Origin of the sequence: Acinetobacter thutiue (assembly GCF_030385805.1) — a bacterium.
Classification (GTDB): Bacteria; Pseudomonadota; Gammaproteobacteria; order Pseudomonadales; family Moraxellaceae; genus Acinetobacter; species Acinetobacter corruptisaponis.
In genome coordinates this window covers 288358-342702 of record NZ_JAUDZE010000002.1, presented here as the reverse complement: position 1 = coordinate 342702, position 54345 = coordinate 288358, and the positions used below count along the sequence as shown (strand labels likewise).

The window sequence follows — 54345 nt, the reverse complement described above, 5'->3', positions numbered from 1 at the left end:
CAACCAAATTTTTTTAGACTGACTTTACCATTCAGCAAGTAAACACCCTCTGCTTCCAGTAAATCCTGTTGGACATTATTTCCTTTCTCATCCATACGGGTGACACTGATCTTTCCCTGCGAGTTAATCACCCGATACCACGGAATCTGGCTTTCCTTATCTAAATGCTTTAAAACATAACCCACTAAACGCGCATGTTTAGGCAATCCTGCGAGTTTGGCAATTTGTCCATAACTTGCCACTTTCCCATAAGGAATAAGGGCAATCACTTGCAGAATTTGTCGATGTAGTTCATTGGTATCTTGCATAAAAGAAAGCCTAAAATTCTGCTATGATCAATCTGATTGTACAAAATAAGAAATAACAACGAGATAAAACCAGAGGATAAATTATGTTGAATAAGAATATTATTCCTTTTTCTCTTGCCGCCTTACTCTGTATTTCCTGTAGCACTTCAAATAAAAACTATACTGAGCTTGAAAGATACTCCGCTCCCCCACGCCCAGAAGAAAATCTAAACCTACCTGTTGTGCATGTAAGCTTTGTTTTTACAACAAACAATCCAAAGGCGAGAGAATTTGATCATACAGCACAGATGATGAAAGAGATTCAAATCCTGAATCAATATTTTGTTGATGAAAATGATAATAAAATCTTCAGGTTCAAGCCTTATCGCTACTATTCCTATCAGAATTTTAGTAAGCGTCGCTGCGATTTGGCCAATCTTCTTAACCAACCTCAACCCATTGTGACAGATCGCATACCTGCGGCTGTAAAACAATGCTTTCCACGTAGAAAACACAAGGAAGTACTGTTTATTATTTATGATTCCTACACTGAGAAGCTGAAATATAATGACATTACCAGTTGGGGTTTTCGCAATCAGGGACAGCCTTTTATCCTGATTGACTGGGAACGGCTAAATTACCAGACCCAGGCTGCCACTCCACATGAAATGGGCCATGCATTTGGTTTAAAGCATGTCTGCTCTCCCAATGCCACTAAAAAGACTCCGACCAATATCATGAGCAGCTATGACTGTGGTCTGGGAAGTGGCGGTTTAAGGAATCTTGGCTTTAATCGGGAACAATATTCAAAAATTATGGAGAGTTATGGCCTATTGCACTAACTCAACGATAACGATCAGTTCTGTATGGTTAAGACTTGACGATTAGCTTGCCTATATCATTGATCAACCCATAGCGATCAGCCCAGAGAGATCATGCCCTGTCTTATAAAACATATTCCCAAATGATAAAGCCAAGTCCAAAGCCTAGAAATGCGTAAAGTGTGATGATAAAGAATACAAAAGCGGCATTATTTTTCTTTTTTAAAAAACTCATATTCAGCTCCCAAATCTTGTCTAAGCTAGATTTTGGATGAATATACAAAACAAGAATAGACACAAAATACCTTTAAAAAAATATAACAGACCAGTTCAGCCAAACTGATCTGTTATAAAAATTCTGCTTAAAGATAATAAAAATGATGGTTGCCAGATCAGCAAAAATATTATTTTTGAGACCCTATCTCACTCGACTCCTTTGGAAAATACTTCTTTCTTAACCACAGCGAGACAGTCACAAGTGAAATCAATACGGGAACTTCCACCAAAGGTCCGATTACCGTTGTAAACGCAACAGGTGAAACCAAACCAAAAGTGGCAATTGCAACTGCCAAAGCCAGCTCGAAATTATTGCCAGCAGCCGTAAAAGAAATTGCTGTGGTTTTAGAATAGTCATTACCCATCCACCTGCTCATAAAGAAGCTGATGAAAAACATCACTACAAAGTAAATGGTCAGTGGGATTGCGATACGCAGAACATCCAAAGGTAAGATCACCACATCACCACCTTTTAGGCTAAACATTGCCACAATGGTAAATAGAAGTGCAAGCAAACTGAGTGGGCTGATCTTGGGTAGAAAGACATTTTGATACCACTCCAAACCTTTAGCTTTCACGAGAGTAAATCGCGTTATAAAGCCAAGGAAAAATGGAATCCCCAAGTACATCAATACCGCATGGGTAATGGTCCAAAAATCGACATGGATGACTTGCCCTGCAATTCCAAAAAATGGTGGCAAGAATGTCAGGAACAACCATGCGTAGCTACTAAAGAACAGAATCTGGAAAATACTGTTAAATGCCACCAATGCCGCAACATATTGGTTATCACCACAGGCCAAGCCATTCCAGACCAGCACCATGGCAATGCAGCGAGCCAAACCAATCAGGATAAGCCCTGTCATATATTCTGGATAATCATGCAAAAATACGATTGCCAGCACAAACATCAATACAGGTGCAATCAGCCAGTTCTGTACCAGCGATAAAGTTAAGGTTTTCTTATCTTTAAATACTTGTGGCAGAGCGGCATAGTCCACCTTGGCTAGAGGTGGATACATCATTAGAATCAAGCCAATCGCAATTGGAATATTGACAGAATCCACACTCATTTTGTCTAAAGTAATGGAAGCTTGAGGTAAAAACACACTGATTGCAATCCCCACCCCCATCGCAATAAAAATCCATAGCGTCAGGTTACGATCTAAAAATGACAGTCTTTCTTGAGCCATGACATTCTCATTCGATGTTTGAGATTTGATTGATTGCAGCAATCAATTCAGGACGGGTCATATTTGCCGTATCTAATGCAAATAAAGCATCTAAACGGCGATTGATGTGGCCTACTGTTATCTGAAATGCCTGTAACTTTTGCTCTTTTGGTAAATCTAAATGCGATGGATCAGCCAAGCCCCAATGTGCCTTGATCGCTCCACCTAAATAAAGCGGACAAGCTTCCTGCGCTGCTGAATCACAAACGGTGATCACCACATCAGGCTGATATTGTTCACATTCAGCAATGGTTTTGCTCCACAAGCCATCGGTCGAAAGCCCCAGATTCTGTAAAGTTTCAATGGTCAATGGATGTACCTGTCCAGAGGGTTTGCTGCCTGCACTGTACGCTTTCCAGCTTTCAGGTGCGCGACTGTTAAACAGCACTTCAGACAAAATGCTACGACAGCTGTTTCCAGTGCATAAAAAAAGAAGTTTCATGATGGATTACTCACAATAATTTGGGGTATGACATGCTGCTAATGTAGAGAGGGTATTTAAGGGATGAGCAACCAGAATCGTTAAAATGTCATGGCACCACGCTGGCAACTGTGGATTGATGCTGTAATACACCCATTGGCTTTGTCGCCTATCCTGCAACAATCCCGAAGCACGTAACAAGGCAAGATGCCTTGAAATTTTGGGTTGGCTTAACTGTAATTTTTCAGTGAGATCACAGACACACAGCTCCTTATTTTCAGCAACTAAAGTCACAATGTTAAGACGGGTCTCATCTGACAAGCATTTAAAGAAAGCCACCTGATCCATATTCACTCCCATTTATTTGGATATATAGATAAGCATATATATAAGATAAACCACTAAATTTTTTGATCGCCACTTTTGTATGAATGGTCAATCTTTTAATAAATAGACGTATTGTATAAATACTAGATTCGATCCATTTACATCTTTATATACGTTTTAACACATATATGCAATTTCATATATTGATTTATTTCCTATCAATGACAACTTTCTTGATCTATTCATGCAGATAATTCATGACTCTATTCAATAAAGACACCTAACTCATAACCTGATGATTTGCTAGTGTGTCCTACTTTCTAGCTCCGAATTCTAAATGCTTTTTAAAGCAGGATATGTATGTCTTTTCCAGTTGAAAAACAATCTCCAAACGATCTAACACCGAGTACGCCTACATGGAGTGCAGTGATCGTGATGTCTCTATGTTGCGCGGTTCTGATTGCATCTGAATTTATGCCCGTGAGTTTGCTGACACCGATTGCATTTGACCTCAAGATGACTGAGGGACAGGTCGGACAAGCGATTGCAATTTCAGGGATTTTTGCCGTCATGACCAGTTTGATCATTAGCAAATTTACTCGAAAATGGGATCGCCGTTCCGTGATGTTGGGGCTGACTTTGCTGATGATACTATCTGGGGTCATTATCACTTTTGCCCACAACTCCATTTTATTTATGCTTGGACGGGCAGTTCTAGGCGTTGTCATCGGTGGCTTCTGGTCAATGTCCACAGCTATTGTGATGCGACTAGTGCCTTTCAATGATGTACCAAAAGCATTGGGACTTTTAAACGGCGGCAATGCCTTAGCCACCACAATTGCAGCACCATTAGGCAGTTTCTTGGGGTCAATGATTGGTTGGCGGGGAGCTTTCTTTTGTATTGTTCCCATTGCCATCATTGCCCTACTCTGGCAAGTTAAAACCATGCCATCCCTACCTCCCATCAAGACTCAGCAGATGAGTGGCAATGTATTCCTGTTATTAAAACGGCCTGTGATCTGCTTGGGGATGTTCGCTATTTTGTTCTTGTTTATGGGCCAGTTTTCGCTGTTTACCTATTTACGTCCCTTTTTAGAAAAAGTGACTTTGGTGGATGCAAACCAGCTTTCTATCTTGCTATTAATCTTGGGAATTTCTGGTTTGGTCGGCACTTTTATGATCAGTCAGGTTCTACACAAACATCTATATCGTTATTTAATTCTGATTCCATTCACAATGGCTTTTATAGCAGGTGCATTTATCTTATTTGGCCATCATGTCTGGATCATTGCAGCATTGATGGCTTTATGGGGACTAATTGGAACATCCGCACCTGTAGCTTGGAACACCTGGCTTACCCACTCCCTGCCCAATGAAACAGAAGCAGGTGGTGGATTGATGGTCGCGATTATTCAATTGGCCATTACCTTAGGCGCAACTATGGGTGGCTTACTTTTCGACTGGCAAGGCTATCAGGCAACCTTTATGTTAAGTGCAATCATTTTGGTGATCAGTGCCCTGTTTGCCTCATTTACATGGCGCTATCTGTTAAACGTAAAGTATCAATAACCAGCCTTAAGGCTGGGGATTGCTGTCTACGATGTGGGTAGTATAAATGGTAACCTGAGAACTGGATGCTGTATTCATCCAATACCTTGATTAAACGTCCATTACGCAAGTCATCCTCAACCATATCTTCTGGAATATAGGCAATTCCCAATCCTAGCCGTACAGCATCAACACTGTGATAGGATTCATTAAAGACCCATTGTCCATTAATCTTGATCTTTATTTCAAGTCCATCTTTTTCAAACTCCCAGGCATAAATGCCGCCTTGCGTGGTGAGTCGAAAACCAATACAGGAGTGTTGGGTCAATTCCTGTGGCGACTGCGGCAGACCATGTTTTGCAAAATAGTCAGGTGTTGCGACCACAGCCATTTTGACATCATTGCCGATCCGAACGGCGACCATACCCTCTGCAACTCGGCTACCAAAACGGACACCTGCATCAAAGCGTTCAGCAACAATATCCACCATACCGCTGTTGGCTGTTAACTCAATATTAATGTCAGGATAATGTTGTGTCAGTTGCTGAAGTTTTGGCAGTAAAATCTGTCGAATGGCATGGCTACTGGCATTAATCCTGACGGTTCCTGCGGGTGTATCCCGTAACTTACTCAACAATGAAAGCTCATTGTCGATACGATCGAAACTGGCACTAATGGTTTGCCTTAAACGTTCTCCTGCTTCTGTCGGTGACACACTTCTTGTGGTTCGGGTCAGTAACAGCATACCTAGCCTTTCTTCCAGCCCTCGAATGGTATGGCTAAGTGCAGATTGGGAGACCCCTAGTTTTCCAGCAGCTTTGGTAAAACTTCCCTCTCGCGTCACCATCAGAAAGGCATAGAGATCGTTGTAGTTTTCCTTGGTGATCATATAAAAAATCTGCTTTTGTTATTTATGACTATGGCAATGAGTATAGCTTGAAATAAGCCAATTCAATGCATTATTCATGAATACTACTCATAAGTCCATGCTGTTTTTTTACTCTAATCATTTTTGATAAAACCACATACACTGATTTCAACATAGGTTCTCAGCCTGTTTATTACAATGGTTAGCTGGAAATCTGCTAGAAAACGAGCATCTACATCAATAAGTTTGAGAGCATCCTAATGATGAGTAGAAATCAATATTCTTTTGCTTTTATTGGCTGTTCGATTGTGTTTGCAATTTTTTTAAGCTGCTTGGCCTTAGGGACAACAGCCAAACCTAGCCTCGACCATTATCCAACTTTAGCAAGGGCTTCCAAGATGAAAATTCAGATTGAGATTGAAGGCTCAGAGCAGCCTGTTTTTGCAACATTAGAGTCCTCGCCAACTACTCAGGATTTTATTAAGCAATTGCCGCTTTCATTAAAGCTCAGTGATTATGCATCTTCAGAAAAAATAGCCACCTTGCCCCACAGACTCTCAACCCAATCCGCTTCCAAGGGTTATGCAGGTCAAGCAGGTGATCTGACCTATTACGTGCCATGGGGAAATTTAGCGATTTTCTATAAAGATTCTGATGTCGGTTATGCCAATGGGCTTATTTTTCTGGGAAAAATGGAAAATCTACCAAAAGCATTTTTGAGTCAGTCGGAATTTACCGTTGTGATACGCCAAGTGAAATAGCCACCCGATTGTTATTAAGTGAGATCGTTATGTCCGTCATTCTGATGCGCGCCGAGATAAATTAACTAAAATTTCGAGATAAATAATATATTTTTCTTTTTCAATCTATGAAAGAGAATTTCATTTTAAATTGCACCAATACAAATAGGAAGAGTCCAAACTTTCCTAGTACTTGTTAAAGCGCCATTATAAATCCTAAATCTGGTAGTTTGACCAATGCCCGTTGCATCATTAGCTAGTACATCCATACTAATCCTCTGACCTGAGCCGTCTACAGTCGCACCGCCAACCGAAATACTCATATTAATAAAACCACCTGAAATTCCAGATAATGCTTTAGGGATAAAATTCGTATTTGTTAAAGTTAAAAAAATATCGCCATTGGCAATAGAACTTACTGATGCAACAAAATATACATAAATCAAACCACTAACAATTTTTGCGTACACATCTATAGCTGTAACATTCGCATGTGCTGTGTAATCAGCATTTCTTGTGAGTAGAACCCACACTCCGTGCTGCGCTTGCAACTTCCCAAGCATCTGACCAAGTGTGTCTGCAACCGAAATTGCTGTATTTGAACCCACAGCATAAGCACTAAAAACAACATCAAAGATTTTATTTTGACCACCAAGACTTGAAAATAATCCAGATAAAGCGACTGGGGCAACATCAGCAGATTGCAATGCTGTATCTGCTTTAGCGCCTTGAGCAGCCGTTGCTGCGCCAATAGATGCTGTTGTAATTTGACCAACCAACTGCTGTGCTGTGCCAAGTTTTTCAGCGCCGATATTTGTTCTAGCATTATCTTTCTGAATCTCAGTCAGTGCTTGCGTTGCAATATCAAAACGTACTCGATTGGCAACGGACTGATTTAATGAATCAATAAGACTTTGATCGTTCTGAATTGCTGCTGCAAGCTCATAGATTGTGTTTAAAGCTTCTGGTGCAGAACCGACTAAATTAGCAATCTGCTGATTGACATAAGACTGATCCGCTTTTGTGTCAACTAATAATGCAAGCTGTGCAAGTGCCTGAATATCTGCTTTAGTTAGTATTGCCAAACGATTTTGTTCAACTTGCTGCTGCGTTGTTTCTAAATCAGCTTGATCTGCTTTAGTTGAAATTTTAAGTTCATTTGTCTGAGCTAAAGTTTGTATTTGAATGGTCTGACTCGAAAGCGAATCAAGCTGTATGTTTAATGTATTGACTTCAGTATTGAGATTTTGCTGCACAGTTTCAGCCAATCCAGCAACATCAGCACCCACATCAGCAGCATTTAAAACAACATCACCAACTTTGCCATTCACTGATTTAATCAGGCCCGTAGGATGAGTAATCATCACACCAAATGGCACATTGATAGCAGCTCTATCAATTTTTCGGTTGAGTGGCATTGGTTCATTAGACCAAAACACTTTTAATGCAATATTGCTCATTGTGTTATGCTCCGAATAATCTGAAATTGAATATTCTGCGAATGACGCACGTTCCCACTGATTGAAAGCTTTATATCGAGCTGTGCTGATCCTGCTTTCCACGTTGAAGTTATAGAGACAGGCACTTCAAGCAAAATAAAGCCTGCATCCGTTTCCTGATCGGGATAGACTGTGATTACAGGTGTGGCAATCACTTGATTCTGTGAATTGATGATTTGAGCAGAAATAAGCATGTCATCATTAATCTGCATACCGAGCTTTGTCTCAGTGTCATAAAACTGTATTGGCAGAGCAAAGCTGTCACCGATTTTGATAGTCTGATTCATTAACGCAACTCCGACCAATACAAAATATCTCTTGTGGTTCCATAAATTTGATAATTCGCACCCGCAGGAACAATAAAAGAAAAATTATAAGTTCCGTAATAACTGCCACCTGTTGAATGGCCATAAATTTTATCAACGAGAACAGAATTAACATCTGCTGCAACATACTCTACGCCATCTAGTTCATAACCATGAACCGCAGCATTAACTTGAATCGGCTTACCTGTATCATTTGTATAAATTTCACTAAAAGCTCTTTGAGATGTCATGTCATACCAAGACTGACTTACTCCCAACATATTTAGATTCGGAGCGTTAATTGGCTTATTGAATTGAAATGCACTTGCATTGGTCTCGATATTGACATAATCATGATAAGGAAATGTATAGTTATCTACATGATAAATCTGAGTTAATAATTCATTCCGATTTGAACTGGGATTCTCTGGATCAGGATGCGGATGAAAAAGTATTAATTTAGAATCTACAATTCTGACATCGCCCCCAATATCCCCCCCAGACTTGTTATATTTTCCATTATCCAAGTAGGTATCAGCGTTTTGTCTTGCAACTTGTTCATTATTAATTTGCTGTTGTAGCCAGTTGTCAGCGTCAGTACGCCATGTTTGCTCTTGATCAAGTTTTACCTGAGTAGCAGTTGCCAAAGCATCAATGTCAGCATTTGTTGCAAGCAACTGATAGAGCTGATCACGCACACCTGAATTAAGTGCAATCCCATTCATCTCAAGCAGATTGCACAGTTCTTCCTGAAGATGGTTCATAAAATCAGGTGTGAGATAAGTTGCATCCTGTCCAGACAAGTCAGCATTGTCATGAAAGCCTGTTTTCCCAGCACCATTTGCATTTGGACGGGCATTAATACTGTCAATTCGTTTCATTAAATCACCTCAATGTCATAGCGAATGAACGCTGGTAAGTAGTTATAGATAATGCAGTCAATATCCGCATTAACAGGACTTTGCAGCTTCAGTTTGACTTTGTACCTGAGCTGCTCGGTATTGACTGGTGAAGTGCAAGGTGCGGTGCACTGCATCGGCTTATATGTCACAAGCTCGAAATCGAGGTCAAAAATCGTTAGTAGTTGCTCGATATAAGCTCTATTGAGAACGTTTTTGGTGTTCATGATCCAGTTGACAATTTGCAGACGTTCTTCAACCGTCTGAGCGGCGTTGGTCTGGCATTTAAGTGGCAAACCATATTCATTTTCATACTCAGCAAGTAATTCAGGCGGAATAGATTCCAGAATATTCAAAAGCCGCTTTGCATCCAGATCGGCTTGAGCCAGTGCTTTTGCATGTGCGTAGACATCAGCGGCAATCACCGTATTTTGTGCCGCGTCATAACCGCCCGCTGGCAACAACTGGCGCAATACTGAAGCGTAGATTTTGGTGGTTTCTTCTAATGTCATCATGCTGCACTCACTGATAATGTGCCAAGGCGTAGCCAATAGGTATGCATCCAGTCCACTGTTGGCACAATGTTTGAAGACGGTGTTAGTGTGACATCAGTGACATTTGGCAATGCGATGATGCGAGCAACCAGAACTGATGCTTGATATGACTCAGCTGGAGCAAGCTCGGCAAAGTAGTCTCGAATGACTTGCTCAACCTGATTTAGATTGACACCTACACCAGCAACAATCGCCGAGACTGGTACAAGCTGCTCAGTCGGTGAATAGACTTTGCAATCGGCCCAAAAGCCTGCATATTCATCAAGGGCAGTTTGGGCGGCATCCAACAATGCCTGACTTGGCAACGTAGGTGGATTGCCGACAGCAGTGATTGCAACATCTACAGAACCGAGTCCTCGGCGTTTTGGATAAACATAAACATCCTGCACACCTGTGACGGCTTTCATGAAGTTGACTAGATCAGCCTGACGGTCACGCGACAAGCCAAGCTGCTTACGCTCCAATAAACGTGCACGCCAGTCTTCAAGCTCTTCTTCATCAGAGCCACCACCGATGCTCACATCAGTGACGGTGCCATTCAGGCCAGCTGCTGGACTAATCCAGATCAGTGAACTGCTCGTATTCCAGCTTGCGCCGACTTGATCTGCCACAAAATTGATTGTCGCTGGCACATTTGCAATCAAGACAACATCACTTACAACGCTCCAGTAATGGCCTTTGCCATCTGTAACTTTGCTACCAGCAACAATTGTAAGATCAACATTGGAAATTGCTGTACCCGTACCTGAAGCCTGAGTACCACCTAATCTTGGTGAACCAAGTTCTTCAGCATGTATATAAAGGTAAGGCTCATCAGCAGTCGCAATAAATAGCTGTTTTTGAATATATGCCTGATGATGGTACAAGCCCTCAACGACTGAAGCTGTACCATCGGCACGGATGCTGGCATCTGAGTCAAATGGAACAGTTAAGCCTGTTGAGTTTCTGATCTCTTGAACAATCAGCTCATGGATTTCATAGAACGTTTTGATCGAGTACGCCATATCAACCACCAATCGGTACAAAGTATTGAATTGTCTGCTTCTCACCAGTCAGTCGAGTGATTTCAATACTCAGGTCAATACGGCTTTTAATCGTCTGAGTGGTTGAAACAATCAAGGACTGCAAACGTGCAGGCACTAAATCAGCCAGTGCTTCTTCAGCATACTGCTTGACGATCTGGAGCATACGAGGCACATCTTTTGAACGTCGCAACGTGTAGAAACGACTACCAAGATCAGGATCAGCCCAATAGCGGTAACGATGGATATTCAAACGCAGACACGCAGACTGAACCACATCATCATTAAATGCGCTATCCAAGCTCATGAGCACATAGTCTTTTGTTTCTAAATTAATATTTCCCATTGTTTACTCCATTTGAACCGATGGCGGTGGACTGCTGCCGTGTAAGTGAATGTTGTAAGTAACCCTCATTTGTTGCATTGAGCCTGTTTTGTCAGAGATTTGAGCCAATGATTTAATGTCCTTTTCAACCGTCAAACCGCCCTCAATAATTTCAACATCTCCTTTCATCCTGATGCCTGTTTCATGCAGCAAAACCTGATGTCCAAACTGGTCATAAATGCATGTTTCACCCTTGGCAACATTGACCACAACTGCTCCGCCAGTGGTGGCAACCACAACGGATTTTGATGTTTTTCCCTGAAGAGGAATCACCACAACTTTTGCTGAGTCTGGAACAAATGAGCTAAAACCAACGTGCTGAATGAGTTCAACTTCTTGCAGCGTTTCATCTGTAAAACCTTTCAACTGCAATGCTTTTGAATCACCACGCGCCACAATTCCCAAAAATGTTTGGCGGATTTGTGAAGCTGCTTTTTGAATGCGAGAACCAACGGATTTCATCATTGCTGCTGATCTCCCTTGGTTTTTTTGGCTTTTTTGGTTTTCTTCTTGGTTTTGGATTCAGGGTCTTTGTAGATCAAAGGCTGCGCCCAGTCGCCTTGGCGCTTCAGGTTTAATTTTGTGGTTTTGCCTTTCTCACGGGACAAGGAGAAAGTGCGACCCAAAACCGCCCATTTGCCTGTGGCACGGCTAAGGGCATTGGTCTCGACATTGACATAGAAACCAGCACGCCAGAGCCTGCCGTCGATTATCCAATCGTCAACAGTTGCAGTCAGCCCAAAAGCTGCCAGATTGTTGTCCTTAATGATTTTATTAAGCGCTGCGTCCGCTTCAGCCTTGGTCTCAACATCACCAAGCGTCACGATTTTTAAGCGATTAAAGCTGTACTGAGTCTGTGCCATCGCTTCAGACAAAATTGACTGTGCTTCGCCATCCTGACTTAAAACCTTAATCTGACTGAAGACACCAGAAACGTCATTGCTATAGCTCAAATCCAGTACATTGTTTGAGTTATCAAGGGGCTTGATCAGGCGCAGCGCTTCCTGCACCTGATAGGGATTGGCGAATGGATCACCGATACTCAATGAGCCGTCAGGCTCAAGCCATACATGCTGACCCGTCACCTGAGCAGCTTTGGCAATCGCATCCCAAAGAGACTCGCTCGGCTCAACAGAGACCTTGTTCTTCAGCCAGCTATTGTCCTGAATATGTACATCACGAATGACTGAAGCGAGATCACCAGCCAACACATAACGCTGTAAAAGCTCTTCTAGCGTGATCTGGCGACCATTAAAAATAGGCACAGAACAATCAATTAGCTGACCAGCCAAGTCACGGCCAGAAATCTCCAAACCATAACCCTGACGGCTAACAGCCTCTTCAATATTGTCTGCAATTGAGGTCAGGATCACTTCATTGTTATAGAACAACTGAATTTTTGCAGCGCCATGAACGCTCTCTGGCAAAGGCTGACCGTCTTCCCTGAAAAGGCTTAAACTCCAGTTGTCAGCTGGCGTGTCAATCTGGCTGTCAGCCGTGACGCTATCCCAACCGCTGATTTCCACATCACCAATCACCAAGCGGATTACATTACCTGAATTATCTTGCATAGACGGTCAACTCCATGCCAGTCCGCAAAACAGCAGGGTTTTGCAAGTCAGGGTTCAGGCGACGGATTTCGTCAGCACGATCCATGTCGCCATATAAGGCATGAGCCAACCAATGCAGGGTGCAAGGCACTAAAACTTTGGTTGTGGTAATTGGTGGACGTACTTCAATCAATTCCTGAATCTGTAGATGAATCTGGTCAGCAAGCTGCTTGTAGACCTGAATCTGTGTCATTGCGATAAAGATCAGCTCACTTGCTGGAGCGTCATCCTCAACATTGATGCCCGCATTATTATTTTGTGCAGCGGTGGCAGCAGCGATCAGCGCACGTTCGCTGTTGATTGCCTGTTGAATCAGTTTGCGAGTCGCTTGGCGGATAACAGCCAATTCCACTGGCGTAAAACTGACTGTTTTATTTTCAGCCATTTCCTTGCGTACAGTCGCAACAACCTGCTGAGTCACAGCAACAGCTGTGGCAACATGAACCGCCCGCCATGTCTGTTGCATGACTTTTGGCGTATCGTCATCATTCTGAAAAAGCTTTTCAAAACGCTGTACACGCTTGAACACGTCACGCCATTTCGAGATTGCGGAAATATTTGTGTCGAATGTCGCCAGCCGTGTTGCATCGTCTATAAGACCGACGATCCAGTCAGGTGACAGGACATTTTCTATTGCACCTTTTACCGTGCCAAGGAACTGACGGGCTGCACTGATGCCATCACGGATTTTATTGACGAATGAAAAAAACTTGTTTGGATTGAACTGCTGTAGTTTTTTCAGCACTGACTGAAGTGCAGTGACTGGTGAATCAGGAATGCTGAATAATGGAATTGAGACAGGTACTGCAATTGGAATAAATAGCGGACGTTCCTTGTCTTCAGCCTGCAAAAACTCAATTGAGATTTTGCATGCATCAACTTCTTCAGCGACATGACCAATCTGATAGCTCTCAGCATAGACTTGCATCACCCCATGAATAGGGTGAATCAGTTCACCCGATCCAGTAGCGACCAGCGCTGCAATCAGGGCATCCATTTCGATTTTATAGTTTTCGCCAGAAAAAACCGCATCAATACTGATCTTGAGCGGGTTGTTACCCATATCCTCAACAGATGCTTTGTTAGAATATGGCGGCTGTTTGACTGCTAATGATTTAGAGCCAGATTCATTTGTAGATGTGCATTCAAACTGTACACCACGAAAGCTCGCATCTTGCAGATCATCTTTCCAGCCCATAACAAAAACCTCACTTTAGTGAGGTTTATTGTGCGAAAAACTAAACTTTTATATTAGGCGGAAAGGCTTCCATTTATTTTTGACCGTATGAGAGCAAATCAACTCCGTGCCGTTTTTCTTCCTTGGCAGCATGCTGTGAAATCTGGTCAACCAATGAACCACCATTGATATTCACCACAGGTTTATTCTGCTGTGTAACAGTAATCAAGGTACTCAGTTTATTTGACAGGTCTTTGCTGAGTTGGGTTTGTTCTTCAATTTTCTGATTCTGCGCTTCCTGCTGGGCTATCATTTCATCATATTTTGCTTGTGATTCAAGGGCAGCTTGAGCGTTATCATTACCAAATAACGCAAGGGTCTGAGTTATTTTTTCACCAAGAAAATCATCAAATTTCTGGCCTGTCTCTGTCATCATGTACATATTGCGAATACCTGTACCAATGCCATAGCCAACACCACCAGCAACCGCAACCTGAGCTGCTGTTGCCAATGTCCCACCAGTAGCCACTGCACCTGCACCAGTTGCCACGCCAGCACCACGTCCAAGCAAACCACCCAATCCGCCTTTGCCACCAGTGGCTATAGCTGCAATACCAGCTGCTGCACCTAATGCTGCCACAGCGACACTTGCACCATAAGCAGTGGCAGCAAGATTCTCGTTGCCTTGCGCCCATGAAATGACCTTATCTTTTGCATTACCTAAAGATTCAGAAATAGCATCATATGCTTTGGATTGTGCAAATTGCTTTTCAGCCAAAACCAAATCATTTTTATAAAAATCTTTGGTTTGGTTATATGCAAGATTGTTTTGCATAATTCCTTGTGCATCGCCTATTGATGATTCTATAGTTTTTAATTGCGTTCTATTGGTCAAATGAGCTAGTGCTGATGCACGAGCCTCACGATCAACTAAAAGCTTACTAACCTCACTTGACTCAGCCATTTGTGACATCTGCATAAGCTTTTCACGTCTTTTCTGGTTGGCAAGATCATCATTTCCTTTTATTTGTGAGACTTCCGATTTAAGGCGTATCCAATTTTTATTATCAGTAAATTGCCTATCGAGTAATAAAGCTAAAGCCTCGATCTGGTCTATGCCTTTGGCTTTTGAATCTAATGCATATTGATTCCAATCGAATACAGTTTTTTTCCCATCTTTTTTAGTGGGATCACCTTTTTTAATTGGCACAGACTTACCAACAGCATTTGCAAAATCAACAGACTGAAGTTTGTCATATAAATTCTTTAAGTTATTTCCCGCATCATCAGGCGCGGATGCCGTCAACATTGAAATCTGCATTGAAGCTAAAACTTTATTTAGCCCATCTTGTCCACCATAACCAGCTCCAGTTGCAGAAGTTAATATTTTTGGTAAATGTTTTGCCATATCTGGTATTTCAAAAGAACCTGCTTTACCAGCCATAATAATTTTATCGTAGGCCAATTCCATTTGCGTTTCAGGTATTCCATATTGTTTTAATGCTTTTCCTGTTTTTGCCATATCAACCACATCAGCATTAGCAGCAGTGGCAGCTTGATTGCTTAAAAGCAATGGTTTTTTTGCTGTATCCAAATCATATCCACCAGCAACAAATTCTCCTAATGCTGCTGACACATCCTCACGTTTACCACCCCCTTGACGAATAGAATCTTTCACCAACTGTTGAGCTTGCAAATTCAACTTATTGTATTGTTCAGGTGTTAATCTATTACTGCCAGCAGCGGTTAAAGCAATACCAGCCATTTGGCGATCATAATCACGAGGCTGTTGTAAAGCGCTAGAAACAATGGCTCCACCAGCTGCCACACCAGCAGTGATGGCAGCACCTTTTTGCCAGAGTGAGACAGTTTGCTGAGTCTGTTGATGTGTCTGTTTACTTGAAGACTCAACTTGCTTCATCCAGCGTGCAAGCTGCTGTGCAGACTGTTGCTGTTGTTGCATTAAACCCGTTAAACGCTGAACAGCAACTTGCTGAGTCTTATATTGCTGGCTTTGGATGCGGGTCTGGATGGACTGCTGGCGTAACACACCCTCCATCATTCTATTTGTGCGGAGTAGACCATCACTGGCACGGGCAGTCTGTACAGTGGCCTGAGTACCAGCCTTGGCTGTTGTCACAAACTTGGCCTGTGCCAAGCCGATCTGCGTCCATTGCTGATTAATCTGCTTGGTTGCTGTGATCTGCTGGTCAGCAATCTTTTTCATTTCCTGACCAGCTTGCTGCCCACGTATCTGAAGCGTCAATGAAACGGTAGAATTACTATTGCTCATTTATTTACTCCAGACTTGGGTTTTGAATGTTTACGCTCGGTTGCAACATAAGTCTTTGTATTTGATGACGGTGATGCATGAGTATTGTGTGGCCGCCCATGCTCAAGTTTAGCTTTTGCTTTCAGCAGTAAATCTGCTTTCTCAGACAAAAAAGCCAATGCATACTGCATCGGCATTTGTTCAGCATCTTTCAAGTCAATACCTGCCTGATGTAGCAAGACGACTAGCTGGATGGGTTCCCTAAACTCTCGGCGTTGAGCTTTTTTTGCAACTCATAATCCAGTTCTTCCAATTTTTTAAAATTGGCGGATGAAGTATCGTGCAACATTTCGTACGTCAAAGTATGTTTACGGCCTTGATCATCAACTAGTTGAGTTTTTGCCGCCATTTCATGCAATGCCCAAAATTCACCATCTTTCGCACGTTGGCGAACTGCAAACATATCACCTGTGGTTAAATCACTCAGTTCAACACTTTTACATTTGACCGCCTCATCCTTTACCAGCACAGTCATGGCTACAGCCAACACACCAACAACACTTAATCTCATTTTTTCACCTAAAAATTAGAAAGATTCTTTTAAATAGTCCATTGCGAACAGGGTTAAATCACGTGTGGTTTCACCATTCACATCATACGAATCGCTATATTCCACCACTTCGCAATCAGTATATGTTTCACGGAAACCGCCCGTAGGAGACTCAATCGAAATACGAATACCCTCAACGCCATCCCAGTCAACTGTATCTTTACCGTCTGGAATAACGACAGAGCATGTCAGGTCATAGATTGTTATGCCTTTAGTTTTAAATTTCGCCTTGAGTTTGCGATTCATTGTGAGAATGCGCTTATTACCTGTGGTTTTTTTTGACGTGAACTTTGAGCAGTCATATTCCTGACCATCCACGCTCATCACAATAGAGCCAACTGCTTCTTCAGCCATCTTGAAAGACCTCATAAAAACATGAGGCTATTGTGCAAAAACTATTTTCTTATTATTAGGCGGAAAGACTTCCATAAATATTAAAACCTGCTATTGCAGGCTTTAAATGTTGATTCTAAAAGTTAATAAACATCAATTGTTCCAGCAATCACATGCATACCGCGTACCCAATTCGCAGGGATTTTTGCATTAACTCGATAGCGATCCGTCTGATCAGCAGTGACGGTCAGTTGATCCGCATTGTCACGAACATCCTGCAAGATTTCTGCATCATCCAACTGCGTCAGACGTTTCAAAATAATCGAACGAACGTTGCGACGCTGTGCTGCTGTATTTTTGCGACGACGCTCTTTTGCCAGATCAGCACGAATGACTTTGCGTGTATAGTCAATCACCAGCGCACCGTTGATGTCCAGCATCAGGTCATCATCAATACCAGAATCAGGGTTGATGCGGTATGTAGACACGGCACGTACAATCTCTGGCTTGCCATCTGCACCCGTTTCGATCATGCAAACACCGTGATTCAGTGCGGCTTCAATACGTTCAAAGGTTAGCTTGTACTGATCTTCAACAGCAGTGATGCCACCGAGATTGACACCGTCAAACGGCAGTGCTGGATCATTTGAGTCAGCCAATGCAGCAGCCATCGCTGCCGCAAGTTCTGGTTCCTGACCATACGCACCATGATAGCAAACGCATACCACCCGATACGATGTTTCAACTGGCGCTTGTGCCGCAAACTCTTCTGCGGCCTCAACATCGGCAAAGGGAATGACCAAAATAGCTGGCTTTTGGTTGATCGCATCACTCACAGAGTTTAAGTGATCAATCCAAGCCGTTGTTGCTGTCAAGTCAACTGGTGGAGCTGACAAGGCAATGATTGTATGGCCCAATGGGGCGATTGTTTCTTGAATAGACATAATAGAATCCTTATAAATTAAATATCAGATAGAGTGCCTTTATTGTATAAATCAGCTATTTGCACATCTGACAATACATAATCAAATACTGACATATCAGACATATAGCCACGTAAACCGTAGTTATCAAATCCAGCGCTCATTGGAAAATAGAAACCCGTCCCAACCGTTTCAGGAGATGATTCACCGCTTACTGTGCTTGTGATGTCATTTACAGTGAGAGTATATTTCCCTGTCACAGCATCTTTTCGCCACACAACAAAATGGTTTTTATTAAGCATGTCTAAAAGTGCTTCATCCGAATTTACTGTATTTACATCACTCGGCGACTCAGCCAATATCTGACCTCCACGCGAATGTGCTCCTATGGTTGTGCATCTATAGTTACTTTTCCCCCACAGTGCATCGGTCGGGTATGCGTACATCCAGTTGAAATTTCTTATAGCAGTTGGTTCAAACCAAAATGCGATGGTGCATGATTTTTCATTGCCAGCTAATTTCCTAAAAAAATCACCCGCCACAGCATCACTCACAAAACATTCAGCAATGCTTGCAGCAACTTCAAATAAATTAAATCCCAGTGCCCCAGTCGAACCTCTTCTCAATATTTTTTGTTTGTAAGTTACATGATCAACATCATGAATCTCACCATGAAATCCTGATTGTGAAGAGTCATGTACAACATTCCCAGATTCTTCATTCATCAGATAGTAAGCTTTAGGATTTAGCGCCAAAATTGCTGGAGTGTATAAATCTAAGTCTGGCTCTGAGACTTTCCCAAGATTTGCACATCCACGACACGATTGGTTTTGATTGCAGCTGTGATCATACGAGCTGCCTCGCTTGGTGCCTCACCAGTTCCAAAAATTGACTCGGCTTGGGCCTTGTCATAAATCGAAATGGGCATGGCTGTTGTTTCTGGTTGATCATCATTGGTGATAAATAAAACCTTGTGAATATTGGCTGGCAGGCCCGTGCGCTGTGTGTTGATATTCACGCCCAGATAAGTGCCAGGTGTTTTTAAATTAGGAATAGGCATTGCTTAATTTTCCTGTAATTCAATTAAGTCAGACTCGTCTTTGATGCCATCGTCAGGCATAAAATGATAGTCAACGTTAATACGGTGGATATATGCATCAGTCGCTTCCTCTTCACGGTCACGGTCTGAAGCAGTGATGGTGTATTGAGTCGTGAACTCTTGAGAAAGAACACTGATTGACTGGTTACGGGTTTTAGTATTGAAAATGGTTTTAGTGCGACCCAGTTCCAGCGGATCAAGACCAACAACACCGACACTGGATAGATCGCTGCCAATCAGTAGGTTTTGAACATGCTTGAGCATTAAAAAAGTACCAATATCACTACCAGCACCATGCCGCTGCGCCTCTTCATTTCGCATTGAACGAGCACCAACAAGCACAACAAAAGTCACTGGATATACAGTCTTGTTGTGACTTGTTTTCTTTGGTGTGCCCGAACCCTGAAATGTGACCCATATCGCAGGGAATGTATCAACCCATGTCAGCGCTTCATCATCAAACTCACCGCCATAGGTCTTGATTTCACGTATCCACGTCCAGATTTTTTGCTGAACCTGTCGAGCCAAGACATCCTTGATGCCTTGCTCAACAATGGAAAGATCAAGGTCTACCATCCACGACCTCCAAAATCACGACGACCAACAGCAAGGATCACATTGTTGGATGACGTTTCAGTTGGAGCAGCTTCGCCAGCTGGCGCACCGCCCAAACCCATTTCACCCTTGGAAATTGATTTAAGCTTTTTACAGGCATCGTCATAGCGAATCCTGATTGGACTATTTTCAGCAATAGCCTGAGTGCAGGCATGATAACGAGCCATGTGACAAGCAATATTGACTAAAAATGGAGGGATGTCATGTAACGGCAACTTATAGCGACCTTGCAACCAACCATCAATTTCACTGTTTGCTTCTTCAATGGCCGCATTCAGCTTGTCATGGTTAATTACATCCTGATAAGGCGCTTCATTATCAGTGAGTTGAATAAGTTCACGCTCACCAAATTTTTTGATCATCGCATCTGCCGTTACATACATGACCTATGCTCCCGTAGAACCTACAGCCATTTGCCACAGGCCATAACCTGCTGCACCACGCGCTTCAGCACCGTATTTAAACTTTTTACGCATAAATACAGAATCGCTGGAAGTATCTGTTTGCTGTACAAACACTGGCTTCTTACGAGGCTGGAAAATAATGGCTTTCACTGGTTTGGATGCATCATGCAAATGCCATTCGGTATCGGTTTTTAACCAACCTACAACCAGAACTTTTGCCGTACCCTTGTATGGGTTTGGCTTTCCATCTTCAAGACGATCCACTGTCATCAGCGCATTCGCGGTGTCTTCCAGCGCGGGGGGAACGATGAGCAAATTCGGATTCAGGTTCAGTGGGCGACCTTCTTCATCACGCATACTACGCAGCATGGTACGCGCAGCGCCATAACTTGCTTTGGCGGCAGCCAATGTATCAGCGCTTAAAGGTACATTGAGGCGATTCGAAACCAGCTTTTTATTTTTACCCTCACCAACCTCATGATTAGTCGCATAGAACGTTTTACCGTCATAGCACTTCTCATCAAAACCATTGGTCAAGGTAGTGAAAACAAGATCATCCGCCCATTGTTTTGAAGATTCACCAGCCATCTGTGTTTGTGGCTTGTAGATGCCTAAATTGTCGTCTTCAATATCATTACGGTCAATTTCGACAGTTGCCTCAAAATCGTCATTGTTGATGGTGTAGGCATGTGCTGACAGTTGTTTGACAACCTTGTCTCCGACCCATTTCCGCAACTTTGGAAACTTGTCAATCCATGCATAGGTGTTGGATGCACCGCTACTCGGCACCTCCATAGCAACCTGATCCCACTGGCTCGGCGCTGCCTCAAATGCAGCATCGAACACTTTCTTGAGACTGGTTTTAAGGTTGTTCAGCACACGCTGTGCTGTTTGTTCATTAAAAAGCATTGCTTAAATCTCCACCCAGACGCAATCATCAAATTGCGCATCAAAACCCATAAAACGACCAGCGAGCGAACGAGTACCTGTACCATCCGTTTTTGCAATGGTTTGGTTATCCTCGACATAAACCTGAATGCCAAAATCCGCCTGAGTGACTGGATCGGCTGTAGAGTTGCGCACCAAAAACTGCTTGTTGCGACGCACCAAACCCAATAGATCACCATTTGCACCCGTATTCTCAGCACTGTGATCCCAAATGCCTAAACAGATTTGGTCTGCACCACCAACATCATCCGATGCGATGCCATGTCCAGTGCCATCAACCACCGCAAACGTGCCTTGTAAAATGACTGCTGCCGCCAACAACGGGATGGGCATCAGCTCTCCGTCACGAATCTCCGTGACGATTGCAATTTCAGTTTTAGCCATTGGCTGCTCCTTAAATTCCTAGTTGCGCGTCAATTGAGACCGCAATGTCATCGGGCTGGCTTTGTTGTTGCTGTTGACCACCAGAAAGATTTACTGTGCTCGTCTGGCGTTGGGACAAGGCGGCAATTTTTGGCAAGCTTTCAATATGGGTTTTAATAAAATCAGGATTGGTTTTTGCCTGATCCTTTGCCCAGTTAATGGTTGCCTCACCAGTCAAGCGCCCATCACTACAAGCCGCCAGAATGAGATCATCAATCTCTTTGGCCTTGGCCTGAGCTGCTGATGTACTGGCCTGATTTACGGCTTCCTGATAGACAGCCATCGGTACATACTGTGTGAGATCAGGTGTGGCCTGACTGTTTGCAGCCAGCTTAAGCTGGTCAATTGCAGCAATCGCGTCAAAAAGGTTTTGACTATTGGCAGCGAGTGCCACACCAGTTTTTTCTTTAATTTGCTGCTGAAGCTTGCCAAGCTCTGCCAAGATTTCTTCCGCAGTTGCGGATAAAGGCAGGTTCAGCATCCAGCGCAATTGTTCTAGTAACTCATCCATTTCGGAATCCTGTGTTAAATTTTGGGCAAAAAACTCCTGTGCCGCCGCAGCAAGCTTGGCTTCGGGCAACTGGTCTAATGCAGGGGTGTTGGTTAGGGCGACATTAATCAGTGTGGTGACTGCACCAGTGCTGTCATATAAGAACACTGGCGATATATACTTATATTCTCTTGCCTCAATATGGGCCTTGGCCTTATCCAGCCATTCAAAGTTGGTACTACATAATCCGACTCCCTCAATATAGGTGAAACCAGCAGACTTTAACCATCCCGCAGCTGGGGCAGGCTCACCTGTGGTCTTGGACTTCAATGTTGCATGCTCATAGTCAATGACTGTATCAATCTTGCGCTGGTTCAAGGCGGCAACAATCTGGCGACCACGCTCTGGAGTCAATTTCCAGTGTGGCGCGTCATAAGGGCGACCATCAATCTCACTACGAAAGACACCTTCAGGAATCAATACAAAGTGATCTGATAATGCGGATAAGTCGAATGAGCACGAAGCTGCAAGTAAGGTCTTTTTCATGCTGGCAATATCGCATCACCAGCTTTTTATTATTAGGCGGAAAGACTTCCGTTTATTTTTCTATGGATTAAATATTTTTTGCCAGTAATGACCAGCCACCATTCCCACAGCATTTTCAGCTTCGGGTTGTAGAAAACCATTTTCATCAATTGGCAAGTAAGGACGAGCAGGAATTTTGACTTTACGTCCACGACCAGCCATGCCACCAAACTGATGAATCGCTGCATAGTTCTTACTCTGACCAGAACCAGCCATGACTGTTGCCGAATCCCGATCATGATCACCCTGAATACTGGCTTTCAATCCAGCAGGTGAACGCTGCAAAATACCTTGAGGTGTAATGCCTTGCTTGCGATAAATTTCAAGAGTTACTGGTGACAATCCAGCCCAAGCAGGACGGCCATTGGCATGAAAATTCTGCAACGTTTGACTGACGAGCACACGTTCAAGTGTAGAGGTCAACTCAAGCGGATTTTGCAGCCGAGATGCAACAAGCTGTAGCCTTTTTCGCAGCTCCTCATCATTTAAGAAAATACCTGACATATTGCACCTGTTTAAAATTCAAACTAAACTAAAACAAAGAGTGGGCTGAAGTAGCTGATGGGAAAGCATCGGAGTTTATACTTCGTCTATTTGGGTTCGAGTCCCAAACCAGCTCACTTTTTACTTCCAAGAAATTCATAACGCTTACCATTGGTCAAATTGACCAGCTCCTCAATCACAATCGTCCGTATCAAATTTCCTGTGATTTTCTGCTTGCTGCCAGTCTGATCCTTGGCATTGAGTGCCTTGTTGATCTGAAGTACAAGCTTGTAGACATGACCATCACGCTCTACATCAAATACCAGCAAAGGCGTATTGGTTTCTACATCAAGATACAAATCATGCCGACCATTTAAATGTTCAACAACATTTTCTACCCATTCACGGTCATGCTTTTTACGCTCCTTATCAAGATGGCCCAGCGTGTACTTATCATGCACAACCAGAGCAGCACTATCCAGCGCAATATTTCGACTAGATAGAACCTTTACAAACTCAGGATCAAGTGTCCCAACAATACGCATTTCATTATTGGCACGCTTTGGATCAACGCTTTGAATCCATTGCTTGACCTCATCATTGTATTGACTTGCTACAGGCTTATTCTGAAGAACCTGCTTAACCACATTCGATGCGAGTTTAGGCTCAGCCACCGCAGCCTTGTCCATAAGCTGTCTTGTCGGTAGCAACTGAGGGTGACCCACCCAGCCAGCATCAGTTTGAAATGATGGTCGATCTGGAAAGTCCAGTCTTGCAACTTTTGCCACACCGCCATGACCCACATCAACATCATAGACTTGCAGGTATTTACCACTGTCGTAAACCCTGATTTCTTTCCCATCCACTTCGCCATACATCAGCTCAATGATGGTGCAACGGCAGTTATAACCATTTTTGGGTGCTATCGCAGCCCATGCAGGATCAGACTTACGCATTACAACGCCATGCAAGGCTCGATGCCGTGGACGGGTTTTATTGTCCAGAATCGCGCTGTACATCACATACGGAAACAGCTCATTGTCATCCCACATGACCGACTGACGACCAGCTTCATAGGCCTGCGCCATATTGGTCTGATAAATCGTCTTTAAACGATAGGGACTACCAAGCTGTACCTCACGGGTGCCAGCTTCAGTAGTGATTTCCTTTTTTCCCCACCAGCCCTTGGCTTTCATCTTGGGTTCAATATGGGCAGCCCACTGCTTTAAATCCCAGCCATTCTTTTGGGCCTCAATCAGTGATTTACGCACATCTTCAAGTAGGTCAAGCTGGGTCATGTGGGCTACAACAAAGGCATGGTTATGGGCATTGCCTTGTACACGCCACCAATCCTCAGATGGCATGAGCTGTTTTTGCTGCAAATATTCAATGGCACGCTGGGGCGGTTGCCCAAACAGCATATTCAGTAAGGGTTTATCCACGCTTGCGTCCCTCATGGGTAGACAAACGACCCAATACATCACTGGCAAAAATCAAGGTTTCCAGATCATCTTGTAGACTTTGCAGGTCACGATCAGGGAATGCCTCTGTCAGCATTGCCAAGGCACCCTCAATGTCATCTGCCTGTCCTAGACGTTCAATTAACTGGGGTAGCAAGGTCTCAGCCTGCTGTTGCACATGCTGGTTATCCAGTCTTTGCTGCACTTGCTCATCCAACAGATTCTGAAAATAGATGGCAGACAATTCGGCTGGATGTGCTGAGCTGACAGGATTCTGATTCAATGCTGCAAGATACTGGGCAGGCAGTGCCATGCGATTAACTGCAAGCTGGGCTTGTTGCACAACTGCAAGCACAGGTTCCTTATCATCCGCAGGCTCAGGAATGCCCAGCTTTTTATGTCCCCAAGCACGCGGAATTTGAAAGCCGATTTCAACCAGCTTTGGCAATGCCTCACTAAAGACTTCCATATCTTCAGTATCAGTCGTGTCAAAATAAAATGACGGATAGCGATCAGGTGCAATCTCTGGATAGTTCAACTGCATCAGATACTTGATCAGGCAGTCATTGATTGAACGTGCAAGCTGTTTTGCATCAGACTTGACCAGCTTCTCAAACTGAACTTCGTGTGTTTGACTCTGGGCATTGGTTGAAGTTTTACCGTCTGCTTGACTGAGCAACGTGCCACCCACAATGACCTTTGACTCTGTCTGCTCACACCACTTCACCAAATCAAAGTGATTTTTAGTGTCACCATCGGTTGCCGCTTCAAAATCAATGCTCATACCATGCGGGATGATGCCACCCGCATTGCGCCCAATACTCATCACGGCACGCAGCAAAGTCATTTTTTCTTTTTCGGTTGCACCGCTTGGATATTTACCAATCTTGCTTGGCAGGCCGTATGTCTCCAAGAACTCCATGACATCACGGATGCCATAATTCTTGAAGAGGAACGGCCACGCCAGCACGCGGTGCAAACCTGATCTGGCGATATAACCAGACTTGGCCTTATGCTGATGGATAAACCAGCCGAAATCCCAGAAGTCAGCGCCCTCATGCGATCCATCATTCAGACGCAGTTCATTCGGCTGGTCATAAGGTGTCATGAAGTTACGGGGATTTACATACTCAAAACTTTTAGGCAGCCACAAGCTACCCATTTGATGCCACTCAACCTCTTGGCAGGAGTAGCCATGACCGACAGCATCCATTGCATCGAACAGGAACATCTCAAAATCTTTGATGTCGTCAATCCATTCAGCAACTTCTTCAGCAATTTTTCTTTCTGCCTCAGATGCATTCTTTGGCGGATTGACTCCCCACGCTAGACCATTGATGCCTTTCTTACGCTTGTCCATTTCACTAAAGATGTGGCCGTCACGCTCTTCCATATCACAGAAGAGGTCGGCCTGTGCCTGTAAATTACCCTGTTCGGCATTGGTCAGGAGCTGGTGAAGCCGTTGTGGAGTCAGGCCAACAACGGGATGCTCTTGCCACTGGTTCGCCAGCCATGCCACATCAGCAGTCTGGTTCTGCTCAAGTGCTGAACGATCCTGAGTTTTGGATTTGGATTTTTTCTTAGCCATAGCGCAAATACAGTTTGAGGATTTTGCACCATTATTGTTTTTTGACTTATTTAAAATTAGGCGGAAAGACTTCCATTTATTTTTAGAATTTTTAAATTGCTCAGAAAGCGCGATTTTAGCGACTTAAAATCAAATACGACTCATTGTTGCTGAAATGACTTTAAATCGCTAAAAACCGTTTTATAAAACAAACTAGGGCTATAAATCCTAGTCACTAATAATTGGTGATGATGAGTTCCTGTTTTTGCTCCCGACTGACACCCACCTGACCGACTGAATACTTAATTTTGGTGGTGCTGATATTAAAGTCAGCAAACAGGTCACGGATGTCAGGATGATCATTAATTGACAGCATGATCTTACTTTGACAGGACTTCATCAGCTCCGCCATCTTCACATAATGATCCCAACCGAACTCAACACCGTAGCCAGCCAATTTCCAATAAGGCGGATCGGCATACATAAAGCTATGAGGTCGGTCATACTTCAGCAAGCACTCATCCCAGCTCAGGTTCTCAACTGTGACACCTGAAAGCCTGTAATAGGCTTCGGTCAGTTGATCTTCGATGCGTAAAAAGCTGGGGGCCTTGGCCGTTGTTGCAGTGCCAAAATTCTGACCTGTATTCTTTCCACCAAAGGCGGTGTGCTGCAAATAATAAAACCGTGCTGCACGCTGGATGTCTGTCATCAGATCGGTGCTGGCAGCTTTTAGCCACTCAAACATCTGGCGACTAATGATTGCCCACTTAAACTGCCTTATAAACTCCTCCAAATGATGCTGTACAACCCGATACAGGTTCACCAGTTCACCATTCACATCATTAATCACTTCTACTTTATCCCTTGCGCTTCGCTCATCACGCATAAAGAACAGCGCTGCACCGCCAGCGAACAATTCAACATAACACTGGTGTTCTGGCATTTTTTCAATCAGTTGCGACACCAGACGACGTTTACCACCCATCCAAGGCACGATTGGCTTGGTTTTCATGTTTTCACCTACTGCAAAAGCTTTTCATTTTCTGATAGCCTCGAATGACTGTGTGCACAGTAGCGAGGCTTTGCCTGCGGTAGCATCAATACCAAAGGGGGCGATTCTTGTTGGAGCAAGAATCGTCACCTCGTTTTTAATTATTAGAAAAATAAAAGTTAGAAATTAGGCGGAAGCAATTCCATTAAATTACATGCACCCAACATCACTGTACCAACTATCATAATCATCAGGATGCATATCCATCTCTTCACGGGATGGAAGTCCCATAAACTCAATCGGTGGACTTGGATTCTTGGCAGCATAATCAGCAAGTAAATGTGCAATTGCGCTATCACCATGACGGTCTTTATTATTAGAGTTGGATTTTCCCATCGCTGGAATCCTCGCAACACCATTCACCAAAACAAATGCCCGATGATCTTCCATGACATCCTGATCGGCTGGCATGTTTTCAATATCACCATCCTCCAGTGCAGCTTTAAAATGTGGTGTATGTTCACGATACCAAGCTTCAGTAAGCATAACGGCTTCGATCCGATCACCATGCAGCACTTGCATTGCCTCAGCCAAGAAACCACCATTACCACCAGCATCATGTGCACCTTTACTAAAGTTAGGCAACTTGGCAACAATGAGGCGCAGAAACTCTTCTTGCTGTTTATATGGCACTTTAAACATCTCAAAGAGAAATGGAATTTTCTTCTTGGTATTTTGCTGCTCAATCAAAGGCCAGAAAGAACAAGCATTTTGTTTACGAGCAAAGTCCAGACCATAGAAACTTTTTACTTTTGAGGGAAGAGCTTCTAGGATCGGCAATAGATGCTCATCAAAAAATTCCTTAACCTCAGCATTCCGAGTCTCTTCACTGACACTATTAAAGTCATCCCAACCTTTTGGGGCATCAAACCGAATGACTGGAACAGAAGAATCCTTTTTGCCCTCAAGTAAAGACAATGGCAACCAGCGTCCACCACCTTTACTTGGAATAACATCCAGTTCTTCATCAGCTGCATCACCATAGAACTTGTATGTATCTTCAACCCAAAGTTGTTCTTCAGATTTTTTATATTTAATTTTCTTACGCAAGCAAACACGCTTATATAGACCTTGTTCAACAGCCTCACGGAAAGTTGTGCGATGTACTGTACCTTTACGCTTTCCAGAACGAATTTCTTTAATCAGGTCATTAAACTCATTGTCTTCGCCATCATGTGTACTGATCACACGAACACATCCACCCCAGATCAATAGTGCTATAGCTGCCTTCAAAAGCTCTGATTTCTTTTCATGGAAACCATACTCGTCAAGAACTACACGGCCTTGACGACCACGCAAGTTGGATGGACGTGACGTTAATGCCTCAATGCGTTTTCCAGATTTAGGGAAGCGAATAGTAAAAGTTTGGATATGCTTATCACCATCCTCCCAAAGACCTTCTTCAACCTCACTGCATGCCGCATCGAAAGCTTTTGCCCACATCGCACAAGCCTGAATAAATTCAACAGTCATGTCCTTGTTATAACCAAGGTAATAACAATTCTGCCCAGCATCACTTGCAGCATCTAATACCGAATCCGCAGCTTCAGCCCAAGTCAAACCAATACGCCGAGATTTTTCAGCCACTTTCAATGGACTCTTATCAGCAATCCATTCTTGCTGATATGGCAAGAGAACTGCTGGCACATCTTCATAACCAGCAGAGCTAAGTATCTCTCGTGGATCAGTGACTTTTTGTTCGCTCATAGCCCGATAATTCCCAAGATTTCTTTCTTAACCTCGTCAACAGTATCTTTAGACATGCCACCTTTTTTAACGATTTTTTCAACCGCTTTGGCAGCAGCCTGTACACGCTCTTTAACTTCAGATTCCCATTTCTTCTGATTAACTGAAGCCTTGGCAATTTCAGCAATTCCTTTTCCTGCTTTTGCCATGAGCATGATACGGTCAGCTGGATCAGCATCTTCACTATCAGATTCCTGCAAGGCAACCAAGGCATTAAACAATTCAGTCTGCACCAATGACAAAACAGCAGAGCTACGCATATCACTGTCATCTGGAGCAGCATCAGCAATCATCATTGCAGCCTGTGTACTGGCCTGAACCGCAGCTAGCTTCTGTTCAACTTTCTGCCCATAACGATGCACGCTTGACTTGCTGACGTTATAACCGCGCTCCTGAAGAATAGTTGCGATTTCCTCATAACCACAGAAACCTTTATCCATGAAACGTTTATCAAGCCATGTTTTGTCTTCAGTGCTTAACTGGTCAATAGACGACTCTCGTGCCATGTCTCACCTCAATTCCAGTATTTTTCTGGACGTGCAATGCCAGCTTGGCAATCAATGGTGTACTCAACGATGTCTATCCCCAAGCGATCAAGTTTGGCATGCCAGTGACCATCAGGACGCTTGGTAATTTCAACCAGTTTTCGTTCTTGCAAATAGTCCAGTTGGACATGCAATTCCTGTGGTGTTGTATCAGGGTATAAAGCACGCATTACATCCAGCAACAAGGTATCCAATGCACCTAATGGACGTGCCTTATCTAGCGCATTAAGCAAATGCCAGCGCATACTTTCACGACGGATTTTTTGAACATCAAAACTCATGATTGAATCCCTTGTTTAATTTGTACTTTCTCAAGCTTGTCTGCTACAGCATCAAGCTTTGCCTCAATAATGGTTTGACCGCGAATATAGTCATCACGTGCGATGTAGCGGAAAGGCATATCTGCTTTGAACTCCAAAAACTGACGTTCCAGAGCACGGACTTCTTCCTGTCCTTTAGCAGCCTGTTTTGCAACTTCATCAATATTTTGGTTCGTCATTGAAAAGTTTTGATCCAGACTTTTTTCTATTCGAGACCATAAGATTTTCACAGTCCCAATTACAGTGCTTAGCACTGCAATCAAGATCATGATGAATTGGTAAACTTCCAGTTGAATCGTCATGTTTCCTCCTGTACAGGAGGTAATGGTTTAGAACGGCTTTGATTAATAAAGCGACCCACAAAGCCGAGCAATGCCAGAGCAGCAGTGACTTTTGATTGGGATGCCTCTGGAACTAATGCAAGGACTTCGGGTGGTATGCCAGCAACAGAAACATAGGCGATCAGGCCAAAAGCCCACGTCGAAATCCATTTCCATGCTGTATGCCAGTTCTGGACGATTAAGCCTGTATGTACTGTTTCACCAAGTGTTGCCATGATTGGTTGCGGTTTTTTGGCAATTTCGACCTTTAGCTCATCAACACGTTTCTGATGCTTTTTGGCTTGTTCCAATAAGTGCTGATTGTGAGCTTTTCCCAATTCAAGCTTTTGTTTTTCCAGCTCATCCTCATAATTTTTACGGGCGACTTTAAAACCTTCTTCCCGTGCATGCTTATATGTGTAGTCAAGTTGATCATCATGATTATCAAGCAACCGCTCAATCATGTTCGACAGGTGTACTCTCGCGGCAATATGCTTTTCAGCACGAATAAGATACTGAAGCGGGCGACGAACAAGACTCTTTTTCATACGATTACCCCTTAATCTCAAAATGCGGATAATCTTTTGAGCTAGTCCAGTCGCCACCCCAGTCCATTGAAACGTTTAGCTCTTTAGCAGCCTGTTTCATTGCAACAGCGATTTTTTTAAACTTGCTTAGGTCATTCCAGTCCACAGGGTATGGCACTAGATCGACTGCTTTACCAGTGACATGCTTGCTGCCAAGGGGACTATTCAGCCAAGTAACTTTTGCCAGTTTGGGCTGGGCATATTGCACTGGCACACCCTTGGCTTTGCATTGTTCTGGCGTGCGACCTTTACCGTAGTTGATAAAACATTGCTCTTTAGAACGAACTCCCTCGACCACCAAGAAGTCTTGTTCAGTGATTTCGATTGCACGTTTTACAACAGCTTCAAGATTTGCATTAAGTCCGACCAATCGGCTTAGACTTAATTTAGATAAAATGTATTTTTTGCTCACAACAAAAAACCTCATCAAATGATGAGGCTAGTTTGTATATTTAAGACTTTTTATATTAGGCGGAAAGGCTTCCGTTTATTTTCCAGCAGCTTGAATATCTTCTAAACAACCTTTTTGAGCATCAATATAAGATGCCTGAAAAGTTTTACGCGTATTATCCAAAGATTCTTTTGATTCAGTAGCTTTTGAATATTTCAACTCCCAAAGTGCACGGGCATAGTTCGCCATAGATGTGCAATATCTATATGGGTTAGAAATATCAATTACTCCATAAAGTTTCTCAGCCTCATCAATCAATGCATTATATTTACGGCTTTGGGCAGCTACGTCAGGCAGATACTCTAAATTCACTTGAGTATCTGTAGACTTAAGTTGCTCTACACGATGAATAAAGTCCTTTGTTTGCTCAATACTTAAAGATGCGTTTATAGGCGGATTTAGCTCTTTTTGCTTAGCTTCCAATTTACTTTCATGCATGGCAATAGCAGCTTGCTCTAAAGATTTTTCATATTGCTCATTTTGTGCAATATTTTTATCAATACTATCGGACTCTTTTTTCACTGATGGCTTATAAAGACTGCCAACTCCAATAACAAATAAAATCAGACCTATTATTGCTAATATTGAAAATTTAAAACCTTTACTCATTAATTATCCCCCAACAACCAAAATATAGTTTTAACAATACCAGCAATAAATAAAATTATGACTCCTAAATAAAACCGATTCAGAAAATATTTAGGAAGCCAACTCAAAGGATCAAACATTTTTATCCCACTAATTTAATTATGGTTACAACTTTTCATGCCGTTTATTGATGCTAGTTTCTAAATGATCAAACAGATAATTTAGAAACTAGTATTTTTTTATATGTACATTAAAGAACATTACACACAGTGCAGACAGACAAAAACCTATAAAACCAATTATATACATTACAAAAGAAAAAATTGCAGTCATCTCATTACGAATGAATGGTGATGACAAGATAGAAAAAAGAACTAAAAAAATAAAAAACCACATAAACCATTCAGAGAACTTGGCATTTTGCTTATAGCTCATCTGGCTACATTTCTTTTGCTTAGGGCACACCATATAGACTGGTTTATTAAAGATATTATAAGCAGCTTGGCTTTTTTCTCCCTCTGCCTTGATCTTGAGCTTTTCCATAAGAACCCCGAATATCATTCATTCTTAATATTAAACGCGGCTTGAGCACGCTTACCTTTTGCTTTAATGCTTACATCACCATTTATATCTTTTGATTTGGCTGGAGCAGCATTATTTATTGTTTGATTTGTACCATTATATTGATTGCCTTTTCCACTATTAACTGGACTATTTACGACACTGTTTGTCGTTTCTCCACTTAACAACAACATCAACATTTTATTTTTAATATCAGGACTCGCTTTGCGATATTTCTCAAGAATTAAATTCTCATCTGTAGAGAGAGCATTTGCAGAACGTTCACCTGTGATTATGTATTGAACATCAGCACCAACATCTGCAATTACAGACAAATATCCAGCTTTAGGTTGGGTTAAGTCCTTTTCGTAATCTATCTGACTTTTCTTCGTAGTGGCAGCCAATCCAGCAAAAACAGGCTGGGTAAAACCGAGGCGTTCACGCTCTTCTTTTAAACGCAGACCAATAGACACAAAAAAACTCCTTGATATATTGACAGGTAACAAATTAGTTACTATTGTTAATCTATAAGGACACTAAAACTTCACCTTTAGTTATCCACAACACACACGGAGCTATCCATGATTACTAAAGCAGACATAGAGCGCGTCAAAGCCAATCTTGTAGCGAAAGGGACTACAGCAAAGGCTTGGGCAGATCAACACGGCTACGACCACGAAACCGTTTACAAAATCTTGCAAGGCACACGCAAATGCAATTACGGCAAAAGTCATGAAATCGCAGTTGCACTGGGTTTAAAACCAAATCCAGAAACTATCCAGTAATTGTCCAGAAATGTACCACAGTTTACAAGAGAAAAACCATGAAAAAACAAGACTACTTTTTGACCTTTTTACTTATTTTCGTTGTGACCTTTGGCTACTTCGGCTGGTTTATTGCTGAGCTGGACAACCAAATTCTTCAACAAGAACTGGCTTCCCTCAAATACAACAGCAGTGAAATTCGGGGGCTACACAAATGAAAACTCCAATAGCAGCAATTACTTACGCTCTAAGCAAACAAATTAGCAGCATCAATGCAATTGGTGGTGATCATGGCTGGATTCCACTCGATGAAGATGATCTGAAAGCAGTTAAGAAGTTACTGCGCCAACGCTTTGAACAGAACGCCTTACAAGCCAAACGTCCTGAACAAAATGCCAAGCATTATCAACCAACTCAGCAGGAGTTGGATGACAACAGTTTCTTTGCCATGTGTAAGAAGCGAGGTCAATCATGAGCACCGTTAAATCAGCAGAAAAAGTCCTCAGAGTCTTATTTGCTTTACGTGGACATTATCTTTTTGGTCTTAGCAACAAACAGCTTGCTGAAAGCTTAAATGAATCACCATGTTCCATTACACGCTCATTACAGACTTTGGAAGCAGATGGATGGGCTGAAAAAAGAGACAACGGAAATTATGCACCAAGCATAAAAGCTGTTCGATTTGCTACAGCCTGCAAGGAAGAGCATGACCGAGTTCAGGCACGTATTGCTGAATACCAACAACGCCTTGAAACGCAATACTAAGGATAAATGCAATGAGCAAAGAGTTAATACCTGTCGCCGATATTGTCAACACACATACACAAACCATCGTTGTTCTTGCTACACAGCTTAGCTATGACGGTGATTTATCAGTTGGCGCTTTGGAAGATGGCATTCGCCTCTACCAACGCCGAACTATTGAAGACTTATTTGAACTTGGCAAACGTTTATTACTCCTAAAAGAGCAAACTCAACACGGTGAGTTTATCAGTCGGGTTGAACTTCTAGGCTTTGACAAAAGCCTTGCTCGAAAACTAATGGTGGCAACCTTGAAATTCTCAAAAGTGGAAACGTCTCCTCTTTTGAAAACCGTTAAATCACAGTCAAAGCTACTTGAATTAATTGTTTTAGATGATAGCGATATAGAAATCATCGAAGATGGCGGAAGTATTGGCGATGTCAATTTAGACAGTATTGAAACCATGTCTGTACGTGAGCTTAAAAAAGCTCTGCGTGATGCCAAAGCCGATATTGATGCAAAAGAACAGGTCATCAAAACCAAAGACCAAAAAGCCAATGAATTACTGGCTGAAAATGCAAAGCTAAAAAGCCCTGCACAAATCAAGAAACGTGCCGAGACCGAACAGCAACAACTAACCAAAAAAGCACTTGAGGAACTCGATTCTGCATGTGCAACCATGCACAACGATGTCGTGCGCTTCACCAACCACATCAACTCAATTCTGGATGCAATCAACGAGCATGGACTCTACGACATTCAGGACAAGCTTGAGTCATCTGTAGTCGCAGCATTTCAGCAAATTGCCCAAACCAGTGTTGAGCTAGGCATTCAAATTGACTTTGAAAATATGGTTACGCCTAGCTGGATGGTAACTGACACAGCCAAAGGCGAGCTAGATATTGAAGAACTTCAGCATCTTCAGCAAAACGTCGAAACACTGTTGGAGTCTTAATCATGACGACTCCGAACTTAGCAAAACAGGATTATCTCCGTGATATTGCAGCCAAACTTGGGGCAGCTAAGTTTGGTAGCAAAGATGAAATTATCAAAACTGCATGTGGCACATTAAACATCAGCCGTCCGCAGCTTTACCGCGAACTTGAAACAGTTGGCTTTAAATCAGAACGCAAGCAACGCTCAGACAAAGGCAAGACTGTAGTTCCAGTTGAAGTGGCTGAAATGATTGGTGGCATGGTGCATGTGGCGACACGCGCCAATGGTAAAAAAACCCTGCCAATTACCACAGCCCTAGACATGCTGGTTGCAGATGGCAAAGCCCCTGACGTGTCAGCAGCCACGATTGCCAGAGTCATGAAACAGAATATGTGTCACCCAAAACAGTTGGCTACACCATCGGCACATACCCAACAGAAGTCGCTACACCCAAACCATGTCCAGCAGGTTGATGCATCAGTCTGCGTCCTGTTCTATCTCCCTAAAGGCGGCATGCAGGTGATGGATGAGAAGAAGTTCTATAAGAACAAGCCTGCCAATGCCAAATTGATTGAGAACTTCCGTGTGATCCGCTATGTCATAACCGATCACTTTAGCGGTTCAATCTATGTTGAATATGTGACTGGTAGTGAAAGCTCAGAAAACCTGATTCAAGTTTTCTTAAACTGCATTATCAAGCGCTCAGCACAAGAGCCGATGCATGGTGTACCAAACATCCTCTATGCAGATAAAGGCTGTGCCAACACCTCTGGCTTATTCAAGAACTTACTTGAGCGCTTGGATGTGATTTTCATCCCCCATGCCACAGGAAATTCACAGGCAAAAGGTCAGGTCGAAAATGGCAACAATATTGTGGAGACACAGTTTGAGGGCCGTTTGCGCTTCATGAAGATTGACAGCCTTGAGCAGCTCAATGCTGCTGTTGAGAAATGGCGCATGTACTGGAATGAAACCAAGATTCACAGTCGCACAAAACGCTCCAGAAATGCCGTCTGGCAAACCATCAAACCAGAGCAGTTACGCATTGCACCACCACTGGAGCTATGCAGAGAACTGGTCAGCACCATGCCAGAAAGCAAAACCGTTACTGGTAACTTGACCATCAGCCATGCGGTTAAAGGCTATGGCTCACATGACTATGACGTTCGCCATGTTCATAGCATCTACCCAAAAGCAAAGGTCATGATTGTGGTCAACCCATACCGTGCGCCTGCCATTGACGTGATCGCAAAAGATGAACACGGCAACGATGTCATCTATACCTGTGAACCAATGCAGACTGACTGGGGCGGCTTCAGGGAAGATGCAGCCATCATCGGTGAAGAAATCAAGGCAATGCCACAAAGCAAAATTGATGAGAACCGCAAGCGCATCATCAAGAAAGCCTACAACGCCGACACTCTGGAGCAAGCTGACAAGGCCATTGCCAAGAAAAAGCCAGCATACGACGGGCAACTCAACCCAATGGCTGATGTTCAGTCTGTCGAAGTTCCGACCTATATCAACCGTGCTGGGGAGCAGCTCACTACACCACAGCAGCGCAAGCAGCTTGCACCACTCAACATTATTCAGGCAGCCAAAGCCATTCGCGGCCATGTCGGTGACCTATGGACACCTGAATGGATGAACAAGCTCAAAACGACCTATTCAGATGGCAATTTCCCGCAAGAAGACATCATGTTTTGGGTGGAACGCGTCAACTCAAGCAACAAGCCAACAAAACTTAAAGTGGTTGGAGAGTAATCATGAGCGCATTAAAACAGCTACTTAAAGACCACAAAGTGAACCAGAACACACTCAGTAAGCCAATGGGCGTGAGTGTTTCAGCGGTCAACCTTTTCGTAAATCACGGTCAAAAACCGAAAAAGAACCCTGACCAATTCCAGTCAAAGTTTATTGAACTTTTGGAAGAAAAAGGAATTGCATCAGATCAAATCCAACAAGCCTTAACCACTGCACAGACTCACACCAATAACGACCAAGCCTTGGACAGTGAGTGTGCAGCAGACTCATCAGAGGACGAGCAGCTTATGCTACTACGCAAACAAACCCTAACGCCAGCAGCCAAGAAACATTTCAAGCTGTTTAAGAACATTTTTGATGAACCCATCCGCAGTGCTGCTGAACTCTTCAATAACAGCGACATCAACTATGTGCGAGAAAGCATGTGGCAGGCAGCCAAGGGAAACTCTTCCTTTATTGCTTTGGTTGGTCAATCAGGTGCAGGAAAATCCACATTACGTCGTGAACTGATTGACCGCATCGAACGTGAACGCGAACCAGTTATTGTGATTGAACCATATGTTTTGGCATCTGAAGACAATGATATTAAGGGTAAAACCCTTAAATCGTCCCATATTACTGAGTCAATATTAGCTGCCCTTGCACCAAGCACACCAGCAAAACGCTCACCAGAAGCACGGGCACGCCAGATACACAACCTACTCAAAGAAAGTAGCCGTGCTGGCTACCGCCACCTTTTAATTGTTGAAGAAGCACAAAGTCTGTCTATTCCAACACTGAAGCACTTTAAGCGTTTTCTTGAACTTGAGAATGGTTTCACTCCATTAATTTCAATCATCCTGATTGGTCAGGATGAACTCAAGATCAAGCTTTCTGAGAACAATCCTGAAATCAGAGAAGTCGTACAGCGCTGTGAAATTGTCACGCTCGAACCATTTACCCAAAACAGCCTTGTTGACTACTTACAGCATCGCTGCAAGGCAGCAGATCGCAAGCTCAGTGACTTCATTGACGAATCTGGACTTGATGCAATCTGCACAAAGCTAACTCGTAACGTTGGTCGCAAGAATCAGCACGAAAGCCTTTTATATCCTTTAGCCGTAGGCAATCTCATCACAGGTGCAATGAACGTTGCTGCTGAGCTTGGCGCACCAGTCATTACTGCTGATCTAGTGATGGAGGTCTAACCATGTCTACAGAACGAGTTTTTATTATTGGACTCTTTATCTACTTAAGTATCGACACACTTTGCAGCTACTTAGTCAAATTTTCTGGAGCTTGTCATGGCTGATTACGCAGACGTTGCAAGCACATTGTCAGAGCAAGATTTAGACATTGCTCTGGCAAACATTAAACACTTTGACCAGCCAAGTTTCCACGAATGTGAGGACTGCGGTGCAGAGATACCAGAACAACGCAGAAAACTAGGCGGTGTAACGCTTTGCATCGCTTGCCAGTCTGTGTTGGAAGCAAAACAAAAACACTTACGAGGTGGCCTATGAAATCAACTTTAAAAGGCATGGCAGAAAAAAGCCTACAAGCTGCACCAGCACATAAACGTGTTCAGTTCGCCAAGGACTTAGACAAATTAATTGATGGCAAACATGCCGTGATCCCAAGCGAATTGACTTGGGAGCAACTTCAGAAACTTTCTGATGACCCTGAATTTTTTGAATATTGGCAAGCAGCTTGTTCTGGTGACTCTGGCGAAGATTGTGCTTGCTTGGCAATCCAAGCCATTCATAAGGCTTTAATTAAAGCCGCTCAAGAGGCATCACTATGAAAACCAGATGCCCAGCATGCGGAGCGACTACATCACTCGATGCTTTGCTTGGTCATAGTGAAGCAAGCCGTGCTTTTGTGGCTGCCATTAATCTTGTTGGTGACTTGGCAAAACCAATGATCCAGTACCTTGGTATGTTCCGTTCCGAGAACCGCGACCTGACTTTTGAGCGTGCTTCAAAACTGTTGAATGAACTCGCAGCGGATATAAATGCCAAGCAAATCAAGCGTGGTCATCATTTTTACCCAGCGCCAAAAGCAGCATGGATATGGGCAATCAATACGATCATTGAACGACGTGACCAAGGCAAACTGCAATTACCTTTCAAAAATCACGGCTATCTATATGAAGTCCTCACTTCATATAAGCCTGAATATGCACCAGTGCAAGATTCGAGACCACGACATGCAGCAGTTCAGGCTGCTCATGCAAAAACTGATGCGGAACGCGCAACGGATCAGGCTGAACATGAACGCAAGAAGCATGAACGCCCAGCAGTTCCATTTGCTGAACTTATCAAACAAGCCAGTGAGGAGCGTAAAGCCATTGAAGCAAGCTCACTCAAAGGTATTCCAAAAGAACAGCTTTTTGCCCATGTCAACCAGAACAGATGCGATGGCGAAACCCACAAACAATGCTTTGACCGCTTAAAGGCAGCGGAATTAGAGCAAGAACAGGAGCAAACAAACTAATGGCACGCACAGCACTCAAAGAACCACAGCTTAAAAGCTGGGAAGCTGTCAACCAGACTTTGGCAGATATTGCCGAAGCCAGACGCGAAATTGAGCTTGAACAGGCTGCATGTAATGAGCAAGTCGATCAGCTCAAGACTGAAAGCAAAGACAAACTTAAACCCTTGCTGGAGCTAGTCAAGGCGAATGAACTCAAACTCAAAGAGTTCTGCGAAGCACGTAAATCTGAGTTCACCCAGATTAAAACCAAGAAATTGACGCATGGCTCAGTCGGCTATCGGCTTTCAACAACCGTTTCAATTCCTGATCCAGTGTTCACATGCCAAGTCCTAAAAGAACTGCAACTTGAACACTGCATCCGTACCAAAACCGAACCAGACAAGGAGGCAATCAAACAACTCACACCAGAGCAAATCGCGGAAATTGGCGCAAGCGTCAATACACGCAACACATTCGGATATGACATAGAAACAGTCGATCCAACAGCAACCGCAGCACACTAACTATATAGGTATCTATCAATGAATAAATCGACACTTATTGAACATATCCAGTCACAGGCAGGTATTACCAAAGCCCAAGCGACCAAAGCTTTGCAGGCTTTTGAATCTGGCATTACTCATGCGCTGAGTCATGGCGAGGAAGTCGCACTGGTCGGCTTTGGCACATTCAAAGTGAACGAACGTGCCGAACGTACAGGTCGCAACCCTAAAACTGGTGAGGCAATCACCATTGCAGCAGCAAAAGTACCAACTTTCAAAGCTGGTAAGGCACTTAAAGAGGCAGTGAACTAATGGAAAACCAACACCAAAAAATCAAAGGCTATCGTGATCTTTCCCAAGTAGAAATTGACTTGATGAATGAAATTAAAGCCAAAGGCGCAGAACTCGGTTCTTTAGTTGAAAGACTTTTTGATCATACACGTCAACAGCTTGATCAAGCCAGTGCACATGGTGCTGCAACAGGTGATTTTTCAGAATTTGAACGTTTGACCAATGCTGAACCACACCACTGGGTAGCAACTGGTGCAACAAATTTACAGCAAGGCTTAATGGCATTAACCCGTGCAGTAGCACAACCAACTAGTTTCTAAGCGAAACACAGGCATACGTGCCTGTGTCTGCCAAGTGTCGTGACTTGGTACTGATGAGCAGCGAGGGTTTCATGAAATACATCATGTTTAAGCAAGAAAAGAATGGATTGGTTGAGTTAATTCCTGTTCTTTTCCCAAACAAGTTAGTGCATAAGGATGTCGCTGACGCTTTACAACAGGATGTTTTAAAAGGTTGCTCAATTCATTCTGCTGGATCAATTAGTCCACTGAATCTAATACCTGAAGGTCGCTCAGAAACTTTAGGAGTTAAGGCAGACCCTATTACTGATGAGTATGTAATAAAAATGGTTGATTACGGAGGTGGCTACCAATGATCAGTGTTGAAGACTTAGAAAAATTACCTGAAGAAGTTCAGACCAGCATCGGTGAAATCCCATGAAAGAAAGGCCAATTAGCCGACGCAGAAAACGCAAATTAATCAAAAAAGGTAAATGTGTTTACTGGTCAAAAAAACTTGAAACCTATGTATATGTTATGGAGCAAAAATAAATGGGTATGTCACGCGATGAAGCCATCCTGAAAATCAAAAAGTGCTTGGCACTTTCAAAGTCCAGCAACGAGAATGAAGCTGCTACTGCTTTACGCATGGCACAGTCACTAATGAAAGAATTTCAAATTGATCCTGACTTACTGGACATTGTTGAAGCCAAATGTGCCAGTAAAGTTACCAAGACACCAACCTCATGGGAATCACATTTAGTAAGAATGATTGCCCGTGCTATGCAGTGCAAACATATTTTCAGCCAAGGCCACTCAGGTTTTGGCATTAAGTCAGAGTGGATTTTTATTGGTGTCGATCCAGCACCAGAAGTGGCGGCTTATGCTTTTGATGTCCTTTACCGCCAAGTGACCAAGGCCCGTAAAAACTTTATTGAGACCACTCTAAAACGAGTAACAGTTAAGAAAAATAAAGTACGTCGCGCTGACCTATTCTGCGATGGCTGGGTTGAGTCTGTACAAGGTCTTATTAACCGTTTCTTTACGGTCACACCCGAAAATACAAAAGAACGTATTGCAAAATACATGCAGCAGACACATGGCGAACTTGGAAAATTCACACCCAAAGACCGTAGTAGCGGTAAAACGTTAAGTGACCGTGCTATTAACGATATTCGCGCTGGCAGGCAGTCTGGTAGATCAGCACAGTTAAGTCATGCCATGAATGGTGGTGAGCAATACGCACAACTGGAGTCTAAAGCATGATGATTTTAGCTTACTTTGCAGTTTTTCTGATTGGACTATATCACTGCTTCAATGAAGCAAGGCTCGCGTGGATCACTCGCACCAACACTGGTCTCACCATCTTTGAACGCCGAGCTTATATCTTAAAAGCTGGCTTAGCACTTACTTTGGCATTATTGGCAATTGGTGGCTTGCTACAAGCCATCGCTGGAGCTTGAAATGAGCAAATTAATCCAAAAAACCACATCAGTTGCATTGGAAGAGATTCAGGAAGCACTAGCAGAGTTGCGTAATTGTCAGGACGAAATCCGCAAAGGCTTAACGTGTAAAACCTATGTTGATATAGCAAACCAAAAACTATCGACAGCCATTCGCCATATGTTGAATGCACAAGACTGGATTGATGCCTTAAATAAGGAGTCTGACAAATGAAATTCAATAAAAAGGCTAACTTGATTAAGCTCATTCACGTTGCCAAAACAAAACTTGGTCTTGATGATGACGTTTACCGCGACATCTTAGCAAGCACCACGGGCAAAACTAGTTCAAAACTTTTAACGCCAGCACAGTTGGAGGCTGTGCTTGATCGGCTGAAACAACTCGGCTTTGAAGTGGAGTCGAACAAGACTGGCGTTAAAAATCTGGCAAGCGATGCACAAAGCAAACTAATTCGCCACCTTTGGCTTCAACTGTACCATGCAGGTCAGGTCAAAAATGGCAGTGAAAAGGCACTTGCTAAATTCATTGAGAATCGTGTGAAAGTCAGTGCTTTGCAGTTCTTGAGCACTGAAAGCGCAGACATGGTCATCAATCACTTGCGTCAATGGTGCAAGCGCTGTGGCATTGAGCGCGTTACTCTGGAAGCATAGGAGGTATAGATCATGGCTTATCGTCCACATATCACAGATGCCCAACAGGTTTTCACAGACGATGAGATCATTAACTTGATGCCGAAAAACTTTATATTCATTGCACGTTTGATTAAGGTCGAAAATGCATTGAATTTGATTGATGCATTTGGCGGCACTAAAGTTTTCATACCGAAATGCCATGCGCTAAATGTACAATCAGAGCTTGCTCAGGCCATTGGCTTGAGTAAGCTCCAGCTGTTGGCGGAACATCTTGGCAACGAAACTATTGAAGTGCCAATGGGCACACCAATTACCGTTGCCATGCGTAATCGACAGATCAGAGAGCTTGCTAAAAAACGGGTATCTAAAGAAAGCCTAGCGCGTAAATTCGGTGTCACACTGCGCTCAATTCGTGGTATCGTGAACTCAGAAGAAAAGCTGCCAGTTCGCCAAAGCCCAAATCTGGACTTATTCAGTGAATAAAAAAGCGGACTTCACAATCCGCTTTCTCATTTCACAGTATGAAAAATCTTTTCAAAACTCATCCCACTAAGTCCCACAATATCCCATCAAATCCCACAATTATCTCGTTACTCTTATATATTTATATTATTAGTATTCATCATTCAGTACACCGAAAAATTTCGTAAATCTGCACTAGCAGTCATTACGGCAACAACAGTAAGTTTATTTTCCTCTACCACAGCGATGGCAGCAGATATGTCAAATGGTGCAGATAATTTCTATCAAAGCAGTCAAGTCAACATTCAGAAAGTGACTTTTAAGAATCAATACAATATGGAAGTAGTGGGTAATTTGGTGATCCCTAAAAACCTTAAAAAAGGAACAAAATCACCTGCAATTGTGATTGGTCATCCAATGGGTGCTGTCAAGGAACAAAGTTCCATGTTGTATGCCCAAAAATTGGCGGAGCAAGGTTTTGTTACCCTTGCAATTGACTTGCCATTTTGGGGTGAAAGCGAAGGACAACCTCGCAATGTCGTTGCTCCTGACATCTATAGTGAAGCTTTTAGTGCAGCAGTTGATTATCTGGGCACCCGTGATTTTATTGACCGTGAACGTATTGGTGCCTTAGGGATTTGTGGTAGTGGTAGTTTTGTTATAAGTGCCGCAAAAATTGATCCGCGTATGAAAGCAATTGCAACCGTGAGCATGTACGATATGGGCGCAGCCAATCGTAATGCATTGAATCACTCTCAGAGTTTAGAGCAAAGAAAACAGATCATTGCGACCGCTGCCCAGCAACGTTATGTGGAATTTACAGGTGGAAAAATAGAATATACCAGTGGTACAGTGCATGAACTCACTACCGAAACCCACCCAATTCAACGTGAGTTTTATGACTTCTATCGTACGCCACGTGGGGAATTTACACCTAAAGGCGCTGATCCTAAAGCAACCACACATCCAACGCTTACTAGCAACATCAAGTTTATGAACTTCTATCCATTTAATGACATAGAAACGATTTCTCCTCGTCCAATGCTATTTATTACGGGTGATCAGGCACATTCAAAGGAGTTTAGTGAGGAAGCCTATAGACTGGCTGAACAACCTAAGGAACTGTATTACGTTAAAGGGGCTGGTCATGTGGATTTATATGATCGTGTCAATCTGATTCCATTTGATAAGCTGGCTACTTTCTTTAACAGCAATTTGAAATAGACGATCTGAGCAGATGAGAGGAAAAATTCAATATTTTTCCTCTCATAAAACTGGATGATACAATCCTTATCTATTCTCTAAACCAGCCAGCAACACATATTTAATTTCCAGATAATCCTCAATGCCATATTTAGAGCCTTCACGTCCCAGACCTGACTGCTTGACCCCACCAAACGGCGCGACTTCATTGGACAAGATTCCTGTATTCAGTCCCACCATGCCGTATTCCAGCGCATCGGAAACACGCATTGCCCTGCCTAAATCCTGAGTGTAGAAATAGGATGCCAGGCCAAACTCGGTATCATTGGCATAGCCCACCACTTCTTCCTCAGTTTCAAATTTGAATATCGGTGCCAAAGGGCCAAAGGTTTCTTCTTTGGCTACTTTCATGTCAGCCGTAACCTCTTTGACAATGGTTGGTTCAAAGAACAATTGGCCCAAAGGATGGGGTTTTCCACCCAGTACTACCTGAGCGCCTTTGCTGACGGCATCCTCAATATGTTCTTCGATTTTATCAATAGCGTTGCTGTCAATCACAGGTCCAAAGTTTACTCCAGCCTCCAAGCCATTGCCGATCTTGAACTGTTTTACCGCCTCAGAGAGTTTTTCTATAAACAGGTCATAGATGCCTGACTGCACATAAATACGGTTGGCACAGACACAGGTCTGACCTGCATTACGGAATTTGCTGGCAATCGCGCCTTTTACCGCAGCATCCAGATCGGCATCATCAAACACAATAAACGGTGCATTGCCACCCAGTTCCATCGACACTTTTTTAACCGTTGAGGCGCATTGGGCAATCAGTTTTTTGCCTACTTCGGTTGAACCTGTGAAACTAAACTTCTGCACACGCTCATCGGTGGTCAGCACTTCACCAATTTCGGTGGAACCACCTGTGATGACGTTAAATACCCCTGCTGGAATACCTGCACGCAAGGCAAGCTCTGCAATCGCAAAAGCAGATAATGGGGTTTGCGAAGCTGGACGAACAATGATGGTACAACCTGCCGCCAACGCTGGCGCAACCTTGCGGGTGATCATGGCATTCGGGAAATTCCACGGCGTAATTGCAGCACAAACACCAATCGACTGTTTATTCACCAAAATTTTCTGGTCTGGGGAATTGGCAGGAATAATATCGCCATACACCCGTTTGGCTTCTTCGGCAAACCATTCGATATAGGCTGCACCATAAGCAATCTCACCTTTGGCTTCACTCAAGGGCTTACCTTGTTCCAAAGTGAGAATATAAGCCAGATCATCCTGATGCTGCATAATCAGGTCAAACCACTGGCGTAAAATTTTACTGCGTTCCTTGGCACTTTTTTTACGCCACAAGGGCAATGCCTGTTCAGCCGCCGCAACCGCCTCCAGCGCTTCCTGTTTGCCCATTTTGGGTACAGTACCAATGCTTTCACCTGTCGCGGGATTGGTCACGCTTAGGGTCTGACCAGAGATTGCATCCTGCCACTGACCGTTGATCAATGCTTGTGACTTTAATAAACCGTGATCATTCAACTGTGCCATATTCTTGTTTCCCTATTGTCAAACATTGAGCTTCTCTTATTTTTAACAGCAATCCTGACTGATTCAAGTGACCTTTAGTGAAACTTGCTGCCCAAACACCTGAAATTGATATTGCCCTGCCTTTAAGTCTATCGGGCGAATGATAGAGCCTGTGAGAATGACCTCACCTGCTTGCAGGCTTTTATGCTGTGCCAATAAGGTACGAACCAGCCATAAATAATTACGGATGGGCTGATCTTCTGGCTGGGTGGTGACAATCACTTCCACATTAGCATGTTCAATCAAATGGTTAATATCCAGTTCAGTGATAGATACATCCACTTCATCTCCCAGCACATAAAACTGGGCTGCGGAATTGTCCGCCAGAAATTGCCCCAGATTAAATTGCCAATTGAGCCAGCGAGTATCAGCAATCTCAATGGCAGGGCGGATTGACCCCACTTTTGCCAGCAACTCGGCATCGGTACAGTCAGCAGTGCTGATGGTTTCCTTTAAAATAAAGGCCAATTCAACTTCCAGTTTAGGCTGATACAGTTGGGCAAGTTCGATACAACTGTCATTTGCCAGTTGCATATCAGCACAAAGCTGTCCATAAACAGGCTGTTGCAAGCCATATTTTGCCTTGGCAAGAGCTCCTGACAATGCAACTTTCCATCCAGATACTGTGCATGCAGTTTCATGGCAATATTGCTGAATCAACTGGGCCTGAATCTCATAGGCCTGATCCATTTCAGCCGATTCAAACTCCGTTGCATCCAGACAATGTCTGGCAATACGGGCATCCAGCAAACGATGTTGCAACTCGGTTAATTGATCAACTGACATGCCAGTTTCTCCAGTGTTTCCTCAAGTTTCTCGATCGAACAGGTCGCTGCAATAAAACGATCAGGACGGACAATCACCACTTCATCACGGGCATTTTCAAACCAGTCTTCCAGTTTACGCTCCACATCCTCGACACAAATGACCTGATCTGAAGCTGTTAAAGGCTGGTTGCGGTTCAAGCCACTTTTGGCACGGTTGACCTGAATAAAACGGGTGTTGCGGCTTTGCCAGAACTGGCGGGTTTGCTCAGAAAGTGAGGACAATGGGTCTTTACGGAATGCGATCACCGCATACCATTGACCAAGGATTTCATCAAACTTCAGCTTATGTGCTGAATGATCTTCCACCTGTGGCTGAATAAATATTTTCCCCACCACATCGGTGTCCCTGACATGCGGACGTGGATGATAGACTAGACCTTTATGGATAAATGGTTTTGGCTTGAACTTAAACTCAACCAGATGACTACGCAGCGCATCCACATTGTTAAAGGCCTGAAATAACCAGTCCCGTACCCCTGCCATCAATGGATTAGTCAAGCCCAGTACCATGCCCATATTATCCGCCAAAGCAACCAGCTCTGTGGCGTGGGTACGACGTTCATCGTCATAGCTGGCAATGATTTTTTCCGAAGCATAGCCTTTTAATACCGCAGCCAGTTTCCATGCAATATTGCCGACATCACGAATGCCTGAATTGAGTCCTTGTCCTGCCCACGGTGGGGTGATATGTGCCGCATCACCAATCAGGATGACCCGCCCATCTACAAAACGATTGGCAACCCGTGAGTTATGCGTATAGGCACGGATACGGATAATGTCCAGTTCATCCACTGCATCGCCAATATGATTACGGATCAGTTGACGAATGTTGTCTTCCTTGCACATGCTTTCTTCATCTTCACCCTCAAACAGCATAAATTCCCAGCGACGCTGCTGGTAAGGCAGATAGATACAGACGAATGGACGATCTGGATCAGCATGCAGGGCGGTATAAGGCGCATCCAGCGAATCATGGGCGGCATCGACCACAATCCATTTATGTGGATGGGTCAGACCATTCAATTGTATGCCGACTTTTTTACGGACACTGGAACGCCCACCATCCGCACCAATTACATACTTGGCAGAAATCTGGTAAATGTCGCCATTCAGGTCTTTCACCTCAATGGTAGCCTGTGCATCAGTCTGGGAGATCTCCAGCATTTCATGGCCTGAACGCAGCTCAACATGCGGGTATTGCTGCAACATCTCCCTCATAGATTTTTCTAAAAGCTGCTGCATAAAGATGTTTCGCATTGGCCAGCCATAGTCGGCAACAGAGGGTTTGACCTCGGCAAAACAAACACCACGGGCATTGTAGTAGCGCAATGGCACATTGTGGATCATGTCTTTCACCACTTCATTCGCCACACCAATGGTTTGCAATACACGCAGGGCTTCATCATCCATGCCCACCGCACGGGGATAAGGCAAAATGTCTGGATTCATTTCCAGCACAATGCTCTGAATTCCATACATGCCCATATAATGCGCCAGCGCAATACCGTTTGGCCCACCACCTACAATGACAACCTGTGTTTGTTCCTGCTTCATGCCTATTGCTCCATTCCTTTTGTCTTTGTGCCAGCTAAGCCAGTTGATTTAAAAAATCCTGTACCGTCTGGTTGAACTGCTCAGTTTGATCATCATGGACATAATGCGATGCGCCCGCAATTTCCACCGCCTGCACATGATGTTTCTTTGCCCTGATTTGCTTAAGCGTCTGAGCAGACAGAAAATCAGACAGGCCACCTTTGATGAATAAGGTCGGACAATTCAAACTTTCAACCGCAGGCCACAGGTCAATCGAGGGAAAAGTCAAACGTGCCTTGGCAATGCCCTCCTGATCATGTCGCCAATGAATCTGTCCCTGTTTTTCCACCAAAGTGTTTTGCAGGCGGGATTGAATGCCCTGCCCGTCAATCAGTGGACGCAGCTTTTTCCAGAATGCAGCAGCCTCATCCCATGCCTTAAATGATAATGGTGTGGTCTGCATTTCACGGCGGATTCGCTCCGCACCATCGCCCTGTATGGAAGAGCCAGGCCCAATATCCTCAACAATCAGCGCCCGCACCTGTTCAGGATGTAAGCGGGTAAATTCAAGTGCATTGGTGCCTCCTAAAGAGTGGCCCAACAGAATGACCTGATCAATGTTTAATTCTGCCATCAGGTCTTCAAGGTCATGCACATAGTATTCCGTCTGGTAAGTGGAATATTCAGCCCAGTCGCTTTGTCCACGTCCCCGTTGATCCAGTGCCACCACATAAAAGCGTTCTGCCAGCAATGGTGCAAGCAGATGCCATGTGGCTGCATAGGAGCGTAATCCATGCAACATGATGATGACAGGCTGTTCAGGTTGTCCCCAGCTTAAATAATGCAGTTTTAGCCCACTACGATTTTTAAAAAAATGACTTCCTGTTTGCATAATGTCCTGCCTTGAAATTAATTAAGTCAGCTCTGTTGTAAATCTATTGAAAATAAATACAGATCTTTACGGAGTCGTGCCGAGTTCTTATCCAATTTCAGGATTAGCCTGCGGCTCGCCCTACTTTTCTTTCGGGAAAAGTAGGCAAAACCATTGTCATCCGCAAAACTCGTTGACTACCGTCAGCTCACTTAATCAATCGCAGAAACAACACGCTATTAATAAAGTCCTGTCTCAAACAATTGCGGATGACGTTTCCGAGTATCATATTTCTTGTCAAACTCAGGTTCAGTTAATGATGAAAATTGGCGTTTTAATTCAAACCATCTTCACCCTTGATTTCAGATGCCTGTAACCCCCCTAAACGGGCATGTAAGCGTCCACGGGTGGCAAATGCCCAGATCACGATAATTTCATCGTTATTTGGTGCATCATTAAAGGACAGGGAAAAGCTGTCATAGTGTGAACGTACATACAGCGCATCTTTATGGGCCAGTGGCACATCAATAATCGTGCCTGCCACACCCCGTTTTCCTGTCGATGGCACCCATGACTTACCGCCGCCAATCGCTTCCCGTACAGGGTTAGCCGCAGGATTGGTCAGGAAAGCATTACCATGTTCATATTCGCTGTTCATACCAACCAATATCGCCTTGCCATAACTTTCAATGGCACGCCCCTGTGCCAAAGCCTGTATACGGCGACCAAATTCCCGACCCAGTTCAGGTGATTTCTCAATCAGTGTATTCAGGTCTTGCTGGAATTGACCTGCAAACGGATTATGAATGGCAGCAGCAACCGCATATTTATAAATTGGTTCACCATCTGCCAGCACACCAGTTTCATTCGCCAGCGTTTCTTCTACAAAGCTGTACCATTTACGGATATGGTAATGTTCAAAATTTGCTTGTTTCATATCGGAACCGTTTAAAAAATAGGTTTAATTTCAATCGGGTTGCTTGGCGCACCCGCATCATGAAAAGCCTTGATCGCCTCGGCATCGTCATGAATGGTTTCTAAAAAGAATTCCAGACGATTGCCATCAGGGTCATTGAAATACAGGCCATTTCCCACCGCATGATCTGTGGTCTTGACCACCTCAACGCCTTTCTGGATCAGCATGCCATGCAGTTTTTGCAGGGTTTCAAATGTGCCCTCGATTTCCAGTCCATAGTGCTGTAAACCCAGTCCACCCTGCTGTGCATCAGGCGCAGCCTTGATCAGGGCAATGTCATGGTGCTTGATCCCAAAACTCATCATCACCCATGCAGGCCCTCGTGCATGCTCAACCATACCCAGCACATCGGCATACCATTTGGCTGATAATTCAGGGTCACGAACAAACAATGAAAGATGGGTACGTAATACCTTGATTTGCATCTCGTTGCTCCCTTTATTTTTGAATCACCGACTGATGCAATGCCTTGATTTCAGTCTGTGCTGGTGTCCATAACACATCAGCAATTTCACTAAATTCACGCCATTGCTTGACCCAGCTATTGCCACCATTTTCACTGACAAATAGATGACCATATTTGGTGCCTGCAATCACCTGCTCAGGGTTATTAAAATTCTGCTGAATTGCCCAGACACATGAGTTGGGTTGCTGCGGTAATGGCAACACTTCCCATGTGGCAGCCGCATCTTTGGACACCAGAATCTTGCTGGTGGTACCTGGCGTACCATCGGAAATACTTAGATACACCCTGTCCTGTGTTTGATGATGTGCTGACATGGCCCGAATGTAGTACAAACCAAATTCTTCCTTGGCAATAATCCCTGTCCATGTCTGACCATCATCGAAACTGCGGTACACCGCATTGACACAGACCACCACCACCACTTTTTGACCGTGATTTGGCAATACCGCAATGGTATGAACGTCGGAGTTAAAGTCCCAAAGCAGGCGGTCATCCAGTCGCTGCCATGTTTCGCCACCATCTTGTGAGTGAAACAAGCCACCCTCTTCCAGACCAAACCAGATTTTATTGGCATCGGTTGGGTCATAGGCAAAGGCCAGTAGACGGGGACGGTTTACTCCTTCACAGAACTCTGGAATTTCAACAGGTGCCCGATCCCAGCTCTTGCCACCATCCAGCGTCCGCCATAGCACTGCACGGGAGGGTGCGCCTGTCCCCACAAAGATTCTTTGTCGATTTTTCGGGTCAACCGCAACTTTCCAAACGGTTTGTCCATTAAATGGCGTATCCATTTGCTCCCATTTACCACCACAGTTATGGCTGACACACAGACCAATATCCGTGCCTGCATAAATGATTTCGTGTTGCTCAGGGTCTTGTGACAAAGAACGGCTAATGGCATCAAACTCCAAATCCTGTCCGACACCCAGACGGTGCCATGACTTGCCATCATCGCCACTACGGATGACCGCCTGACCAACGGTGGCAACCAACCATGTTCCATTTGACATAACCGTTCTCCCTTAGATAAAGATGCCACGTGTCAGGCCACCATCAATCCCGATGGATTCACCCGTAATCGCTCCCGCTTTAGGCGAGGCAAGGAAACCAATCAGATAGCCCATTTCAATCGGGGCAAGGGTGCGGCGGATTGGCGTATTCTCAATATAACCCTGACGCACCTGTTCAGGCGTTTTGTTCTGCTTCACGCCCTCACGTTCATACAGTTCCTGAATATGCGGCGTATCCACTACCCCAGGATGAATCAGGTTAACCGTAATGCCAGATGGCCCAAGCTGATCAGATAGGGTTTTGGTCATATGGGCAATCGCAAGGTTACGCATACCCGACATCACCTTACTGCCACGACCTGTTAAACCACCAATATTAATCACCCGACCAAAGCCACCCTTTTTCATGTGTGGCGTAACGGCCTTGGTACAACGGAAATAACCGATAACTTTGGTATCCAGATCACCCAGCAATTCATGGTCTTCGGCATGTTCAATATCATTGCGTACCACGCCTGACGGTGCCGCAGCGCCATTGACCAGAATATCAATACGGCCAAAATGCTGCATGGTTTGATCGACCATACTTTGTACCGTCTGCATATCCGTGGTGTCACAGAATAATGGCAACACCTCATTACCTGTTTCAGCAGAGATTTCCTTGGCCGCCTCTTCCAGATAGCTCATACGACGGGCACAGATCACCACTTTACAGCCTTCCTGTGACAGGAAACGGGCAACATCCTTACCAATGCCCATGCCACCGCCAGTTACAATCGCCACTCGGTCTTTTAGCTCTAAATCCATGTTTTAATCCTTTTCTCTATGTTCTGATTAGTACAAATTCACACATACGTTTTTGGTTTCGGTATAGGCTTCAATCACATCATGGCTCATTTCACGGCCCCAACCTGACTGTTTATAACCACCAAATGGCGACACTGGATCAACCACGTTATAGCAATTCACCCACACCGAACCCGCTTCAAGCTGTGCAGCAATGCGGTGTGCCTGAGACAGGTCCTGCGTCCAGATGCCTGCCGCCAGTCCATAAATTGAGTTATTGGCGCGCTCGACCAGTTCGTCAGTATCTGACCAGCTCATCACGGTCAGGACAGGGCCAAAAATTTCTTCTTTGGAGATACAGGCTTTCTCTTCACGATCAAGGAAAATGGTCGGTTCAAGGTAATAGCCCTTGTCAAAGCCATCTGGACGCTTGCCGCCTGTCAGCAACTCTGCCCCATCCGCCAAGGCCTGCTCGATATAGCGGTTGACTCGGTCATATTGACGTTCAGATACCAGTGGCCCCATGGTGGATGCTTCATCCAGACCATTGGCAATCTTCATGCCCTGTGCCTGTTTACATAAACCATCCAGTACCTCATCCAGCACCTTTTCATGTACATACAGACGGGAACCTGCTGTACACACCTGACCCTGATTGTAGAAAATCGCCTGCGCTGCCCCTGGAATCGCCTTGCTGAGGTCAGCATCAGGTAAGATGATGTTTGGTGACTTACCCCCCAGTTCCAGCGTGACACGCTTCATATTGGAGGTCGCCTGCTGGGCAATCGCTTTACCCACCATGGTTGAACCTGTAAATGCCACCTTATTGACATTCATGTGTGCACTCAGCGGCTGCCCCACATCAATACCCATGCCTGTCACCAGATTGACCACACCTGCTGGGAAGCCCGCTTCTTCAAAAAGCTGCATCAAACGCACCGCAATCAGTGGGGTTTGCTCGGCAGGTTTTAGAATGGCGGTACAACCCACCGCCATGGCAGGTGCAAGCTTCCAGATACACATAGTCAGTGGAAAATTCCACGGTACAATCAGGCCACACACGCCCACAGGATCACGCAAGGTATAGTTCAGGAATGCGCCATTTGGTGCGCCCGAAACAGGCACCTGACGGCCCTCGACCTTGGTGGCAAAGCCTGCAAAGTGACGCAGGATATGCGCTGCCGCACCACACTCATGGCGTGAATACAGCAATGGCTTACCATTATCCAGTGTCAGGATTTGCGCCAGTTCCTCAGTATGTTTTTCCACCAGATCCGCCAGCTTAAACAATAATCTGGCACGGGTGGCTGGAATCTCATAACGCCACGTTTTAAACGCCTTGTTGGCAGCATCCACCGCCAGGTCAACATCGGCAGCATCACCTTTTGCCACATGCGCAATCACCTGCTGGGTGGCTGGATTTTCAACCTCAAAGGTCTGCTTGCTCACTGCATCGACCCATTGACCACCAATAAACAATTGCGTTGGTTTGGATAAAAAATTATGTACTTCTGGAAAAACCGTATTTAAAGCCATGTTGAATACCTCATAATTCCATTACGATTAGGTGGGGTTGCATTGATTGATTGGTTCGGGTCAATGCCGCTTGTAATTCCTGGTTGGTTCGGGTCACGGTAGACGCAAGCCCATAGGCCTGTGCCAATGCCGTCCAGTCGATTTTAGGTTGATTCAATTCTGTTAAGGATAATGCCGTTTCACTAAATTTCTCTATGCCAAAGCGTCGAAGCTCATTCTGTAAAATGGCATAACGGTGGTTGGCCGCAATTAAAATCGTGATCGGCAGATTTTCACGGGCAATACTCCATAATGTTTGAATGGTGTACTGCGCGCTACCATCTGACTGTAAACAGAACACACGATTACCCCGTTCAGCCAGTGCCGCACCAAAGCCCGCGGGGATGCCCTGTCCAATGGCACCACCTGTATTGGTAATGACACGATGTTTGACTGCATCATTGGAAGCGGTAAAAAATGGATAACCACAGGTTCCACCCTCAATGGATACAATACAGTCCTCAGTTAAACTGGCAGCCAACACTTTGGCAATGGAGGCTGGACTGAGTTCAGCCTGTGCAGGTGGCAACTCGATGGCTTTAGACGGAGCAGCAACAAAGGCTGGGGCATTCAGTTCATCGGCAAGTGCATTCAGTGCCGCAGGGACATCCTCACCTACATTCGCCAAATACAGTAAATGGTCGGGTTCCGCCAAACGAGATGGCAAGCCCTCATAACCAAAATAACTGATCGGGTCAATCACACCTGCACAAACCACATAATCATACTGTTCCAGCACTTCAATGGCCTTTTCAGGGAAGTACGGCAAACGGTCCAGATCAGGCAAGCCACCGCCACGATGGCTAATTCGTGGGAATGTTTCAGCAAACATCTTGATTCGATCCAGATTTGCCAAACGCCCTGCC

73 protein-coding genes, 1 tRNA gene and 1 other RNA gene (2 of these 75 cut by a window edge) are annotated in these 54345 nt (G+C 44.0%); 25 read left to right on the top strand and 50 right to left on the bottom strand.

Translation table 11 applies throughout. The features are described 5' to 3' along the window. A protein-coding gene (locus QTA56_RS07675; RefSeq protein ID WP_267980343.1) for an MGMT family protein crosses the window boundary here: on the bottom strand, positions 1-308 show its 5' portion. It extends 10 nt beyond the left edge of the window; the window shows 308 of its 318 coding nt (coding positions 1-308); it begins with the start codon at positions 306-308; its stop codon lies beyond the left edge, outside the window. Between the two features lie 83 nt (positions 309-391). On the opposite strand from QTA56_RS07675, the gene QTA56_RS07670 reads away from it, so the two are divergent. Next, on the top strand, positions 392-1129 hold the full coding sequence (locus QTA56_RS07670; RefSeq protein WP_267980342.1) for a metalloprotease: 738 nt from the start codon (positions 392-394) through the stop codon (positions 1127-1129). Positions 1130-1232: 103 nt separating this feature from the next. Here QTA56_RS07670 and QTA56_RS07665 read toward each other — a convergent pair whose 3' ends face one another. The 4 genes from QTA56_RS07665 to QTA56_RS07650 all read right to left on the bottom strand — a co-directional run bounded on the left by QTA56_RS07665 (position 1233) and on the right by QTA56_RS07650 (position 3385). Next, positions 1233-1343, bottom strand: a complete 111-nt coding sequence (locus QTA56_RS07665; RefSeq protein WP_004799650.1) for a hypothetical protein — start codon at positions 1341-1343, stop codon at positions 1233-1235. A gap of 169 nt (positions 1344-1512) precedes the next feature. Next, positions 1513-2577, bottom strand: a complete 1065-nt coding sequence (gene arsB / locus QTA56_RS07660; protein ID WP_267980341.1) for an ACR3 family arsenite efflux transporter — start codon at positions 2575-2577, stop codon at positions 1513-1515. 7 nt (positions 2578-2584) lie between these two features. Then, positions 2585-3058, bottom strand: coding sequence for an arsenate reductase ArsC (locus QTA56_RS07655; RefSeq protein ID WP_267980340.1), 474 nt, complete (start codon positions 3056-3058; stop codon positions 2585-2587). Positions 3059-3064: 6 nt separating this feature from the next. Continuing rightward, complete coding sequence (locus tag QTA56_RS07650; protein ID WP_267980339.1) at positions 3065-3385, bottom strand: metalloregulator ArsR/SmtB family transcription factor; 321 nt, start codon at positions 3383-3385, stop codon at positions 3065-3067. A gap of 339 nt (positions 3386-3724) precedes the next feature. Between QTA56_RS07650 and QTA56_RS07645 the strand changes: the two genes are divergently transcribed. Continuing rightward, the gene (locus QTA56_RS07645; protein ID WP_267980338.1) at positions 3725-4933 is read left to right on the top strand and encodes an MFS transporter; all 1209 of its coding nucleotides are present in this window, start codon (positions 3725-3727) and stop codon (positions 4931-4933) included. Here QTA56_RS07645 and QTA56_RS07640 read toward each other — a convergent pair. Beyond that, positions 4896-5801, bottom strand: coding sequence for a LysR family transcriptional regulator (locus QTA56_RS07640; RefSeq protein ID WP_267980337.1), 906 nt, complete (start codon positions 5799-5801; stop codon positions 4896-4898). The two genes, QTA56_RS07645 and QTA56_RS07640, sit on opposite strands and share 38 nt — an antisense overlap. 242 nt (positions 5802-6043) lie before the next feature. Here QTA56_RS07640 and QTA56_RS07635 point away from each other — a divergent pair, with 242 nt between their 5' ends. Further along, positions 6044-6541 carry a cyclophilin-like fold protein gene (locus QTA56_RS07635; protein ID WP_267980336.1) on the top strand — a complete coding sequence of 166 codons (498 nt, stop codon included), beginning with the start codon at positions 6044-6046 and terminating at the stop codon, positions 6539-6541. Positions 6542-6666: 125 nt separating this feature from the next. On the opposite strand, the gene QTA56_RS07630 is transcribed toward QTA56_RS07635, so the two are convergent. From QTA56_RS07630 to QTA56_RS07525, 22 genes are all read right to left on the bottom strand, one after another. Further along, positions 6667-7980, bottom strand: coding sequence for a hypothetical protein (locus QTA56_RS07630; protein ID WP_267980335.1), 1314 nt, complete (start codon positions 7978-7980; stop codon positions 6667-6669). Further along, positions 7977-8306 (bottom strand): hypothetical protein, encoded by a 330-nt coding sequence (locus QTA56_RS07625; protein ID WP_267980334.1) that lies wholly within the window; start codon positions 8304-8306, stop codon positions 7977-7979. Before QTA56_RS07625 ends, QTA56_RS07630 begins: the two co-directional genes overlap by 4 nt. Further along, positions 8306-9205, bottom strand: a complete 900-nt coding sequence (locus QTA56_RS07620) for a hypothetical protein (RefSeq protein ID WP_267980333.1) — start codon at positions 9203-9205, stop codon at positions 8306-8308. The genes QTA56_RS07625 and QTA56_RS07620 overlap by 1 nt, the downstream gene beginning before the upstream one ends. Beyond that, a complete protein-coding gene (locus QTA56_RS07615; RefSeq protein ID WP_267980574.1) occupies positions 9205-9735 on the bottom strand; it encodes a hypothetical protein in 531 nt (176 codons plus the stop codon). Before QTA56_RS07615 ends, QTA56_RS07620 begins: the two co-directional genes overlap by 1 nt. Next, positions 9735-10781, bottom strand: coding sequence for a baseplate J/gp47 family protein (locus tag QTA56_RS07610; protein ID WP_267980332.1), 1047 nt, complete (start codon positions 10779-10781; stop codon positions 9735-9737). Before QTA56_RS07610 ends, QTA56_RS07615 begins: the two co-directional genes overlap by 1 nt. Before the next feature lies 1 nt (position 10782). Further along, positions 10783-11145 (bottom strand): phage GP46 family protein, encoded by a 363-nt coding sequence (locus QTA56_RS07605; RefSeq protein WP_267980331.1) that lies wholly within the window; start codon positions 11143-11145, stop codon positions 10783-10785. Between the two features lie 3 nt (positions 11146-11148). Continuing rightward, positions 11149-11649 carry a phage baseplate assembly protein domain-containing protein gene (locus QTA56_RS07600; protein ID WP_267980330.1) on the bottom strand — a complete coding sequence of 167 codons (501 nt, stop codon included), beginning with the start codon at positions 11647-11649 and terminating at the stop codon, positions 11149-11151. Then, a complete protein-coding gene (locus QTA56_RS07595) occupies positions 11646-12755 on the bottom strand; it encodes a phage baseplate assembly protein (RefSeq protein WP_267980329.1) in 1110 nt (369 codons plus the stop codon). Before QTA56_RS07595 ends, QTA56_RS07600 begins: the two co-directional genes overlap by 4 nt. Beyond that, positions 12745-13992, bottom strand: coding sequence for a DNA circularization N-terminal domain-containing protein (locus QTA56_RS07590; RefSeq protein ID WP_267980328.1), 1248 nt, complete (start codon positions 13990-13992; stop codon positions 12745-12747). Before QTA56_RS07590 ends, QTA56_RS07595 begins: the two co-directional genes overlap by 11 nt. 73 nt (positions 13993-14065) lie before the next feature. Further along, positions 14066-16264, bottom strand: a complete 2199-nt coding sequence (locus QTA56_RS07585) for a phage tail tape measure protein (RefSeq protein WP_267980327.1) — start codon at positions 16262-16264, stop codon at positions 14066-14068. Continuing rightward, the gene (locus tag QTA56_RS07580; RefSeq protein WP_267980326.1) at positions 16261-16458 is read right to left on the bottom strand and encodes a hypothetical protein; all 198 of its coding nucleotides are present in this window, start codon (positions 16456-16458) and stop codon (positions 16261-16263) included. Before QTA56_RS07580 ends, QTA56_RS07585 begins: the two co-directional genes overlap by 4 nt. A gap of 29 nt (positions 16459-16487) precedes the next feature. Then, complete coding sequence (locus QTA56_RS07575) at positions 16488-16814, bottom strand: hypothetical protein (RefSeq protein ID WP_267980325.1); 327 nt, start codon at positions 16812-16814, stop codon at positions 16488-16490. Between the two features lie 15 nt (positions 16815-16829). Then, positions 16830-17207 carry a hypothetical protein gene (locus tag QTA56_RS07570; protein WP_267980324.1) on the bottom strand — a complete coding sequence of 126 codons (378 nt, stop codon included), beginning with the start codon at positions 17205-17207 and terminating at the stop codon, positions 16830-16832. Positions 17208-17329: 122 nt separating this feature from the next. After that, the gene (locus tag QTA56_RS07565) at positions 17330-18130 is read right to left on the bottom strand and encodes a phage tail sheath C-terminal domain-containing protein (RefSeq protein ID WP_267980323.1); all 801 of its coding nucleotides are present in this window, start codon (positions 18128-18130) and stop codon (positions 17330-17332) included. Between the two features lie 17 nt (positions 18131-18147). Continuing rightward, on the bottom strand, positions 18148-18834 hold the full coding sequence (locus tag QTA56_RS07560; RefSeq protein ID WP_267980322.1) for a hypothetical protein: 687 nt from the start codon (positions 18832-18834) through the stop codon (positions 18148-18150). Positions 18835-18884: 50 nt separating this feature from the next. Then, positions 18885-19169 carry a hypothetical protein gene (locus tag QTA56_RS07555; protein ID WP_267980321.1) on the bottom strand — a complete coding sequence of 95 codons (285 nt, stop codon included), beginning with the start codon at positions 19167-19169 and terminating at the stop codon, positions 18885-18887. 3 nt (positions 19170-19172) lie between these two features. Further along, positions 19173-19784 (bottom strand): phage protein Gp37, encoded by a 612-nt coding sequence (locus tag QTA56_RS07550; protein WP_267980320.1) that lies wholly within the window; start codon positions 19782-19784, stop codon positions 19173-19175. Further along, positions 19778-20206, bottom strand: a complete 429-nt coding sequence (locus QTA56_RS07545; protein ID WP_267980319.1) for a gp436 family protein — start codon at positions 20204-20206, stop codon at positions 19778-19780. Before QTA56_RS07545 ends, QTA56_RS07550 begins: the two co-directional genes overlap by 7 nt. A 3-nt stretch (positions 20207-20209) precedes the next feature. Then, positions 20210-21136 carry a Mu-like prophage major head subunit gpT family protein gene (locus QTA56_RS07540; RefSeq protein WP_004759766.1) on the bottom strand — a complete coding sequence of 309 codons (927 nt, stop codon included), beginning with the start codon at positions 21134-21136 and terminating at the stop codon, positions 20210-20212. Positions 21137-21139: 3 nt separating this feature from the next. Beyond that, positions 21140-21559 carry a hypothetical protein gene (locus QTA56_RS07535; protein ID WP_267980318.1) on the bottom strand — a complete coding sequence of 140 codons (420 nt, stop codon included), beginning with the start codon at positions 21557-21559 and terminating at the stop codon, positions 21140-21142. A 10-nt stretch (positions 21560-21569) separates the two neighbouring features. Then, the gene (locus QTA56_RS07530) at positions 21570-22634 is read right to left on the bottom strand and encodes a phage protease (RefSeq protein ID WP_267980317.1); all 1065 of its coding nucleotides are present in this window, start codon (positions 22632-22634) and stop codon (positions 21570-21572) included. 60 nt (positions 22635-22694) lie between these two features. After that, positions 22695-23177 (bottom strand): phage virion morphogenesis protein, encoded by a 483-nt coding sequence (locus QTA56_RS07525; protein WP_267980316.1) that lies wholly within the window; start codon positions 23175-23177, stop codon positions 22695-22697. 42 nt (positions 23178-23219) lie between these two features. Between QTA56_RS07525 and QTA56_RS07520 the strand changes: the two genes are divergently transcribed. Next, positions 23220-23293, top strand: a tRNA-Ile gene (locus tag QTA56_RS07520). Here the strand turns inward: QTA56_RS07520 and QTA56_RS07515 are convergent. The 12 genes from QTA56_RS07515 to QTA56_RS07460 all read right to left on the bottom strand — a co-directional run bounded on the left by QTA56_RS07515 (position 23291) and on the right by QTA56_RS07460 (position 32825). Continuing rightward, on the bottom strand, positions 23291-24598 hold the full coding sequence (locus QTA56_RS07515) for a phage head morphogenesis protein (protein ID WP_267980315.1): 1308 nt from the start codon (positions 24596-24598) through the stop codon (positions 23291-23293). The two genes, QTA56_RS07520 and QTA56_RS07515, sit on opposite strands and share 3 nt — an antisense overlap. Then, positions 24591-26204: a DUF935 domain-containing protein gene (locus tag QTA56_RS07510; RefSeq protein WP_267980314.1), complete on the bottom strand. Its 1614-nt coding sequence runs from the start codon at positions 26202-26204 to the stop codon at positions 24591-24593. The genes QTA56_RS07515 and QTA56_RS07510 overlap by 8 nt, the downstream gene beginning before the upstream one ends. Before the next feature lie 214 nt (positions 26205-26418). Further along, positions 26419-27195, bottom strand: a complete 777-nt coding sequence (locus QTA56_RS07505) for a DNA adenine methylase (RefSeq protein WP_267980313.1) — start codon at positions 27193-27195, stop codon at positions 26419-26421. Positions 27196-27384: 189 nt separating this feature from the next. Next, on the bottom strand, positions 27385-28941 hold the full coding sequence (locus QTA56_RS07500; protein WP_267980312.1) for a hypothetical protein: 1557 nt from the start codon (positions 28939-28941) through the stop codon (positions 27385-27387). Next, positions 28938-29486 carry a DUF3486 family protein gene (locus QTA56_RS07495; RefSeq protein WP_267980311.1) on the bottom strand — a complete coding sequence of 183 codons (549 nt, stop codon included), beginning with the start codon at positions 29484-29486 and terminating at the stop codon, positions 28938-28940. Before QTA56_RS07495 ends, QTA56_RS07500 begins: the two co-directional genes overlap by 4 nt. Positions 29487-29494: 8 nt before the next feature. Then, complete coding sequence (locus tag QTA56_RS07490; RefSeq protein WP_267980310.1) at positions 29495-29806, bottom strand: hypothetical protein; 312 nt, start codon at positions 29804-29806, stop codon at positions 29495-29497. Then, positions 29803-30147: a hypothetical protein gene (locus tag QTA56_RS07485; protein ID WP_267980309.1), complete on the bottom strand. Its 345-nt coding sequence runs from the start codon at positions 30145-30147 to the stop codon at positions 29803-29805. The genes QTA56_RS07490 and QTA56_RS07485 overlap by 4 nt, the downstream gene beginning before the upstream one ends. After that, the gene (locus QTA56_RS07480) at positions 30144-30713 is read right to left on the bottom strand and encodes a DUF7940 domain-containing protein (RefSeq protein WP_267980308.1); all 570 of its coding nucleotides are present in this window, start codon (positions 30711-30713) and stop codon (positions 30144-30146) included. The genes QTA56_RS07485 and QTA56_RS07480 overlap by 4 nt, the downstream gene beginning before the upstream one ends. 4 nt (positions 30714-30717) lie before the next feature. Beyond that, the gene (locus tag QTA56_RS07475) at positions 30718-31164 is read right to left on the bottom strand and encodes a M15 family metallopeptidase (protein ID WP_267980307.1); all 447 of its coding nucleotides are present in this window, start codon (positions 31162-31164) and stop codon (positions 30718-30720) included. A 75-nt stretch (positions 31165-31239) separates the two neighbouring features. Then, entirely contained in the window at positions 31240-31812 is a 573-nt protein-coding gene (locus QTA56_RS07470) for a hypothetical protein (RefSeq protein ID WP_267980306.1), read from the bottom strand. Positions 31813-32019: 207 nt separating this feature from the next. Beyond that, positions 32020-32334, bottom strand: a complete 315-nt coding sequence (locus QTA56_RS07465; RefSeq protein WP_267980305.1) for a hypothetical protein — start codon at positions 32332-32334, stop codon at positions 32020-32022. 14 nt (positions 32335-32348) lie between these two features. Continuing rightward, entirely contained in the window at positions 32349-32825 is a 477-nt protein-coding gene (locus QTA56_RS07460) for a helix-turn-helix domain-containing protein (RefSeq protein ID WP_267980304.1), read from the bottom strand. Positions 32826-32933: 108 nt separating this feature from the next. Here QTA56_RS07460 and QTA56_RS07455 point away from each other — a divergent pair, with 108 nt between their 5' ends. The 21 genes from QTA56_RS07455 (at position 32934) to QTA56_RS07355 (ending at position 43866) form a co-directional block, all read left to right on the top strand. Next, entirely contained in the window at positions 32934-33137 is a 204-nt protein-coding gene (locus tag QTA56_RS07455) for a DNA-binding protein (protein WP_267980303.1), read from the top strand. Positions 33138-33175: 38 nt separating this feature from the next. After that, the gene (locus QTA56_RS07450) at positions 33176-33334 is read left to right on the top strand and encodes a hypothetical protein (protein ID WP_267980302.1); all 159 of its coding nucleotides are present in this window, start codon (positions 33176-33178) and stop codon (positions 33332-33334) included. Beyond that, positions 33331-33591, top strand: coding sequence for a hypothetical protein (locus tag QTA56_RS07445; protein ID WP_267980301.1), 261 nt, complete (start codon positions 33331-33333; stop codon positions 33589-33591). The genes QTA56_RS07450 and QTA56_RS07445 overlap by 4 nt, the downstream gene beginning before the upstream one ends. Beyond that, a complete protein-coding gene (locus QTA56_RS07440; RefSeq protein ID WP_267980573.1) occupies positions 33585-33881 on the top strand; it encodes a helix-turn-helix domain-containing protein in 297 nt (98 codons plus the stop codon). Before QTA56_RS07445 ends, QTA56_RS07440 begins: the two co-directional genes overlap by 7 nt. A gap of 11 nt (positions 33882-33892) precedes the next feature. Further along, complete coding sequence (locus tag QTA56_RS07435) at positions 33893-34813, top strand: hypothetical protein (RefSeq protein ID WP_267980300.1); 921 nt, start codon at positions 33893-33895, stop codon at positions 34811-34813. A gap of 2 nt (positions 34814-34815) precedes the next feature. Further along, positions 34816-36558, top strand: coding sequence for a transposase (locus QTA56_RS07430; protein ID WP_267980299.1), 1743 nt, complete (start codon positions 34816-34818; stop codon positions 36556-36558). Between the two features lie 2 nt (positions 36559-36560). Further along, positions 36561-37745 (top strand): ExeA family protein, encoded by a 1185-nt coding sequence (locus QTA56_RS07425; RefSeq protein WP_267980298.1) that lies wholly within the window; start codon positions 36561-36563, stop codon positions 37743-37745. Positions 37746-37841: 96 nt separating this feature from the next. Next, positions 37842-38060 carry a TraR/DksA family transcriptional regulator gene (locus QTA56_RS07420; protein ID WP_267980297.1) on the top strand — a complete coding sequence of 73 codons (219 nt, stop codon included), beginning with the start codon at positions 37842-37844 and terminating at the stop codon, positions 38058-38060. Continuing rightward, positions 38057-38341 (top strand): hypothetical protein, encoded by a 285-nt coding sequence (locus QTA56_RS07415; protein ID WP_267980296.1) that lies wholly within the window; start codon positions 38057-38059, stop codon positions 38339-38341. The genes QTA56_RS07420 and QTA56_RS07415 overlap by 4 nt, the downstream gene beginning before the upstream one ends. Beyond that, entirely contained in the window at positions 38338-39033 is a 696-nt protein-coding gene (locus QTA56_RS07410; protein WP_267980295.1) for an HI_1489 N-terminal domain-containing protein, read from the top strand. The genes QTA56_RS07415 and QTA56_RS07410 overlap by 4 nt, the downstream gene beginning before the upstream one ends. Beyond that, the gene (locus QTA56_RS07405; RefSeq protein WP_004674810.1) at positions 39033-39536 is read left to right on the top strand and encodes a host-nuclease inhibitor Gam family protein; all 504 of its coding nucleotides are present in this window, start codon (positions 39033-39035) and stop codon (positions 39534-39536) included. Before QTA56_RS07410 ends, QTA56_RS07405 begins: the two co-directional genes overlap by 1 nt. Before the next feature lie 18 nt (positions 39537-39554). Then, entirely contained in the window at positions 39555-39827 is a 273-nt protein-coding gene (locus QTA56_RS07400; protein ID WP_004674808.1) for an HU family DNA-binding protein, read from the top strand. Continuing rightward, a complete protein-coding gene (locus QTA56_RS07395; protein ID WP_004674807.1) occupies positions 39827-40126 on the top strand; it encodes an Acb2/Tad1 domain-containing protein in 300 nt (99 codons plus the stop codon). The genes QTA56_RS07400 and QTA56_RS07395 overlap by 1 nt, the downstream gene beginning before the upstream one ends. After that, positions 40125-40193, top strand: an RNA gene (locus QTA56_RS07390) — hammerhead ribozyme type II. The genes QTA56_RS07395 and QTA56_RS07390 overlap by 2 nt, the downstream gene beginning before the upstream one ends. A gap of 16 nt (positions 40194-40209) precedes the next feature. After that, complete coding sequence (locus QTA56_RS07385; RefSeq protein WP_035327751.1) at positions 40210-40461, top strand: hypothetical protein; 252 nt, start codon at positions 40210-40212, stop codon at positions 40459-40461. Between the two features lie 175 nt (positions 40462-40636). Next, on the top strand, positions 40637-41350 hold the full coding sequence (locus QTA56_RS07380; RefSeq protein ID WP_267980294.1) for a DUF2786 domain-containing protein: 714 nt from the start codon (positions 40637-40639) through the stop codon (positions 41348-41350). After that, complete coding sequence (locus QTA56_RS07375; protein WP_267980293.1) at positions 41347-41547, top strand: hypothetical protein; 201 nt, start codon at positions 41347-41349, stop codon at positions 41545-41547. The genes QTA56_RS07380 and QTA56_RS07375 overlap by 4 nt, the downstream gene beginning before the upstream one ends. Position 41548: 1 nt before the next feature. Beyond that, entirely contained in the window at positions 41549-41761 is a 213-nt protein-coding gene (locus tag QTA56_RS07370) for a hypothetical protein (RefSeq protein ID WP_267980292.1), read from the top strand. Beyond that, on the top strand, positions 41758-42198 hold the full coding sequence (locus QTA56_RS07365; protein ID WP_267980291.1) for a gp16 family protein: 441 nt from the start codon (positions 41758-41760) through the stop codon (positions 42196-42198). The genes QTA56_RS07370 and QTA56_RS07365 overlap by 4 nt, the downstream gene beginning before the upstream one ends. Before the next feature lie 12 nt (positions 42199-42210). Beyond that, positions 42211-42663 carry a Mor transcription activator family protein gene (locus tag QTA56_RS07360; protein WP_267980290.1) on the top strand — a complete coding sequence of 151 codons (453 nt, stop codon included), beginning with the start codon at positions 42211-42213 and terminating at the stop codon, positions 42661-42663. Positions 42664-42900: 237 nt separating this feature from the next. Then, complete coding sequence (locus QTA56_RS07355; protein ID WP_411956084.1) at positions 42901-43866, top strand: alpha/beta hydrolase; 966 nt, start codon at positions 42901-42903, stop codon at positions 43864-43866. 66 nt (positions 43867-43932) lie between these two features. Here the strand turns inward: QTA56_RS07355 and QTA56_RS07350 are convergent, their stop codons facing one another. From QTA56_RS07350 to QTA56_RS07305, 10 genes are all read right to left on the bottom strand, one after another. Then, positions 43933-45396: an NAD-dependent succinate-semialdehyde dehydrogenase gene (locus tag QTA56_RS07350; protein ID WP_267980289.1), complete on the bottom strand. Its 1464-nt coding sequence runs from the start codon at positions 45394-45396 to the stop codon at positions 43933-43935. A gap of 63 nt (positions 45397-45459) precedes the next feature. Beyond that, on the bottom strand, positions 45460-46221 hold the full coding sequence (locus QTA56_RS07345) for a 2-keto-4-pentenoate hydratase (RefSeq protein WP_267980288.1): 762 nt from the start codon (positions 46219-46221) through the stop codon (positions 45460-45462). Then, complete coding sequence (locus QTA56_RS07340) at positions 46203-47816, bottom strand: bifunctional 3-(3-hydroxy-phenyl)propionate/3-hydroxycinnamic acid hydroxylase (protein ID WP_267980287.1); 1614 nt, start codon at positions 47814-47816, stop codon at positions 46203-46205. Before QTA56_RS07340 ends, QTA56_RS07345 begins: the two co-directional genes overlap by 19 nt. Positions 47817-47850: 34 nt before the next feature. Next, positions 47851-48687: an alpha/beta fold hydrolase gene (locus tag QTA56_RS07335; RefSeq protein ID WP_267980286.1), complete on the bottom strand. Its 837-nt coding sequence runs from the start codon at positions 48685-48687 to the stop codon at positions 47851-47853. Between the two features lie 313 nt (positions 48688-49000). After that, complete coding sequence (locus QTA56_RS07330; RefSeq protein ID WP_267980285.1) at positions 49001-49603, bottom strand: amino acid synthesis family protein; 603 nt, start codon at positions 49601-49603, stop codon at positions 49001-49003. A gap of 11 nt (positions 49604-49614) precedes the next feature. Further along, on the bottom strand, positions 49615-50067 hold the full coding sequence (locus tag QTA56_RS07325; RefSeq protein ID WP_267980284.1) for a VOC family protein: 453 nt from the start codon (positions 50065-50067) through the stop codon (positions 49615-49617). 13 nt (positions 50068-50080) lie between these two features. Then, positions 50081-51118, bottom strand: a complete 1038-nt coding sequence (locus QTA56_RS07320) for a WD40/YVTN/BNR-like repeat-containing protein (RefSeq protein ID WP_267980283.1) — start codon at positions 51116-51118, stop codon at positions 50081-50083. A 12-nt stretch (positions 51119-51130) separates the two neighbouring features. Next, entirely contained in the window at positions 51131-51925 is a 795-nt protein-coding gene (locus QTA56_RS07315; RefSeq protein ID WP_267980282.1) for an SDR family NAD(P)-dependent oxidoreductase, read from the bottom strand. A 27-nt stretch (positions 51926-51952) separates the two neighbouring features. Further along, on the bottom strand, positions 51953-53440 hold the full coding sequence (locus QTA56_RS07310; RefSeq protein WP_267980281.1) for an aldehyde dehydrogenase family protein: 1488 nt from the start codon (positions 53438-53440) through the stop codon (positions 51953-51955). 10 nt (positions 53441-53450) lie between these two features. After that, positions 53451-54345: the 3' portion of an acetolactate synthase large subunit gene (locus tag QTA56_RS07305; RefSeq protein ID WP_267980280.1), read on the bottom strand. 650 nt of this gene lie beyond the right edge of the window; the window shows 895 of its 1545 coding nt (coding positions 651-1545); its start codon lies off the right edge, out of view; its stop codon occupies positions 53451-53453.

Excerpts from the sequence above, each read along its gene's own strand:
- QTA56_RS07365 (WP_267980291.1), top strand. The coding sequence starts at position 41,758 with ATGAAATTCAATAAAAAGGCTAACTTGATTAAGCTCATTCACGTTGCC.
- QTA56_RS07605 (WP_267980331.1), bottom strand. The coding sequence starts at position 11,145 with ATGGGAAATATTAATTTAGAAACAAAAGACTATGTGCTCATGAGCTTG.
- QTA56_RS07400 (WP_004674808.1), top strand. The coding sequence starts at position 39,555 with ATGAATAAATCGACACTTATTGAACATATCCAGTCACAGGCAGGTATT.
- QTA56_RS07445 (WP_267980301.1), top strand. The coding sequence starts at position 33,331 with ATGAAAACTCCAATAGCAGCAATTACTTACGCTCTAAGCAAACAAATT.
- QTA56_RS07425 (WP_267980298.1), top strand. The coding sequence starts at position 36,561 with ATGAGCGCATTAAAACAGCTACTTAAAGACCACAAAGTGAACCAGAAC.
- QTA56_RS07585 (WP_267980327.1), bottom strand. The coding sequence starts at position 16,264 with ATGAGCAATAGTAATTCTACCGTTTCATTGACGCTTCAGATACGTGGG.
- QTA56_RS07360 (WP_267980290.1), top strand. The coding sequence starts at position 42,211 with ATGGCTTATCGTCCACATATCACAGATGCCCAACAGGTTTTCACAGAC.
- QTA56_RS07575 (WP_267980325.1), bottom strand. The coding sequence starts at position 16,814 with ATGAGATTAAGTGTTGTTGGTGTGTTGGCTGTAGCCATGACTGTGCTG.
- QTA56_RS07350 (WP_267980289.1), bottom strand. The coding sequence starts at position 45,396 with ATGGCACAGTTGAATGATCACGGTTTATTAAAGTCACAAGCATTGATC.
- QTA56_RS07380 (WP_267980294.1), top strand. The coding sequence starts at position 40,637 with ATGGGTATGTCACGCGATGAAGCCATCCTGAAAATCAAAAAGTGCTTG.
- QTA56_RS07635 (WP_267980336.1), top strand. The coding sequence starts at position 6,044 with ATGAGTAGAAATCAATATTCTTTTGCTTTTATTGGCTGTTCGATTGTG.
- QTA56_RS07480 (WP_267980308.1), bottom strand. The coding sequence starts at position 30,713 with ATGAAAAAGAGTCTTGTTCGTCGCCCGCTTCAGTATCTTATTCGTGCT.
- QTA56_RS07340 (WP_267980287.1), bottom strand. The coding sequence starts at position 47,816 with ATGAAGCAGGAACAAACACAGGTTGTCATTGTAGGTGGTGGGCCAAAC.
- QTA56_RS07570 (WP_267980324.1), bottom strand. The coding sequence starts at position 17,207 with ATGGCTGAAGAAGCAGTTGGCTCTATTGTGATGAGCGTGGATGGTCAG.
- QTA56_RS07610 (WP_267980332.1), bottom strand. The coding sequence starts at position 10,781 with ATGGCGTACTCGATCAAAACGTTCTATGAAATCCATGAGCTGATTGTT.
- QTA56_RS07310 (WP_267980281.1), bottom strand. The coding sequence starts at position 53,440 with ATGGCTTTAAATACGGTTTTTCCAGAAGTACATAATTTTTTATCCAAA.
- QTA56_RS07355 (WP_411956084.1), top strand. The coding sequence starts at position 42,901 with ATGTCAAATGGTGCAGATAATTTCTATCAAAGCAGTCAAGTCAACATT.
- QTA56_RS07560 (WP_267980322.1), bottom strand. The coding sequence starts at position 18,834 with ATGAATGAAGAATCTGGGAATGTTGTACATGACTCTTCACAATCAGGA.
- QTA56_RS07335 (WP_267980286.1), bottom strand. The coding sequence starts at position 48,687 with ATGCAAACAGGAAGTCATTTTTTTAAAAATCGTAGTGGGCTAAAACTG.
- QTA56_RS07640 (WP_267980337.1), bottom strand. The coding sequence starts at position 5,801 with ATGATCACCAAGGAAAACTACAACGATCTCTATGCCTTTCTGATGGTG.
- QTA56_RS07665 (WP_004799650.1), bottom strand. The coding sequence starts at position 1,343 with ATGAGTTTTTTAAAAAAGAAAAATAATGCCGCTTTTGTATTCTTTATC.
- QTA56_RS07495 (WP_267980311.1), bottom strand. The coding sequence starts at position 29,486 with ATGGCACGAGAGTCGTCTATTGACCAGTTAAGCACTGAAGACAAAACA.
- QTA56_RS07370 (WP_267980292.1), top strand. The coding sequence starts at position 41,549 with ATGAGCAAATTAATCCAAAAAACCACATCAGTTGCATTGGAAGAGATT.
- QTA56_RS07490 (WP_267980310.1), bottom strand. The coding sequence starts at position 29,806 with ATGAGTTTTGATGTTCAAAAAATCCGTCGTGAAAGTATGCGCTGGCAT.
- QTA56_RS07405 (WP_004674810.1), top strand. The coding sequence starts at position 39,033 with ATGGCACGCACAGCACTCAAAGAACCACAGCTTAAAAGCTGGGAAGCT.
- QTA56_RS07650 (WP_267980339.1), bottom strand. The coding sequence starts at position 3,385 with ATGGATCAGGTGGCTTTCTTTAAATGCTTGTCAGATGAGACCCGTCTT.
- QTA56_RS07385 (WP_035327751.1), top strand. The coding sequence starts at position 40,210 with ATGTTTAAGCAAGAAAAGAATGGATTGGTTGAGTTAATTCCTGTTCTT.
- QTA56_RS07510 (WP_267980314.1), bottom strand. The coding sequence starts at position 26,204 with ATGGCTAAGAAAAAATCCAAATCCAAAACTCAGGATCGTTCAGCACTT.
- QTA56_RS07410 (WP_267980295.1), top strand. The coding sequence starts at position 38,338 with ATGAAAACCAGATGCCCAGCATGCGGAGCGACTACATCACTCGATGCT.
- QTA56_RS07645 (WP_267980338.1), top strand. The coding sequence starts at position 3,725 with ATGTCTTTTCCAGTTGAAAAACAATCTCCAAACGATCTAACACCGAGT.
- QTA56_RS07600 (WP_267980330.1), bottom strand. The coding sequence starts at position 11,649 with ATGATGAAATCCGTTGGTTCTCGCATTCAAAAAGCAGCTTCACAAATC.
- QTA56_RS07470 (WP_267980306.1), bottom strand. The coding sequence starts at position 31,812 with ATGAGTAAAGGTTTTAAATTTTCAATATTAGCAATAATAGGTCTGATT.
- QTA56_RS07435 (WP_267980300.1), top strand. The coding sequence starts at position 33,893 with ATGAGCAAAGAGTTAATACCTGTCGCCGATATTGTCAACACACATACA.
- QTA56_RS07550 (WP_267980320.1), bottom strand. The coding sequence starts at position 19,784 with ATGGTAGACCTTGATCTTTCCATTGTTGAGCAAGGCATCAAGGATGTC.
- QTA56_RS07620 (WP_267980333.1), bottom strand. The coding sequence starts at position 9,205 with ATGAAACGAATTGACAGTATTAATGCCCGTCCAAATGCAAATGGTGCT.
- arsB (WP_267980341.1), bottom strand. The coding sequence starts at position 2,577 with ATGGCTCAAGAAAGACTGTCATTTTTAGATCGTAACCTGACGCTATGG.
- QTA56_RS07450 (WP_267980302.1), top strand. The coding sequence starts at position 33,176 with ATGAAAAAACAAGACTACTTTTTGACCTTTTTACTTATTTTCGTTGTG.
- QTA56_RS07430 (WP_267980299.1), top strand. The coding sequence starts at position 34,816 with ATGACGACTCCGAACTTAGCAAAACAGGATTATCTCCGTGATATTGCA.
- QTA56_RS07555 (WP_267980321.1), bottom strand. The coding sequence starts at position 19,169 with ATGCCTATTCCTAATTTAAAAACACCTGGCACTTATCTGGGCGTGAAT.
- QTA56_RS07415 (WP_267980296.1), top strand. The coding sequence starts at position 38,057 with ATGAAATCAACTTTAAAAGGCATGGCAGAAAAAAGCCTACAAGCTGCA.
- QTA56_RS07630 (WP_267980335.1), bottom strand. The coding sequence starts at position 7,980 with ATGAGCAATATTGCATTAAAAGTGTTTTGGTCTAATGAACCAATGCCA.
- QTA56_RS07545 (WP_267980319.1), bottom strand. The coding sequence starts at position 20,206 with ATGTATGTAACGGCAGATGCGATGATCAAAAAATTTGGTGAGCGTGAA.
- QTA56_RS07485 (WP_267980309.1), bottom strand. The coding sequence starts at position 30,147 with ATGACGATTCAACTGGAAGTTTACCAATTCATCATGATCTTGATTGCA.
- QTA56_RS07395 (WP_004674807.1), top strand. The coding sequence starts at position 39,827 with ATGGAAAACCAACACCAAAAAATCAAAGGCTATCGTGATCTTTCCCAA.
- QTA56_RS07455 (WP_267980303.1), top strand. The coding sequence starts at position 32,934 with ATGATTACTAAAGCAGACATAGAGCGCGTCAAAGCCAATCTTGTAGCG.
- QTA56_RS07625 (WP_267980334.1), bottom strand. The coding sequence starts at position 8,306 with ATGAATCAGACTATCAAAATCGGTGACAGCTTTGCTCTGCCAATACAG.
- QTA56_RS07655 (WP_267980340.1), bottom strand. The coding sequence starts at position 3,058 with ATGAAACTTCTTTTTTTATGCACTGGAAACAGCTGTCGTAGCATTTTG.
- QTA56_RS07375 (WP_267980293.1), top strand. The coding sequence starts at position 41,347 with ATGATGATTTTAGCTTACTTTGCAGTTTTTCTGATTGGACTATATCAC.
- QTA56_RS07590 (WP_267980328.1), bottom strand. The coding sequence starts at position 13,992 with ATGGGCTGGAAAGATGATCTGCAAGATGCGAGCTTTCGTGGTGTACAG.
- QTA56_RS07595 (WP_267980329.1), bottom strand. The coding sequence starts at position 12,755 with ATGCAAGATAATTCAGGTAATGTAATCCGCTTGGTGATTGGTGATGTG.
- QTA56_RS07500 (WP_267980312.1), bottom strand. The coding sequence starts at position 28,941 with ATGAGCGAACAAAAAGTCACTGATCCACGAGAGATACTTAGCTCTGCT.
- QTA56_RS07565 (WP_267980323.1), bottom strand. The coding sequence starts at position 18,130 with ATGTCTATTCAAGAAACAATCGCCCCATTGGGCCATACAATCATTGCC.
- QTA56_RS07670 (WP_267980342.1), top strand. The coding sequence starts at position 392 with ATGTTGAATAAGAATATTATTCCTTTTTCTCTTGCCGCCTTACTCTGT.
- QTA56_RS07540 (WP_004759766.1), bottom strand. The coding sequence starts at position 21,136 with ATGCTTTTTAATGAACAAACAGCACAGCGTGTGCTGAACAACCTTAAA.
- QTA56_RS07320 (WP_267980283.1), bottom strand. The coding sequence starts at position 51,118 with ATGTCAAATGGAACATGGTTGGTTGCCACCGTTGGTCAGGCGGTCATC.
- QTA56_RS07325 (WP_267980284.1), bottom strand. The coding sequence starts at position 50,067 with ATGCAAATCAAGGTATTACGTACCCATCTTTCATTGTTTGTTCGTGAC.
- QTA56_RS07345 (WP_267980288.1), bottom strand. The coding sequence starts at position 46,221 with ATGTCAGTTGATCAATTAACCGAGTTGCAACATCGTTTGCTGGATGCC.
- QTA56_RS07615 (WP_267980574.1), bottom strand. The coding sequence starts at position 9,735 with ATGACATTAGAAGAAACCACCAAAATCTACGCTTCAGTATTGCGCCAG.
- QTA56_RS07505 (WP_267980313.1), bottom strand. The coding sequence starts at position 27,195 with ATGAAAACCAAGCCAATCGTGCCTTGGATGGGTGGTAAACGTCGTCTG.
- QTA56_RS07535 (WP_267980318.1), bottom strand. The coding sequence starts at position 21,559 with ATGGCTAAAACTGAAATTGCAATCGTCACGGAGATTCGTGACGGAGAG.
- QTA56_RS07420 (WP_267980297.1), top strand. The coding sequence starts at position 37,842 with ATGGCTGATTACGCAGACGTTGCAAGCACATTGTCAGAGCAAGATTTA.
- QTA56_RS07525 (WP_267980316.1), bottom strand. The coding sequence starts at position 23,177 with ATGTCAGGTATTTTCTTAAATGATGAGGAGCTGCGAAAAAGGCTACAG.
- QTA56_RS07530 (WP_267980317.1), bottom strand. The coding sequence starts at position 22,634 with ATGAAAAAGACCTTACTTGCAGCTTCGTGCTCATTCGACTTATCCGCA.
- QTA56_RS07465 (WP_267980305.1), bottom strand. The coding sequence starts at position 32,334 with ATGGAAAAGCTCAAGATCAAGGCAGAGGGAGAAAAAAGCCAAGCTGCT.
- QTA56_RS07315 (WP_267980282.1), bottom strand. The coding sequence starts at position 51,925 with ATGGATTTAGAGCTAAAAGACCGAGTGGCGATTGTAACTGGCGGTGGC.
- QTA56_RS07330 (WP_267980285.1), bottom strand. The coding sequence starts at position 49,603 with ATGAAACAAGCAAATTTTGAACATTACCATATCCGTAAATGGTACAGC.